We start from the raw sequence: 57,671 nt of genomic DNA, 5'->3' as shown, positions 1-57,671 counted from the left end.
TGTTTCATGGCGCATAGGAGGCAGGCTTTCCGGGGCTCCTTACGCATTTTCGACACACCATAATATTTGGTGGTTTTCTGTAGGGTCCATCCACCTCTACAGGAGCGCACCATGTCTGCGGATCAACACCTGGCGAGACTTGCTTGCCACAAAAGTCCTGTCACCACCCACGGCTACGTCGAAGCTGACCTGACTATGAAGGAACATGCGCTTGTCTCCATCGACCCACCAGGAACCCCACGCGCTATTACCCGACTGACGCCCTGCTCAAGCTTCTGGAAAGTCTCTGAAATTATGCAAAGCCGACATCGTAGGCAGCGAGGTGCACTGACCTCCGGTGCCGAATACCTGACATAATTTCCGACCTCGCATAATTTCGCCCCAGCGCCCACGGCCTCAACCCGGTGACGGCAGCCGTCGTGTTTTGGAACACGGTTTTACCTGGAGCGGGCTGCACAGGCGCTGCGTGGCCACGGCGTTGATGATGCTCTGTTGCAGTACCTGTCGCCACTCGGCTGAGAGCACATCAACCTGAGCGGCGATTACCTCTGGCGCTGCAGCGCCAAGATCGGTGCGGGCAAGTTCAGACCGCTACGATCGCTGCAACCGGCTTAGCGCGCTTTATTTTCTGTTTTCTGAGACGACCCCAATAACTCACTTCGGCAATTCCGCCCGTACGGATCGGCTAGGAGAAGTAACTTCCGTTCCTATTGCAACCGAACCAATGTGGACAAAATCGAGAAAAATATAAGAGAAACGTTTCAGCAAACAAATATTGCGCCGATACAGGTCATGAACAATCACAGCAGGTCCCTAGGAACAGCTTTCCAGCTACCTGAAAACCAAGAACAGAATGCCCTGTGAGGGATTGAATGAATAATTGGCTCGGCAATATTAGCGTCAACCTCAAACTGGCCTTGGGCTTCGGCCTAGTATTGACACTTACCGCTCTCCTTGCTCTGACCGGCTGGACCGGCCTGGACAGCCTGATCTTGCGCAGCGACCGAATGGGTGAATTCACCCAGTTAAAGGAGTTGCTGACCAAAGTACGCGTGGCCCGCCTGCAATACATTCTGAGCGATGGCGATGAAACCGCTGCACAGAACGTGCAGGTCAACCTGGATGCCTTCGTCGCCCAACAGCAAAAACTAATCGGTAGTGCGAAGAACCCGGAAACCTTAAAGCTTCTCAAAGAACAAGTAACCGTCAGCACCAACTTCCAGCAATTGCAGAATAAAATGCGCGACGGTTATCGCGCCCGCAACAGTGCACGCCAAGGCTTCGGAGTCAACGGCGAAGCAGCCGGCAAGCTGATCGACGCGATCCACAGTAGCGTGCTGCAAATGACCCCTGGCGACGCGGAGCGTTTCGAACGCTTGCAGGCCATAACCCGCACCAAGGAACAGCTCCTGCTGACCCGTTTAGACGTTCGCGGTAGCACCCCGGATACCGGGCAGATGGCTGTCAACCAACTGAATGAAACCATCAATGGTCTGAAACAGCTTGGTGAGTACTTCAGCGCTACCCAGCAGGACGCACTGCGTCAGTTGGAAAGTGCCCTGGGCAACTACCGCACTGCCTTGCAGGCCTACAAAACGGCTACCGACGTCGTTACCCTGACGCGCGAGGAACTGACCGACCAGGGGGGCAAGATATTGGCCAGCGGCGACGCCCTCTACCAGATTCAACTGGACCAGCGCACCAGCGAACGCGCCCAGGCACGCACCCTGCAACTGGTCAGCACCCTTTTGGCCTTGCTGTTCGGCATCCTGGCCGCCGTCATCATCACCCGCCAGATTACCCGACCGATCCGCGAAACCCTCGGCGTCGTCGAACGCATTGCTGCCGGCGACCTCACCCAGAACCTGGTGGTCACCCGCCGCGATGAACTGGGCGTGCTGCAACAAGGCATCCAGCACATGGGCGAGACCCTGCGCAACCTGATCAGCGGTATTCGCGATGGCGTCACGCAGATCGCCAGTGCCGCCGAAGAGCTATCGGCTGTGACCGAACAGACCAGCGCCGGGGTCAACAACCAGAAAGTCGAGACCGATCAGGTCGCCACCGCTATGCACGAAATGACCGCCACCGTGCAGGAAGTCGCGCGCAACGCCGAGCAAGCCTCGCAAGCCGCTGCAGACGCCGACGACCAAGCCCGTGAAGGTGACAAGGTGGTTGCCGAAGCCATCGCGCAGATCGAGCACCTGGCTGCGGAAGTGGTGCATTCCACCGAGGCCATGACCCTCTTGCAGCAGGAAAGCAACAAGATCGGCAGCGTCATGGACGTGATCAAGGCTGTGGCGGAACAGACCAACCTGCTGGCCCTCAACGCCGCCATCGAAGCCGCCCGTGCCGGTGAAGCCGGTCGTGGTTTTGCCGTGGTCGCCGACGAAGTTCGCGGCCTGGCCCAGCGTACCCAGAAATCCACCGAGGAAATCGAAGGGCTGGTCGCCGGTTTGCAGAGCGGCACCGAGCAGGTGGCCAACGTCATGAATAACAGCCGCAGACTGACCGACAACAGCGTCGAATTGACTCGCAAGGCCGGTGTGTCACTGGGGAACATCACCCGCACGGTGTCGAACATCCAGTCGATGAATCAGCAAATCGCGGCCGCCGCCGAGCAACAAAGCGCCGTGGCCGAAGAGATCAGCCGCAGCATCATCAACGTACGCGACGTCTCCGAACAGACCGCTGCCGCCAGTGACGAAACTGCGGCCTCCAGCGTCGAGCTGGCACGGCTGGGCAACCAGTTACAGATGATGGTCAGCCATTTCAAGGTTTGACGAAGCGAGGTCGCTCCCAAGCTTTGAATGGGAGCGACCATCTGATTAGTCATCAGTGGTGGAATGGTAGAAATGATCTATTGCCGAATGGATCTCTAAGAGCCATAACCTGGCTGCCCCACTGGCTTGGATCTCTTGTTGTGCAAGCGGTAGTACCTGGCTTTCAACTGCTGGAACCGTTCGCAATGAGAAAACCAACTTGGACATGATCTCGGCATGTCCAATACCTGAGCAAAAGAATATCCGACATGAGCATCTCCCGAATGCAACAACCTCTCGGCGTAGCGCCGGATGAGGCATCCTTCGTCAATCTGCACCCCCTCTCTACTTCGCTGATATTAATCATTCTCTTTGGCATCATGGTAGTCGCTACCTTGTGCATTTATTTGTGCAGACCTCGCTTCTCCATTGAACGGTCTGTCGAGGTAGAACCCAATGATCAGGCGCAACTCAAACGTAACATGGTTGAGCGACTCAGTTGCGTACGCAGCGGCATGGAAAGTGTCAGCAAAACCATCCTGGAGATCAGTCAGGAAACGGGTCTGGATATAACCACTACATCAGCCCTGCCGTTTCCCTCCGGACACCGCAGCGAGGCTAACAAGGGGTCGATAACAACAGAGAACATCGTCGGTAGGGGAGAAACGGGACATCAGGCCAACTTGCTGACACCTAGGTCCACCAACGAAGTGTCGGGTACGGACAATAGCGAACAAGATCTCGCCGAGGTAGCGGTCAAGATGCGCGAGCTGGTCGGACTTTCCCAGCGCCTGCAGGTAGCAACGCAGACTTTTGATCGCTACAACATAGCTCCGTCGCTGAAGATGGAAAATGTAGATAGCTCATCACAAACCATACGATACCTTCCCTTTTTACTAGGTGATGAACTGTTCGCGGTGAGTATTCGTACCGTCAAAGAGGTCGTAGAAGCCAATAGGCTCATCATCGAATCGGACAGGCCGTGGAGGACCCGCAGGGCGATCAATCTACGCGGTTCGGTGGTACCGGTGATCGACCTGAGTACACATTTCGGTGGGGAACCAACCGAAGTCAATCAGAGTACCGTCATCGTCATTCTAGTGTTGAGCCACGATGAGCATCTGCAAATGATCGGCGTTAAGGTGGATGCTATCTGCAAGATATTGAACATTGCCCCGTCGAGCATCGAGCCGCCACTAATTCAGCAAGCGGATATTCGCAGCAGCTACACCATCGGTACAATCAAGGTGGACAACTGCTCTATCACCTTGCTCGACATCAGCCGGGGACTATCGATGGGTATATTTCCCAAGTCGAACTCTGCATCCAGAATGCTGGAGTAGAGGAACATCCCGACATCATGAGCGTCTACCCCCTGCTGAGCGTTCGGCCCAGCTAGATTTCCTCGGAGCGGGATCCGCACCAGCCCTGCCTTTTGAAGTGGTGGTTGCGATGATCGGGATCGACGCGAACTGGCTCGCCGTCAAACCCATGGACATGCGCACCGGCACTGAAACTGCGCTGGCGCGGATCGTGGCGGTGTTCGGTGCGGCGCAGCCGCACTGTGCTTATCTGTTCGCCAATCGCCGCGCCAACCGAATGAAAGTGCTGGTGCACGACGGCGTGGGTATCTGGCTGGCTGCTCGCCGCTTGAGCCAGGGCCGCTTCATCTGGCCTGGTCATCGCCATGGCTCTCAAGTCGAACTGGATACCGAGCAACTTCAGGCGCGGGTGTTGGGGTTGCAGTGGCAACGCGTCGGCGCCAGCGGAACAATCACGGTTCTCTAAGCCGCGCAATTGTCCGATCAGTCTATCGTCGCTGATTACCTGTTCTGGCAAAATCAACGACATGACTTCTGCCCATTCTTTCGATCATCTCAACGCTGATCGACTGCGCGCTCTGGCGGCACAGCTGTGGTGAAGGTAATTTCATTAGGACCCTGGCACTTGCTTGGTTATCAGCCGCAAAGCCCGTCATCGTAGTTACATGTCTGCAAGCTCTTGGAGCTCACCGTCGCAGGTCAGGTGGTGATGGGGGCGGTTTTATTGGCCTGGGCAGACCCGCGACGCCATAGCTCCTAGCTATTTCTCCCCACGCCAAAGGATCACTGTCCGCTGGCCTGGAATAGCAACAGGTTTTCGAAATCCTCCTGCGGCATGGGTTTTCCATACAGCCAGCCCTGTGCGCTGTGGCAGCCGTAGCATTGCAGGAACGCTTGCTGGGAGACCTCTTCGACGCCTTCGGCTACCAGCGACAAGCGCAGACTATGGGCCATGGAGATGATCGCCTTGACCAATTCGGCGCTGTCGCTGTTGTGTTCGATGTCGTGGATGAAAGAACGGTCAATCTTCAGAGTTTCGATGGGGAAGCGACTCAGGTAGCCAAGTGCCGAATAGCCGGTACCGAAATCGTCGATGGCGATGGAAAGGCCCATGGCATTCAGCTGTTCGAGGGTTTCGCGTACGGCGATGCTGTTGTCCAGCAACAAGCCTTCGGTGATTTCCAGTTCCAGCCAGCCCGGCTCGCATCCGGTGACCTGCAGGATGGCGCAGATCGAGGCGAACAGGTCGTTCATCTGGAACTGCCGTGCCGACAGGTTGACGGCTATTTTTAGCGGCGGGTAGCGGTCGCCACGGTTCCAGGCGGCGGCACAGCGGCAGGCTTTATCTAGGATCCATTCGCCGATGCCCACAATTAGCCCAGTTTCCTCGGCGATCGGAATGAACTTGTCCGGAGGTACCTGCCCGTGCTGCGGGTGGTTCCAGCGCAACAGGGCTTCGGCGCCGATCAGGCGCCCGCTGGCCAAGTCAATCTGCGGCTGAAAGTGCAGCGTCAGCTCGCTGTTGTGTTGCGCATGGCGCAAGCTGGCTGCCAGGGCTAGGCGCTCTATGGCCTGTTGGGTCAGACGTGGCGAATAGAGCTGCACGCTGTTCCGTCCGCGCGCCTTGGCGTGGTACATGGCCAAATCGGCGTACTGCAAGAGTTCGCTGATGTTTTCGGCATCTGTCGGGCTGTGGGCGATGCCGAGGCTGCCGGATACGAAGACTTCCCGGCCTTGGATCCGGTAGATACCCGTGATGGCCTGCAGGATTTTTCTGCCCAAGTTGTCCAAATCGATTGTGGTGATGAGCTGGGTCAGGATCAGGGCGAACTCGTCACCTCCGAGGCGCGCTACGGTATCGTTGCTGCGCACGAAACCTCGCAAGCGTTTAGCGGTTTCCCGCAACAACTCATCGCCGGCCCCATGGCCCAGGGTATCGTTTATCACCTTGAAGTTGTCGAGGTCGAGAATCGCCACCGTGACCTGGCGGCCGCTGCGTCCGGCCTGGAGCAGCGCTTGCTGCAGGCGCTCTTTGAACAGTTCGCGGTTGGGTAGTTCGGTCAGCGCGTCATAGAAGGCCAGAGCATGCAGTCGCTTCTGATAGGCTTTCAGTTCACTGATGTCCTGGGCGGTACCGAGCATTTGCAGGGGTGTGCCATCGGCGGCGTATTCGATACTCAGGTAGGAATGCAGATGCAGGTGCTGCTCGCCCACCGTTATGCAGTACTCCAGCGCCAGGGATGTGCTGCGCTCGGTGAAGGCTTGGCGGATACGCCCGAGAACCAGCCCGCGATCCTCCGGCACGAGTATGGCGAGGACTTCATTCAGGGACGGTGACCAACCGCGGGGCTTGTCGACCATGCGACAGAGTTCCGCCGACAGCCGCAAGGTGCCGAGTCGATAATCCAGTTGCCAGTGGCCGAGGCGGGCCATGGCCTCGGCCTGCTCGAGACGCCGTTCGGTTGCCTTGAGAGCAGATATGTCGCGGGCGATGGTGAGCACGCTGGCGACCTGGCCGTGCTGGTCGAATTCGGGTACCGCCTGGACATGCTGGACGATCTGCTCGCCGTTGGCCTTGATCCAGGTGGCCTCCACTGCGTCGGGCTGGGCACCATGCAGGATGTTCAGGATGCCCTTGTGATAGCGCCTCGTCACTTCTTCCGGCAGGGGGCTTCTGTGGGTAATGGGGGTGCCCATGACCTCGCCGATCGGAATGTCGTATAACCGCTCGTAGGCGGGGTTGATGTAGATGCGCCGGCCTTCGCGGTCGTGGCGCACTATGACGTCCGGCGAGTTTTCCACCAGGGTGCGGAACTCCTGTTCCCTGATCCGCAGCTCTTGCTCGGTGCGACGCAATTGGGTGATATCGCGGCCCACGGCCAGCACGCTGACCACCTCACCGTCGGCCGCTCGCTCCGGGACGATGCGGATGTGGCTAGTGATCACGCGACCGTCGGCACCAGCCCAAACCAGTTCGTATTCGTCGGGCTGGCCGCTACGCAGTACCTCCAGCAACGTGGCCTCGTAGGCGGATATCTCGGGGGCGTTGCTGAGGTGACTGGGTTTCTTGCCGAGCAGGGCCGTCGCGGATACCCCGGCCATGCGTGCAAAGGCGGGGTTGGCGTAGGTGCGCAGGCCGTCGTGGTCGTAGCGGGCGATGGTATCCGGGGCGTGCTCGGCGAGGGTACGGAATGTCTGTTCGTCGCTCAACAGTTGCTGTTCATAGCGCTTGCTCGCAGTGACGTCGCGCGCGATATGCAGGAGGCGTGCAATGCCCCCGGCACCCTCGCGAAGGGGGATCAGGCTGTGCAGGAAGTAGCGCTGGCCGATGGCCAGGTCGAGTTCGTACTCGGTGTTGAGCGGCGCGCGGGTAGCGACGCAGGTGTGGCTGTCGGCCGCTATTCGGCGGGCGATGGCCTCAGGCAGTAACTCATCCAGGTACCGTCCGAGCAGTTGAGCTCTGTCCAGGCCGAGCAGCCATTCAAACGCCGGATTGGCTTCGTGGATGCGTAAGCGGTTGTCTTCGCCGAGTTCATAAAAGGCCAAGCAATCCGTGTTGCTCTCGAATGCCTCACGGTAGAGCCAGGCGCAAGTAGCCGCTTGCTCGGCGGGCGGGATGTCGTCGAGCGGGCTGGGGAGGGGTAGCTTTTCGTTCATGCTTGCCGCCTTGTTTTGCCGGTGGAGGAGTCGTCGCGCTTCATGGGAACTTTCCGGACTGGGTCTGGACGATCGGGGTGCCAGGGCTCGTCGACGCATATAGGGGCTGGGTGGGTGGCCATGTTCAACGCCTGCCGGTCATGCTGGCGAGGATCGCTGCGGGGATTTCGCCGAGGGGTAGCACACGCTCCACCGCACCCAGCTTGAGCGCCTCCTTGGGCATGCCGAAGACCACGCAGCTGTCTTCATCCTGGGCCAGGGTCCGTGCGCCGGCCTCGCGCATTTCCTTCAGGCCGCGCGCACCGTCGTCGCCCATGCCGGTCATGATGATGCCCAGGGCATTGCCGCCGGCAGCTCGGGCGGTAGAGCGGAACAGCACGTCGACCGAAGGGCGGTGCCGGCTGACCGGCGGGCCGTCGCGAACCTCCACCTGGTACTGGGCGCCGCTGCGCGTGAGCAGCATGTGCCGGCCGCCGGGAGCGATCAGCGCGCGCCCTGGCATTACCCGGTCGCCGTTGCGTGCCTCGAGCACCTCGATCTGGCACAGCTGATTCAGCCGCTCGGCGAAGGCCGCGGTGAAGCGCTCCGGCATATGCTGGACGATGACCAGGCCAGGACAAACCCGCGGCAGGCGAGTGAGTATCGCCTCCAGGGCCTGGGTGCCGCCGGTGGAGGTGCCGATGGCCACCAGCGTCTCGGTGGTCTGTGCCATGGCCTGGCTGGCGGCCGGCAGGATGGCGTCGGCGGACAGCTTGGCTGCGGCCTGGGGCACCAGGCGGCGCAGGTTGGCCCGCGCCGCGCTCTGGATTGCCTGGACCAATTCGTCGGCGGCATCGTGGAGGAATTGCTTGAGCCCCAGCTTAGGCTTACTGATCACGCCGACCGCCCCTTCCGCCAGCGCCTGCAGGGTGGTCTGTGCACCGGCTTCGGTGAGGGTGGAGCAGATCACTACCGGGGTCGGTCGTTCGGCCATCAGCTTCTTCAGGAAGGTGATGCCGTCCATGCGCGGCATTTCCACGTCCAGCACCAGCACGTCGGGCCACTGGCGCTGCATCTTTTCCAGGGCGAATAGCGGGTCGACGGCAACCCCGATCACCTCGATCCCCGGGTACTCGGCGAGCATTACCGAGAGCACCTGGCGCACCACGGCGGAGTCGTCGACGATCATCACCTTGATTGGCTTCATGCGCGTTTACCCTGGCGTGCGTCCAGCGTGGGCGGAATGTGCTTGAGCGAGATCTGGCCGCTCCACAGGTCGAAGATCAGATTTCGGTGGCCGACGCCCTCCACATGGGCGCCGCTGCAGGTCAGGCCGTGGGCCTGGAGCAGTTGCTTGGCGGCGTCGACGTTCTTCTTGCCCACGTGGTTGTCCTTTTGTCTGCCAATAGCGGGGAACATGTTGCCGCCGCCGAACAGCTGAATACGAAACTCCGTGGGCGAGATGCCATGGATGCGGGCTTCCCGCAGCATCAGCTCGATGGCTTCGTCGCCATAGCGGCCGTCCAGTTCACCCGTCGGCAGCTGAGGCCGCGTCGGTAGCATAAAGTGGCACATACCGCCGATCAGCAGCTTGGGATGCCAGCACACTAGGGACACGCAGGAGCCCAGCAGGGTGCGGATGCGCGTGTAGCGATCGCCGAAATACAACTCTCCCGGCTGCAGGAAAATCTCGATGATGCCGTCGGGTCTACGCATAAGGCTTCCGGTAGATGGAAGGGGCGACGACTTTCAGCTCGTCGGAGACGCCGTTCAGGCTCTCCGAGTGGCTGACGATGAAGTAGCCCCCCGGCCTCAGCAGCGGCAGCATGCGCCGCACCACCTGGCGCTTTGTCTCGAGGTCGAAATAGATCATCACGTTGCGCAGAAATATCACCTCGAACTCGCCCAGGTCGGGCAGCACTGCGTTCAGGTTGATCTGTTGGAAGCGCATGCGGTTGCGCAGGGCTGGATCGATCAGCAGGGTGCCAGCGTGATCGCCGACCCCCTTGAGGCAGTACTTGGCCAGCAGTGGCCGCGGGATGTCTTCGGCGTCGGCCATGCGGTACAGGCCGACGCGGGCCTTTTCCAGCACCCGCGTGCTGAGGTCTGAGGCGAGCAGCTCCCAGGGCCGATTGCCAAGGGCTTCGGCCAGGGTCATGGCGATGCTGTAGGGTTCCTCGCCGGTGGAGCAGGCGCCGCTCCAGATACGCAGCGTGGAGCGATTGACCAGTTCCGGCAGGATCCGCTCGCGGAGGAAGTCGAAATGCTTGGACTCTCGGAAAAAGTAGGTTTCGTTGGTGGTCAACAGGTCCACCGCCATTTGCAGCTCCTCGCGCTCGCGCATCAGCAGGCGAAAGTAGTCGCCATAGCTGGGCAGGCCGTGCTGGCGGATGCGTTTGGCCAGACGACCGCTGACCAGCGGTTTCTTGGCGTCTGACATGCTGATTCCGGCGATCTCGAAGATCAGGCTGCGGAACTGCTGGAACTCCTTATCGGAGAGCACCAGGTTATTCATTCTGTAGGGTTCCTTGCAGGTGTCTCATGATGCGGCGTATCTCCGTCAGACGATGAAGTGTTTAACCATGGCATTCAGCTCGCCACCCGTAGCGCGGGCGACATCCAGTGTTTCCTGGGTTTTACCGTTACCGCTTTGCATGGCGCTGACGGTGCCCCGACTGCCTTCTTGCACCCAGCCGGTGGCGTCCTCGATCTGCTTGGTCGATTCCTGGGTCGTCTGGCGGCCATGATCCAGGGCGCCAAGCACGTACAGCGCGGTCGGCGCAGCAATAAGCGCCAGGCACAGCAAAGCCAGCGGTGACAATTTGCCAGGCAAAGATAAACGCTCGATCACATGCATTTGGTTGCTGCCTTGTTCGGTGTGTCCATATGTGTTAATCCCGAAAACGGATGACGTCCAATACGTGCGGGGGGCGGTATGCCGTCGATAACGCTTCCAGCGAAGCTGGACATTCTTCGTGCATATCCGGCTCGTTCGCACAATAGATCCGGTTGCCGCCACGGCGTTTGGCCGCATAAAGCGCCTGGTCGGCCGCGGCTGTCCATTGCTCGGTAGATGTGCAGAACTCGGCTATGCCGACGCTGATGGTGAAACGGATGCCGACGCCGCCTTCACTGACGATGCAGTGCTGCTCGGCTTGCTGGCGGATGCGCTCGGCGATCAAGGCGGCCTGGTCGACCGAGGCATTGGGCAGCACGATCGCGATCTCGTCGCCACCTAGCCGGGCCACCAAGTCGTCTTCTCTCAGCACGTTGCGACAGGCCTCGGCCAGCAGGCACAGCACCCGGTCTCCAGCCGGATGGCCGAATACATCGTTGATGAGCTTGAACCGATCGATATCCAGCATGAGCAGCGATAGGGGTTGGTCGGCGGCTAGCGTCGCCTGTGTGCTCGCGTCGAGGGTTTCGCTGAAGAGGCGGCGGTTGGCCAACCCGGTCAAGGGGTCGGTACGGGCGACCCGTTCGAGACTTTTCTGCTGCTTCCAGTTAGAGAGGTGGAGGCGGGAGAGTGTAAACAGCGAACCCAGGCAGATAGCCGCGGCAGGCAGTATCAGCGCCATATAGCTATCCATCATCAATCCGGGGGCTATGCCCAGCGCGGCATAACCCATGGGCAGCAGCACGATGAGCAGCATCAATAGGGAGTTGGCGGCAAAACTGAAGCCGCGGGTCATGGCCAGCGGCATCAGCATGAAGAACATGAAGCCCGTGAGACCATAATCCATGCCATTGTGCAGGCGCCCCAGTATCTCCATATAACCGGCTTCCCAGCCGATGATGGTGATGAGCGCAGCGAAGAAGGCCAAGCGGTAGTCACATTTCAAGGCCAGGGCGGCCAGATAGGGCAAAGCGGTAGGCAATATCGCCATGCGCAGCCAGAACGTGTCGTATGCCCCGGCAGGGTCATGGATATGATCCCAGCACCATAGCGACATGCCGACGCCGGCCGTCAAGGCCGTTATCAGAGTGGAGCTCGAACGGTGATAGGCAAGTTGCGCTTCGATGCGCTCCGTCTTTGCTCGCCTTACCACGCTCAGCTTTCGTAGCCATGTACGGACTGCCTGGATCAGGCTCATACCCAAGTGTCCTCTTCCGCTGGCCGCCGGGTGGTAGCCGTTGAGGCGCCGGTTCGATCACAGCCGCCAGGGTGCCGCGCAGGTTGGTCATTGCGCGGATGCTCGTCAGAATCATTGGCGCTTGTCATCTCGATTGGCTGGTCCATGGCGTCACCTCCGGAAGCGCACGAGGCTGGCCGGTGCGGTTACGCCCTGGGCAGCGTTAGGCTCGGGTCGGGTGGTTGCAGCACTGCCGCGCTCACTTTCGCCGTGGTTCGTGAGGCTGAAGAAGCTCATCAGTTGTTGCAGTTGCTGGGCCTGACCGCTCATTTCCTCGGCGGTGGCGGCCAACTCCTCGGAGGCCGAGGCGTTCTGCTGGGTGATCTGGTTGAGCTGGTTCATCGCCGTGTTGATCTGGCCGACGCCGGAGGACTGTTCTTCGGAGGCGGCGGCGATCTCCTGGACCAGGTCGCTGGTCTTGGCGATACCGGGGACGATCTCGTCGAGCAGGCTGCCGGCGCGTTCGGCCAGGGCCACTGAGCTCTTGGCCACCTCGCCGATTTCCTGGGCGGCGACCTGGCTGCGCTCAGCCAGCTTCCGCACTTCGGCGGCGACCACGGCGAAGCCCTTGCCGTGCTCACCGGCACGGGCGGCCTCGATGGCGGCGTTGAGGGCCAGCAGGTTGGTCTGGTAGGCGATGTCGTCGATGATGCCGATCTTCTCGGCGATGCTTTTCATCGCGCTGACCGTGTCCTTGACCGCCTCGCCGCCTTCGCGGGCCTGCTTGGTGGCATTGCCGGCCATGCCGTCGGTGACCCGGGCGTTCTCGGTGTTCTGTGCGATGGAGGCGGACATCTGCTCGACCGAGGCAGAGGTTTGTTCGACGCTGGCGGCCTGTTCGCTGGAGGCCTGACTTATCGATTGGGCGGTGGACGAAACCTCCTCCGAGGCGCTGGACAGGGAGTCCGCCGCACCGCGCACTTCGCTGATAATGCGATTGAGCTGCCCGGCTGTGTCCTGCATGGACTGCAGCAGCTCTCCTAGCTCATCGTTGGCCTGGTACTCCACCTGGAAGCCCAGCTTGCCAGCGGCCAGATGCCGAGCGCTGTTCATAGCGGCCCGCAGGCCCTTGCTCAGGCTGCGGATGACCCCTATGGAGAGGGCTATGACGCTGAGCAGACCGGCAAGCACCAGCGCCAAGGAGATGTTGCGCATACCAACGAAGCGAGCCTCGGCGGCAGCGACTTCCTGGGCAGCCCGCTGTTGCGCATGAGTTTCGATTTCCGCGACGAGGGTCTGAAACGCATCGCTGGTCGAGCGGTCGATGCCCTGCACCTGGCGGTCGACGATTTGCCCAGAACTCATCGCCTGCGCATCGAAGCTGTCCAGGGCTGTGTGATAACGCCGCCCCAGTTCGGCATGGTGCTCGATCAGGCTCGCGACCTCGCTGCTATCGTGACCGTGCGTTTGCAACTGTTCCCGCACCTTGCCCAGCAGCGCTTGCACCCTGCCTTCTTCGTCGTCGAAGCGTGCCCGGTATTTTTCGAAACTTTGCGGGTTCTGACCGCGCAGGAGGATGTTCTTCCACTCCTGCACCTGAGTCTTGAAATGGCTGTGGGCCGTTTCGATGTCGATCAGTATGTGGATCTGCTTGTCGAACTCGTCGAGGCCGTCGACCAGAGCGTTCTTGAGCGTTTGCATCTGGTACAGAGCTGTGGCACCGAAAAGCAGCAACAGCAGGCTGCTGACGCTGGCTAGCAGGAGAAGGCGTAGGCGAATGCTCATATCGAGATGTTTTCCTGTGCCACCGATTGGGCTGCCGAACGCAGCACGACGAATTCATTCGCCAATAATCCTCGTCCGATGTCCAGCAAGGTGACCGTATGGTTGTTGACCGTGACCGTGCCGAGGGTGAAGTCGTTGCGGATCTTGCTGTCGGAGGCCGCTGGCGGTTCGATTTCCCCCGGGGGGATTTCCAGTATTTTGCCGACCGCATCGACAACCACACCGATCATTTGCATACGATCGTCGATGGTCACTTCTAGGACGACGATACTGGTGCTCCAGCCGATCTCGATGGGCTGTCCACCAAGATGCGCGCCCAGGTCGATCACCGGCACCAGCGCACCGCGCAACCTGATCGCCCTGCGGAGCTTCGGCGGCATGCTCGGCTCGGTGATGAGTTGAGCGGCCTCGACGACGCCGTAGACGCTCAACGTGCTCACCGTGAACTGCTCGTCGCCGAGAGTGAAGGAGAGGTAGCGCCTGTTTGGTGTTGTGTTGTCGGCGGCCAACAGCGGGCCGATGGCCGTATGGTCAAGGGTCTGCCTTTTGTCATGTAGCCGGGAGGTAAGCTCGGCCAACTTGTGCATCTCGGCGGCGAGTTCGGCGAAGTTCTTGTCAAGAGGGACGTTACGTGTCGCTTCGATGGCGGAGCTGAGCACCAGCAGATTTGTCTGGGAGCCAGTTTCTTCGTGTGTATCGACCGGCTTGTCGAAGTGCTCTGTCGCGGTCGCCGAGTCCCAACTTCCATCGCAATCCTGTAAGGACGGAAGCACTCGCCCCGTTGCGCTGGAAGCCGCTTGGCCAGGTGCCTGTCCGGCCTTCAGCGTGGTAGTCGTGGAGCTGTGGAGAACCGCGGAGATGACGTTGAGCTGCTCGATCGTATTTCGCTTGAACCGCTCCAGCTCGTCGGGTTCAACCTCGGCAAGCGGCTCGATGGGAGCGCTCGGCTTGGCGTTGATCCGCGGGTTGCCCCGGTAGTGAATGCCCAAGGCGACAAGCACCACGATGCCGGGGGCTACGGTCAGCAACAGCCAGAACGATAGGTCACGCATATCGATTGAGGAAACCTCGCCAGCTGCTACGCCGAGAGACAGCAGCAATACCAGGAGCAGGACGATATTCATGCCGAGCTACTCCCCTGTTCCGCTGCTGGAGGGGCCGAGTTTGCGACTTCATCTACCGCAAGACCTGAGCCTGTATTGCTAGGGATACAGGTCCAGGCGCGCGCAAGGATCAACACTCCGGCGAAACCGAGGGGCAGGCGGACACTGACACGAATATTTCTGAACATGGGCCTGCCATTTTTTTTCAGTTGTAGGTAACGCTCGTGAGGCCAATGCTCGCTAACTTCAGCGAGTGGCTTGATTGCTTTCCTCACATTACGTCGTCTTATTCGCTGGGTGCCAGGCTCGTTGTGGCCTGGGTCAGCGCGGCGAGTTCGTCCACCGAGAGTACCCGGCCGATGTTCAGCAGGATGATGAAACGGCCGCCGACCTTGCCCATGCCCTGGATGAAGTCGGTGCGGATATGCGCGCCGAAGGCCGGCGGCGGCTCGATGTCCGTCGGGGCGATTTCCAGCACCTCGTTCACCGCATCGACCAGCACACCGATCACCTGTTGCTCGTCGGCGTGGTCCACCTCGAGGATGACGATGCAGGTGCGTCGGCCGACCTCGGTCTGCCGGCCGCCGAAGCGCGCGCCGAGGTCGATCACCGGCACCACCGCGCCGCGCAGGTTGATCACCCCGCGAATGCTCGGGGGCATCATCGGCACGCTGGTGAGCTGGCCGTATTCGATGATTTCCTTGACGCTGAGCGTACCCACGGCGAACTGTTCGCCAGCGAGGGTGAAGGTCAGGTATTGCCGGGTTTCCGGCGCGCTGCGGGGGCTTTCCACCCTGATCAACTGGCCCATGGCATCACTCCTGGAAGCGCACGAAGCCGGCGGGTACGGTCGAGTCGCGGCTGCTGCTGAGCATCTTGCCTGGAGTGGGCGCGGACGGGGTCGGCTTGGCCCGGGGGGTGGCCGTATTGCGTTCGCTTTCACCATTGCTGGTGAGGGTGAAGAAGCCCATCAGTTGCTGCAGCTGTTCGGCCTGACCGCTCATTTCCTCGGCGGTGGCGGCCAACTCCTCGGAGGCCGAGGCGTTCTGCTGGGTGATCTGGTTGAGCTGGTTCATCGCCGTGTTGATCTGGCCGACACCGGAGGACTGTTCTTCGGAGGCAGCTGCGATCTCCTGCACCAGGTCGCTGGTCTTGGCGATGCCGGGGACGATCTCGTCAAGCAGGCTGCCGGCGCGTTCGGCCAAGGCCACCGAGCCCTTGGCCACCGAGCCGATTTCCTGGGCGGCGACCTGGCTGCGCTCGGCGAGTTTGCGCACTTCGGCGGCGACCACGGCGAAGCCCTTGCCGTGCTCACCGGCACGGGCGGCCTCGATGGCGGCGTTGAGGGCGAGCAGGTTGGTCTGGTAGGCGATGTCGTCGATGATGCCGATCTTCTCGGCGATGCTCTTCATCGCGGCGACCGTGTCCTTGACTGCCGCGCCGCCTTCGACAGCTTGCTTGGCGGCATTGCCGGCCATGCCGTCGGTGACCCGGGCATTCTCGGTGTTCTGCTCGATGGAAGCGGACATCTGCTCGATCGAGGCGGAAGTCTGCTCGACGCTGGCGGCCTGCTCGCTGGAGGCCTGGCTCATCGACTGGGCAGTGGCGGAGATTTCCTCCGAGGCGCTGGACAGGGAGTTTGCCGAACCGCGCACCTCGCCGATGATCTGCGCCAGCTTGGTCACCATGCCTTGCAGGGCGTTTTTCAGCTCGCCGGTCTCATCGCGACTGTCGACTTCAATGCTGACGCCCAGATCGCCCGCCGCCAGGCGGTTGGCGACCTGCACCGACTCTTTCAGCGGACGGGTGATCGAGCGGGTAATGAAGAGGGCACTCAGCCCGACCAGTAAAATGGCTACACCCAGTAGGGCGATGGAAAGGACGCGATTGCGATCGTATTCAGTCTGTTCCAGTGTGTTGTTGTCGTCGAAGGATACTTCCTGCAAACGGGTCATTTCGTTGAGCTGCTTTACGTATTCCGCCTTTGCCCGTTCCAGGTCGCCGTAGAGCATTTCGATGGCCTGATCGTTCAGGTTTGCGGACACCAGTTCGACCATGCGATCAAGGGCTTGGCTATAGCTCGCCTGGGTGCTTCGCATGTTCGCGAGCAAGACTCTCTCCTCCGGCTCGTTCACCAGCTTCTCCATGGCGTCCACCTGTGCAGTCAGCCCCTGGCGGATTGTCTGGAGTTGTTTCAACGGTTGCTTGTCGGTTTTGATCACCAGGTCGTGGGCCAAGGCGTTGATCTCGCCCAGGTCTTTTTCGAGTTTATTGCCGATATGAATCTTCGGATAAGCGTTGTCGGTGATGTCGTTTACGATCAGGTGCACGTTCGTGTGAGCTATCGTGCTTTGGATGCCCAGAGCCAGCATCAGCAGAAGCGCGACCGCATACCCCAAGCCGATCTTGTTGCCGATTTTCATGTTGGCGAAAGTATTCATTTTCGAGTCTTCTTTTGTAGATCGAATAGTTGGGAACCGGTTGGTGCAATCAACGGTGGTTGATTGCTTTCCTCACGTGACGGCAACTTATTCGCTGGGTGCCAGGCTCGTTGTGGCCTGGGTCAGCGCGGCGAGTTCGTCCACCGACAGCACCCGGCCGATGTTCAGGAGGATGATGAAACGGCCGCCGACCTTGCCCATGCCCTGGATGAAGTCGGTGCGGATATGCGCGCCGAAGGCCGGCGGCGGCTCGATGTCCGCCGGGGCGATTTCCAGCACCTCGTTCACCGCATCGACCAGCACACCGATCACCTGTTGCTCGTCGGCGTGGTCCACCTCGAGGATGACGATGCAGGTGCGTCGGCCGACCTCGGTCTGCCGGCCGCCGAAGCGTGCGCCGAGGTCGATCACCGGCACCACTGCGCCGCGCAGGTTGATCACCCCGCGAATGCTTGGCGGCATCATTGGTACGCCGGTGAGCTGGCCGTATTCGATGATCTCCTTGACGCTCAGGGTACCGACGGCGAACTGTTCGCCAGCGAGGGTGAAGGTCAGGTATTGCCGGGTTTCCGGCGCGCTGCCGGGGCTTTCCACCTTGATCAACTGGCCCATGGCATCACTCCTGGAAGCGCACGAAACCGGCGGGTACGGCCGAGTCGCGGCTGCTGCCGAGCATCTTGCCTGGAGTGGGCGCGGATGGGGTCGGCTTGGCCCGGACGGCAACGGTGTTGCGTTCGCTTTCACCATGGCTGGCGAGGGTGAAGAAGCCCATCAGTAGCTGCAGCTGTTCGGCCTGACCGCTCATTTCCTCGGCGGTGGCGGCCAACTCCTCGGAGGCCGAGGCGTTCTGCTGGGTGATCTGGTTGAGCTGGTTCATCGCCGTGTTGATCTGGCCGACACCGGAGGACTGCTCCTCGGAGGCAGCTGCGATCTCCTGCACCAGGTCGCTGGTCTTGGCAATACCGGGGACGATCTCGTCAAGCAGGCTGCCGGCGCGTTCGGCCAAGGCCACCGAGCCCTTGGCCACCGCGCCGATTTCCTGGGCGGCGACCTGGCTGCGCTCGGCGAGTTTGCGCACTTCGGCGGCGACCACGGCGAAGCCCTTGCCGTGCTCACCGGCACGGGCGGCCTCGATGGCGGCGTTGAGGGCCAGCAGGTTGGTCTGGTAGGCGATGTCGTCGATGATGCCGATCTTCTCGGCGATGCTCTTCATCGCGCTGACCGTGTCCTTGACCGCCTCGCCGCCTTCGCGGGCCTGCTTGGTGGCATTGCCGGCCATGCCGTCGGTGACCCGGGCGTTCTCGGTGTTCTGTGCGATGGAGGCGGACATCTGCTCCACCGAGGCGGAGGTCTGTTCGACGCTGGCGGCCTGTTCGCTGGAGGCCTGGCTCATCGATTGGGCGGTGGCGGAGACTTCCTCCGAGGCGCTGCTCAGGGCATTGGCCGAACCGCGCACCTCGCCGATGATCTGCGTCAGGCGCGCGGTCATCGCCTTCACCGCTGCGAGCAGGCTGGTCGTGTCACCGTTTCGCGTGTGCACGTTCACAGCAAGATTACCCGCCGCAACCATGGACAGCACCTCGGCCGCGTACACCGGCTCGCCACCTAATTGCTTGAGCAAGCCACGGATAATGGCCAAAGCGATCACCGTTGACATCAACATTGCCGCAATCAGCATGCCGATGAGAAGCTGTTGCCCCTTGCTCACGGTCTTCTCGCTTTCACTGTAATTCTGGTCACTCAACTCGGCGTTGAAGTTGACGATATCCGTCAGTATATCGTCGACTACCTGAAACAACTGAGTGGTCTCATTATTCATAAGATCCTTGGCTTTTAGATTGTCCGTATTTGCAAATGCCACGACTTTTTTGGCGGACTCTTCATAGGGTGGCCATGCGGCATCAAACTTCTTCAGCAATTCCTTTTCGCGGTCGGTCAGAAAGGTTTTACGGTATTTGTCGAGCAACTCGACCATCTTCGTTTTTTCTTTTGCCATGTCTTCAACGATCTTGTTCAGCTCGACTTTATCCGAGATGAGGTAGTCGTAAAGAGCGCGGTTATGATAAATAGCCTGCATGTTGGCGTTCGCCACATCTTTAATCGGCACCAGGTTGTTCGCATACATGTCATCGAGCAGGGCATTGATTTTATTACCGAGCGAGAGGCCACTCATTGCGATGACCAGCGTGATCAATATAACGGAGGCAAAACCTAAGCCCAGCTTCATTTTTACGGTCAAACTCTTCATTATTTAATCCCCTTGAATATTGTTAAGTACCCGAACAAAAAATATCCACTCACAATGACCGCTCTGCCTCAATGGCCCTTGGCACGCCATTCATGAGCGCGCTGTCACCTCTTGACGGTTTGCGCCGCGAGTGGGAAACATTTGAAATAACTTGCTCTGCGTGAACGATTGGAACTCTGGTTTTTATGGCTTTATCAGGTCGTAGCCTGGTGTATTTAAAAACAGCGCACTAACGCAATAACAACGTGCCTCATGGATTACGAACCGACGCTCGAAGCGTCGTTCCTGCTTGATGCCAATCGGCTACTGCTGCTTTGCGGCCGCCGAATAGCGACCTGACGTACCAGCCCCGCCACATCGAGTATCAACGCCACTTCCCCGCTGCCGAGGATGGTGAAGCCACCAACCCCGCCGATCTGGCCGAAGACCTTGCCGACCGGCTTGATCACGGTCTGGAATTCCCCCAGCAGGCGATCCACCACCAGACCGGCGCGTTGCCCGGCGAATTGCACCACCACCACGTTTTCCCGGCGCGGTGGGGTGCCTTCGAAGCCGAACAGCTCGCGCAGACGGATAAACGGCAGCACCTCGCCACGCAGATTGAGATAGTCGCGCCCCTCGTTCGCGGACAGCTCGATGCATTCCACCACCATGTTCTGGGGAATCACGAAACTTGCGCTGCGGACGCCGACCATAAAGCCGTCGATGATCGCCAGAGTCAGCGGCAGACGGATGCGCAGGGCGGTGCCCTGGCCCTCGACGCTGTCCAACTCAACGCTGCCGCGCAGGGCGGTGATGTTGCGCTTGACCACGTCCATGCCGACACCGCGGCCCGAGAGATTGCTGACCTGCTCTGCGGTGGAGAAACCGGGTTCGAAGATCAAATTGAAGATGTCCTGGTCGGTGAGGTTCTGCCCCTCGTTGACCAGGCTGCGCTCGATGGCCTTGCGCAGGATCTTCTCCTTGTTCAAGCCGCCACCGTCGTCAGCGACCTCGATGACGATGCTGCCGGCGTCGTGGTGGGCGTTCAGACGCAGCCGGCCTTGGGCCGGTTTGCCCTGGGCAAGGCGCACTTCGGCGGGTTCGATGCCGTGATCCATGGCGTTGCGCACCAGGTGGGTGAGCGGATCGCCGATCCGTTCCACCACAGTCTTGTCCAGCTCGGTCTCGCCGCCGCTGATTTCCAGGCGGATGTCCTTGCCTAGCTCCTTGGCAACGTCGCGTACCACGCGCTGAAAGCGGTTGAAAGTGGAGCCGATCTGAACCATGCGCAGGGTCAGCGCCGAGTCGCGCACTTCTTCCACCAGGCGCGCGAGGACCGCCGTGGCCTCCACCAGCTCACTGGCGCCGGCGTTCTGGGCAGCGAGGTTGGCGCCGGCGCCGGCGATGATCAACTCGCCGATCAGGTTGATCAGTTGGTCGAGCTTGCCGGCATCGACGCGGATCAGGCTGTTCTCCGTCTTGCGGCTGTCTTTGGCCTGCTGTTGCTTTTTCAGCGCATCTTCGATCTTCGGAGCGTGAACGATCTGCTGTTCGACCAGCACCTGGCCGATGGGCTGTTGCTGTTGCTGCTGGGTGGGCTGGTTGCGCAGTACATCGTTCTGTTCCGGGGTGGTGAGGGTGCCGCAGCGTATGAGGAGGATTTCGCCCAGACGTAGACTCTCTTCCGGCAGCTCCTGAATCAGTTGCCGGTATTCATCGGTCTTGCTGTGTGGCGGAAGGATGTGCACCTGGCTGTCTTCGCGAATGAACTCAAAGGCACCCTCGATGGTGGCCTTGTCGGCATCGCTGTGAAAGCCGATCTCGAAGCCCAGGTAGCAGCTTTCCGGGTCCATCTCCGTCCCTCGTGGCAGGCTGTCGCTGAGGGCGACGATGTTGCAGATACGCCCCAGGGTGGACAGGTAACGAATGAACGCCAGCGGGTCCATGCCGTTGCGCAGCAGGTCACGGCCGAAGCGCAGGGAAATGTGCCAGTGATCGGTCTCCATCGTGTCGCCGCTGCGTTCGATGCTTGGCTCATGTTCGACGGGCAGAGTGCTTCGCTCCGCAGTAGTGCTGTCCTGCGCCGATTCGGGAGCGTCGTCCAGCAGTCCACGCAGCAAGTTGAGTAGATTGGCACCACTGCTCTGCACGGATTTCTCCGCTTGCTTATTGTCGGCAGCCAGTTTCACCAGTACGCCGATGTGGTCGCAGACCTGCAGGAACAGCGCGGTCAACTCTTCATCGAAGTGCAAATGCTTACCGCGAACGCGGTCCAGCACGCTTTCCGCCACATGGGTGAAGGCGACGATGTCGTCCAGGCCGAACAGGCCGGCGGAGCCTTTGATGGTGTGGGCGGCACGGAAAATCGCGTTGATCGTATCGGGGTCGTCCGGGGCCAACTCGATATACAGCAGGGCATCCTCCATCTGCTGCAGCAAATCGAGGCTCTCGACGATGAAGGTCTGTTGTGCGTCATCCAGGTTCATGTTCGCTGCCTTTTCATGAGTGGTTCGGTTACAGCAGGATGGGGTCGCCGAAGAAGGCGGCTATGTCACATAGTTCGAACACCTCCAGTACCGCTTGGCTGTGATTGCTTAGCAGCAATTGTTGGCTGCGGGCGGTCGCTTCTTTCTTGGCCATAATCAGCAGTTGCAGCCCGGCCGTGTCCAGCTCCTGTACTGCGCCCAGATCCAGTTCGAGGTTGCCGCCCTGGCTGATCAGGTCATCCAGGCGCCTTTTCCATTCGGCTGCGGTGTAGATGCTCAGCTCGCCTTCGATGGCGATGCGCTGATGAGCGTCGGTGTTCATTGGCTTCTCTCCAGTCGATATCTGTGGCTGCCGCATCTGGCACAACTCAGGGTGTGCAGGCGTTCGCCGCCGAGGCACTACCTGCCCGTGCTTCTCCTGGCTGCGGCCGAATAGGCAGCGCAGCAGCCCGAGCAGGTTGCTCATCGGGCCCCGGTGTTTACGGCAGAATGAGTTTGGAAACCGCAGTGAGCATCTGTGCCGGCTGGAAGGGTTTGACCACCCAGGCTTTGGCCCCGGCCGCCTGGCCTTCCTGCTTCTTGGCGTCGCTAACTTCGGTTGTGAGCATGATCACCGGGGTGAACTTGTAGGCCGGCAACTGCTTGGCCGCGCGGACGAAGGAGAGGCCGTCCATGTTCGGCATATTTACGTCGCTGATGATCAGGTGCAGCTTGCGGCCGTTGAGCTTGCTCAAGGCATCCTTGCCGTCGCAGGCTTCGACGGTCTCGTAGCCGGCACTTTTCAGGGCGATGCTGACGACTTGGCGCAGGGACGCGGAGTCGTCGACGATCATGATGGTCTTGGCCATTGGGGGCTCCTAGAAGAAGGTGATTTCGGATTCGCTGCTGGGTGCGCCTTGGGCGTTGCCCCGGTGCACGTCATGCAGCTCGGGCATGGTGTAGGTGTGGGCCAGTTGCTCGAGCCAGGCGTCGGCGTCAAGCGGTGTCGGTATATGGCCGGCGACGCTGTCCCGTTGCCCTTGGGCAAGGCTCTGGTGCAGCTTTTCCAGGTCGTTGCGGACTAGGCCCAGCATCTGGCTGACGCGGTCCTGAAACTGCAGGCCGACCAGCACCTGGGCGATTTCCTGGCCAACGGACTGGCTTTCCTTGCGCAACTCGTGGGAGGAATCGAGGAGAGTGTTGGTGGCACCGCGAAAGCGTTGGATAACCTGCTCGATCACCCGGCCGGAATTGTTCACCGTGGCTTCGTCCTGCTCTGCATACTGGCGGGAGATCGCCAGGGTGCTGGCGATGGCCGCATTCACTGTGTCCACGGTCTCGCCGATGCGCTTGCCGGTTTCGCCGGAGAGGCTGGAGAGCTTGCGGATTTCATCCGCCACCACAGCGAAGCCGCGACCCACCTCGCCGGCGCGGGCGGCCTCGATGGCGGCATTGAGGGCGACCAGGTTGGTCTGCTTGGCGATATTGCCGACATCCTGGGCCATCCTCTGCAGTTGCTCGGTGAGACTGGAGAGCTCCATCACCTCATGCAGCAGCAACTCCTTGGTAGCCAGGGCGGAACGTAGCGAGGCGACGATGGCATCCAGTTCGTGCTGGCTGGTGCCGAACAGCGCGACTAGTCCGCCGTCCGCAGCGGTGCCGTCCTGTGTGGTCGAGACGGCGCGCTCGACACGCTGGGATATATCGGCGAAGCGCACGGCCAGCGCGGTAATGGCTTCTTCGGTGTGGCTGCGGGCGACTTCGATCTGTCCCGCCCAGACTGGCAGCACGCCGCGGCACACCGATTCCAGGCCGCAGCGACAAATGGGCTGGTTGTCCCGTTCCCTGACCGTTTGCAGTTTTTCGCCGGCTGATTGCTGGGCGTGGCGCAGGGCACGGTTGCGCGAGTGATAGTAGAGGGCTGCAACCGTGCCTAGTGCCTGGAGCAAAGCGGCAAGCCCTATAGGCTGGATGTGCAGCCCTCCCGTCCCCAGTACGCAGGTGGCGCCTAGAACTGCCAGGGCCAGGAAAGCCACTGGTGCTCCTGCTGAGGATGGGCTAGGGGGGTCGATTGTTACGCTCAATGCGGATTCTCCATCCGGTGACCGGACCTGCTGGCGGATGCCGGAGCCGGTAGTCCTGCGTCGAAAAAAGTGCCAGCAGAATGCCAGCAGCAACACATGATGCAGGCCATGCGCAGCGGCTGGCCATCGGGCTATGCTGGTTTTTTGGTAGGCATGCTGGAGGTCTGGGTAGGCATCGCCCTACATCGTGTCGCGCGAAGTTTCACTTTCGCGGGTGCCCGCGGGCTGATTCTGCGCGGCTCCTGGCTACATCCGGCATGCAACGTTGCTGCCGGGGACGCATCAAGGGGTGAGGCGGTGTGCTTGGTCGTACCGCAGTTGCCGAAGACAAACAGAGATGTCGCGCCGGGCATAAATCACGCTTTGTCCGGCGCTTGCAGGCCATAGGTCACGGTTTTCGAGCCGCTGGCGATAGCGGTGCCCCAGATACTCGCGGTTTATTGGCAGGTGTCGGGCCTCGACGGCTCGGGCGGCGCATGGTCATGCTGGAGTGTCCCGCGGCTCCGCTACTCGGGCGGTCGCTGCCAGCACCGTGAGTTCGTCCACCGAGAGCACCCGGCCGATGTTCAGCAGGATGATGAAACGGCCGCCGACCTTGCCCATGCCCTGGATGAAGTCGGTGCGGATATGCGCGCCGAAGGCCGGCGGCGGCTCGATGTCCGTCGGGGCGATTTCCAGCACCTCGTTCACCGCATCGACCAGCACACCGATCACCTGTTGCTCGTCGGCGTGGTCCACCTCGAGAATGACGATGCAGGTGCGTCGGCCGACCTCGGTCTGCCGGGCGCCGAAGCGCGCGCCGAGGTCGATCACCGGCACCACCGCGCCGCGCAGGTTGATCACCCCGCGAATGCTTGGCGGCATCATTGGTACGCCGGTGAGCTGGCCGTATTCGATGATCTCCTTGACGCTCAGGGTACCGACGGCGAACTGTTCGCCAGCGAGGGTGAAGGTCAGGTATTGCCGGGTTTCCGGCGCGCTGCCGGGGCTTTCCACCTTGATCAACTGGCCCCCCCTGCTCTTAGTAGAGGGATACTTCCTTCGATAGGTTGGCCGTAGGCTGTTTCGGATCATCTACGCCTCTGTAGGGGCCTAGGCTGTGCCCGGCATGCAGGGGCTGCGTTTACAGCCGGTTTCGATTGGCGTAGGGGGATGCAACGGGCCTGGTTGTGCGCGGTTGCTAGCATTTGGGTGGTGCGTGGTGCCAGGCATAGGTCACGGTTTGCTCGGCAGAGGCAGGCCATAGGTCACGGTTTTTCGAACAGGTGGCGATAGCGTCGACCCAGGTGCTCGCGGCTTATGTGCAGATGCCGGGCCACGGCGCTCAGGCTGACGCGTTGCCCGGATTTGCGCAACGCCGCAATGCTGGCACGGATGCGCGCCTCGGTGGCTTCGACCCGGACTCTATGGGTGTGGTAGGCGCCTTCGCGCATGCTGTCGATGAAGGGAGCGGACTCCTGGCGTGCGGCAGCCAGTGTCCGCGGCGACAGCCAGAGGCTTTCCAGACGGCGGCCACGTTGCGGGGAGATATAGGCAGGTACGTTGTAATCGATACGCTGCCAGCCGACCTCTTCCAGGGGCTGGTAGATGTCGCACTGGTAACCGGACAGCACCACCATGCCTTTGACCTCGAGGATGGTCTCTACCAGGCGCTGGTGTTCACCAGGCGCCAGTTCATGCCGGTAACCGCCGCCGACCCGGGTAGCGGCGACATAGGGTGGGTCGAGATAGAACAGTGTCCGGCTGGTATCGTAACGGGCTATCACATGGGACCAGTCGTCGGCTTCGATCTGCACGCTACGCAGTCGCTGGTGAATGGCCGGCAGGCGCTCGACACCGGACAGCCAGCGACGCACCGCCGACGACATGCCGCTTTGGGCATCCTCAATGCAGTAGCTCCAGCGTCGGCCCATGCCGCTATGGGATTGGCGTTGGCGGACGATGAAGCGCCGCGCCGCCTCCACCGGCTCGGCGGTAGCTTGCTGGGCCAGCTCGAACTCCGCGCGGGAGTAGAGCGTGGCTTCGCAGGCCGCTTTCAGGCGTTGGTAGGTGGCCGGCTCGCGCAGAATAGAAAAGAGATTTAGCAGTTCGCGATCGATATCGTTGTAGACCTCGACCTTCGCCGCAGGCTTGCCCAGCAGTACTGCGGCGCTGCCGCCGAAAGGCTCGACATAGGTATGGTGATAGGGGAAATGGCGGATGATCCGGGCGGCCAGCTTGGCCTTGCCGCCGAACCAGGTGATGGGTGGGGAGATGCTCATACTATGGGGCTATCACTAGAGAGAGTGCAGTGGTGTGGGGCATCTCGCGCCAGCCGATTCGTGGATATGATCGCGAGTGCTTGTATCGGGGGCGAGGCCTTGTCACTCGATAAGCCGTTGGCTCACGGCGTAGCGGACGATCTCGGCATTGCTGGAAAAGCCCATCTTCTCCATCAGCCGTGCCTTGTGGGTGCTGACGGTCTTGCTGCTGATGGTCAGCGTCTCGGCGATCCGGGTCACGCTGGCGCCACGGGCGAACAGGCGCAGAATCTGGAACTCGCGCTCGGTGAGCGTGTCGTGATGGATCTGCTGTTTCAGTCCGCTGGTTTCGAGGGCTATGCGTTCGGCTATTTGCGGGTCGATGAATCGCGCTCCTGAGGCCACGCGGCGGATCGCGCTAAGCAGGGTCTCGAGTGAGCACATCTTGCACAGGTAGCCGGCGGCTCCGGCCCTGAGCGTGCGCAGGGCGATCTGCGGCTCGTTATGCATGCTCAGCACTAGTATTTTCTGGTTGGGATGCTGGGCGTGGATGCATGCCACCAGATCTTCGCCGCTGAGTCCGGGCATGTTCATATCGAGCAGCAGCAGGTCGATATCGCCCTGGCGCAACTGCTCCAGCGCTATGACGCCGTTCTCGGCCTCGGCAACTACCTGTAGGTCGTTGGCCAGGGCGAACAGCTGTTTCAACCCCTCGCGCATGATGGCGTGGTCATCGGCGATCAGCAGGCGGATTTTTTTGGGCATAGGTTAGGAATGCATTGGCTGAGCGAACTGGGTGAGCTCAGGTAGCCAAGCCTGGCCTGAAGCTAGGGTCAGGGTGGCATGCTGCCGGTAGGCGGGCCATCGGGGATTGCTGATTTTTCGGTAGGGTCTTACTGCTAATTGGTAGGCGAATGACTACTGATGCGCCTGCGACGGGATAGGTGGAAAGACGCCGCATGGCTCGCCGCGTGTTAGCGACGAGGCTTGCGTCAGCAGGCCACTAGCTGTGCATTGCGTCTTTGGGGACTGTGCCTGGGCCAGGCGTCCGGCAGCCTTGTGCAGGTCGAGAATCAACTGCTTCAACGCTAGTGCGGCACGCTGCGTCCTTTGGGCCGCCGTCTCGCTCTGGTCGGCACCGTTGCTGGCGGCCTCGACGAACGCTTTTTCTCTCTTGATAGTTGGGTAAAAAAATCGCCATCCCCGCAAGACGCGGGGATCCGTGTTCGGCCGAGCTATGTCGGGGCACATAAACAACAGACCACGGGCTCCCTTCCTGAGAGCGGCATACACATGTCGAACGCGCTGCAGGGCTTGCGTGAGCGAGCCCATGCCTTTGAGTCAACACAGGCTCAATGATGTAGCCGCGCAGATTCTGCAGCCATCAGCGGGCGCTGATTTTTGAGTAGGGGAATAACCCTGGCGCCTAGGGAGTGGCTGGCATGATCCGTGGCCCTGATGGTCAGAGCAGCCGTTGCGTCATCGCATAGCGGACGATATCGGCCGTGCTGGTGAAGCCCATCTTTTCCATCAGGCGAGCCTTGTGGGTGCTGACGGTCTTGTGGCTGATGGCCAGTTCCGTGGCGATCCGCGAGACACTGAGGCCATGGGCGAGCTGGCGCATGACCTGCAGTTCCCGGTCGGTGAGCGCGTCGTGCTGGCTGTATGGGCCCAGGCCGCTGGCGGCGAAGGCAATCTGTTCGGCCAGTCCGGCGTCGATGTAGCGCCCGCCCGCAGCCACTCGGCGGATGGCCGCGAGCAGGGTCTCGGGGTCGCGGTCCTTGGTCAGGTAGCCGGAGGCACCCGACCTGAGCGCACGCTGGGCGATCTGCACTTCATTGTGCATGCTCAGCACCAGGATCGGCAGTTGCGGATAGTGGGTGTGGATACGCGCAACCAGATCTTCGCCGCTGATGCCTGGCATGCTCATGTCGAGCAGCAGCAGGTCGATGTCGCCCTGGCGCAGCTGTTCGAGCAGCATGACGCCGTTTTCCGCTTCAGCTGCGACTTCCAGGTCGCCGGCCAGGGCGAACAGCTGTTTCAGACCTTCGCGCATGATGGCGTGATCATCGGCGATCATAAGTTGGATCATGGGGCCTCTGGGTCTACCTGAAAGGGGATGTTCACCCGCACACAAGCACCCTGTCCGGGGGTGCTGTCTATGGTAACTGTTCCGCCGAGCATGTGCCCGCGCTCGCGCATGCCGAGCATCCCAAGCGTGCCTTTGGGCAGTTGCTCTGGATCGAAGCCCTTGCCGTTGTCACGCACCTCGATCAGGACGTGTTCGGAACTACGCTCCAGGTGGATATCCACCCGACTGGCCTGGGCATGGCGGGCGACATTGGTCAGGGACTCCTGGATCACTCGGAAGGTCGCGGTGGCGCGCTCGTCGTCGAGCTCCAATCGAGCCGATGGCGCTCTCAATCGGCAGTAAATGTCAGTGTTTTCCGAAAACTCGGAAACCAGCCATTCGAGCGCCGAGGTCAGGCCCATGTCGAGCGCGGAGGGGCGCAGGCTGGTGGCGACATTGCGAACAACCTGAATGGTTTCGTCGACCCGCACCATCAGTGCCTGGACTCGCTCCACCAGCAGCGGATGGTCGTTGCCGAATTGTAGGCGCAGCAGTGAAATGCCCATGCGTAGGGCTGTAAGCTGCTGCCCCAGTTCGTCGTGGATTTCCCGGGCGATGCGCTTGCGCTCCTCTTCCCGCGTGGCTTCTCGGTGGCTGGATAGCTGGCGCAGTTGCGCATGGGACTCCTTCAGGCGCCGCTCGGCTGCGCGCATGGCACTGATGTTGCGACCGACCGCGAGAATGCTGACGAGCCGCCCATGCTGATCGCGCTCGGGCACCAGGCGAACCTGATAGCAGGCGGCCTCTGCGCCTTGTGCTAGCGGGGCGTCCAGGGCGAATTCCTCTTCGGTGGCTTCGCCGGTTCGGACGATGTGTTCGAGCCTGACTTGGAAGGATCGCGCCGCTTTCGAGCGGGGCGATGCCTCGCTGGAGGTCTTGCCGAGCAGATAGGCCAGCGGTCGGTCGAGCAAGCTTTGCGCCGCTGGGTTGGCATACAGGAAGCGGCACTGCGGGTCGAAGCGGGCGATGACGTCCGGGGTGTTCTCCACCAGGGCGCGGAACTCCTGTTCTCGGGCGTGCAGGGCACGTTCCGCGTGTTTGCGCTCGGTGATGTCGCGGGTGATACCGACGATCCGCTGGATACGCCCGTAAGCGCTGCGTACCGGGATCAGCGTCGAGTGAAAGGTCATGTGCCCGGTAGGCAGCTCGAGTTCCACTTCCTCGTCCACCGGAGAACCGCTGTCCACGCAGCGTTGATACTTGTCGATGGAAGCAGCAGCGACATATGGCGGTAGCGTTTCCTCAATTGTCTTGCCGATCAGATCGTCGCGCCCTATGCCTAAGCTGCGTTCGAGGGCCGGGTTGACCTCGATGGTGCGGAAGCGTCCCTCCTCGGTCACCTCCAGTAAGCACAGGGAGTCCAGGGAGTTATCGAAGATTTCCCGGTAACGTTGTTCGCTCTCGAGCCGCAATGTCTCGGCACGTTTTCGCTCAATGGCGATGGCGGCCAGGTGGCTGGCCTGATGAACCAGTTTGAGGTCGTCGTCCGTCGGCAGCCCCGGTTGGCGCAAATAGATGCAGAAGGTACCCAGGACCTTGCTGGCGGAGTCCTTGATCGGCTCCGACCAGCAGGCCCGCAGCCCGGCCCTGATGGCCAGTTCGCGGAAAGCATCGCAGTAGGGATGCGAAGCCAGATCCTCGGCGATGACCGTGGTGCCGCGCCAGGCAGCGGTGCCGCAAATGCCGATGCCTTCGCCGATCTCGATGCGACCAAGGGCTTCCGAGTAGTCGGGCGGCAGGCGGGGCGCCGAGCCGAGGAGCAGGTAGCGGCCATCGTCGTCCACCAGCATGATGCTGGCCAGGAAGTCCGGGCGTGCCTGCTCAATATATTTCGTCACCAGCGCTAAAACTTCCGGTAGCGGGGCGCCCCGTGCCAGCCGCTCGAAAATACACAGTCGGGCCTCTTCCAGGCGTTCGTGGCGTTTCAGGGCGGTGATGTTGTGTCCCTTGGCCAGGACGCTGACCACCGTGCCATCCACACCGCGTTCGGCGATCATCTGTATGGCGTGCGCGACGATCTCTCCGCTTTCCGGGCATGGCCATTCCACGACGGTTTCCAGCGGCTCTCCGGTGACTATCACCTGGCGCAGTTGCTCGATGTATTCAGTAACCGGGACATTCGCACTCCAGCTGTCTTCGAGCCGGAGCTGCAGCGCCCGAGTGGCAGGGATACCGGTATCCCGTTCGAACGCCGGGTTGACATAGGTTCGCTGGCAGTTCAGGTCGTAGCGGATGATCAGATTCAGCGAGTTTTCCGCCAGGGCGCGGAACTGCTGCTCGCTGGTCAGCAGCCGGGTTTCCATCTGTTTGCGTTCGTTGATGTCGCGGCTGATCCCTACGATGCGGTAGATGTCCCCCTGTTCGTCGCGTACGGGAATAAAGGTCGAGTGGATGGCGATGAGCCCTGCAGGTAGCTCAAGTTCACCTTCCCATTCGATATTTTTCCCGCTCGCGAGGCAGTGGCCGAGTTGAGCGAGTATCTCGCGCGACGCTTCCGCTCCGGCCGACTCTCCGAGGTGGCGGCCAATCAGCTGTTCGCGGCAGAGCCCCGACGATCGTTCGAACGCGGTATTGATCTCGATATAGCGAAACTGATGATCCGCAGTCACTTCCAACAGATAGAGGCAGTCCGACGAGTAGTCGAAGACTTCCCGGTAGCGCCTTTCGCTGTTCCACTGGGCAGCTTGCAGACGCCTGCGTTCAGTGATGTCACGGGCCAGCCCCAAGCTGTAGCTCTGACCACCGAGTTCGATGTAAGTGATGCTGATTTCGACCGGGAAGATGCGGCCGCCCCTGGTTCGGTGACGGCTCTCGATGATCTCGGAAGGGCGCTCTGGAATGTTGTGCCAATCTTCCAGTATCTGCTCGTTGGTCCAGTCAGGATCTATTTCGGCTACCGTCATGCGCAGCATTTCTTCACGGCTGTAACCCAAGCTTCGGCAGGCTTCGTCATTGACGTAGCGGAAGCAGGCCTGGCTGTCGATCAGGTAAGCGGCCTCATGCACATGACTGAGGGCGAAATCCATCAGGGAGAGGCGCTCCTCGGCCTCGAGGAGGCGGCTGAGGTCTTCGATCTGGACGACGAAATACAGTGGGGCACAGTCTCTGGAGCGTATCGCGCTGGCGGTCAGTTGCACCCAAAGGTACTGGCCGTCGCGGTGCCTGTAGCGCTTTTCCAGACGCAGGTAGGGAGCCTCCCCCATCACCAGGCGTTGGCCGCAGGCGATCTCTCTGGACAGATCGTCCGGGTGGGTCAGGGCCTGGCTGAAGGTCTGCAGCAATTCGTCCTCACTTCGGCCGAGCATCTCGCAGAGGTAACGGTTGACGCGCAGCCAGCGACCGTCGAGAGCAAGCACGGCCATGCCGATGGCGGCGGATTCGAAGACCAGGCGGAACCGCTCCTCGCTTTCCTGCAGTGCCTGTTCGATGCGTTTGCGCTCGCTGATGTCGTGCAGGAAACCGAACCAGAGAACCGCGCCGTCCGCCTCTAGAGTCGGCTTGGATCGACCCTCGAGCCAGATCTCGCCCTTTAGCGGATGGTGTACCCGGTATTCGCATTGCCAGGGGCATAGTGTGCGTGCCGATTCGGCGATCGATTCTTGAACCCGTGCGACATCCTCGGGGTGGATGCGCTCGAATAGAATGCTGCTGTCCCGCTTCAGTTCGTCCGCAGTTACACCGTAGTATTCTTCGTAACCAGGCGAGGCCCAGGGCATGGAGACCTTGCCGTCGTTGTCCCGGCGAAAGGTGCCGATGATGCCGGGTGCGGTTTCGACAATCCGTTGCAGCCACTGATCCTGCTCCAAGCGCTTGTCCAGTCTCTGGGGAGCTTCGAGCGGAACGATTTCGCCGAGCAATAGTGTGCCGACGGCAGCCAGCTTGCTGCGCGCGTGCAGCAGACTGCCATCCTTGCGCCGATAGCACAGTTCAAGTGGCCGGTCAGCGAGGTAAACCGGCAAGACTTGACCATGCAAGGCCTGCAGGCCCTCGCGGTCGGTGCAATGGAGCAACTCTAGAAAGAGGATGCCGAGCAGTTCCGGCAGGCTGTAGCCGAACAACTCGGCAAAAGCGCCATTGACCTTCAATATCTGGCCCTGGCCATCGAGCAGAACTAGGGCGGAGGACACCAAACCGAAGGTGGCCTCGAACAGCTGGGATTGCGCCGTCGGCGTGGTTAAAGCGTCCGATTCCACAGAGAACATCATCTGTACTTCGCTCAATAGTCACTCAGGAGAGGGGCTTGCCTGATGCCGAGTGACTTGTTCTCGACATTAGGCAGTTAGCGCGGCACAGGCACCAAATAAACGTTAGCTACCGCTCATGGTAAGAGGCCCTCGTCCTGATTGACAATGCCGTCAAGCTAAATGCACCCCGGCATAGCCTGCGTCGGGACCGGCATCATTCGCGAAACCACGGAAAAGCACTATCGCTATAGCTTTAGACTCTTCACACCGGTCTGCCTCTCAGCCATAAACAAGTGGGGTGAAGCATGCACTGAGACGCAGAGACCTCGCTGTGCATGTCGAACTCCCAGCCAGGAAGCCGAGAGCTTCTTCCAGCTTCTGAAACGGGAACGGATCAAACGGAAACACTAAGTGATGGGCCCAGGACATCCTGGCCGTGCGTGGGGCGCCGAAGCGTAAGAACAAGCCTGGATTTGAAGATGAAAACCTCATCCAGCGTTTTTACACACTCTGAGTCGATTGCGGACGATCACCAACGGAGGCAGACGCGAGCACAAATCGAGTATCACGGCTACGGGGCTTAGCGATTGGTTTGGTTCTGTAAACCCCTGAAATCTGACTATTTTTGCGTGGGGCGTACTGACGCTTTGCGCTTGGGTGTGTGGGTTCTCCGCGCCCTCGAATGGTCGGCTTTAAAAACCTCTGGAACGCCCCTTGGCCTGTCTCAACAGGCCAAGGGGCAATCCCAAGAGATCGTGTGAACCTAAGCCTCCCAGCCCGCCCCACTTACCGCCGCCTGCGCGATTGGGTGCAAGTCTGCCCCCTGATGCGCCGTCTGCCAGGCCAGCAACTCCTTGCGCATGCTGGGCGTCCAGAACATTTGCAGATGATTACGCACGCTGAGCACGGCCTGTTGCTGGTCCGGTTCGCCGGCGAAGTACTGGGCGATCTGGTTGGCCATTTTGATCAGGTTGGCAGTGCTCATCGGCGTACCTCGGCTTTCGTTCCGGCGGTGCGTGCCTGGCGGCGTTCGTCGAGCAGGCGTTGTTGATTGTCGCTGAATTCCTGGTAGCGTTTTTGCCACTCGGAAGGGTGGTAGACGCGGCTGACTTCCACGGCGGTGACCTTGTACTCCGGACAGTTGGTGGCCCAGTCGGAGTTGTCGGTGGTGATGACGTTGGCCCCCGATTCAGGGAAGTGGAAAGTGGTGTACACCACGCCTGGGGCTACCCGTTCGGTGACCCGCGCACGCAGTACGGTCTGTCCGGCGCGGCTGCCGATGCCGACCCAGTCACCTTCGTTGATGCCACGGCTCTCGGCGTCGGTCGGGTGGATTTCCAGGCGGTCTTCGGCGTGCCAGGCGACGTTGTCGGTACGCCGGGTCTGGGCGCCGACGTTGTACTGGCTGAGGATGCGCCCGGTGGTCAGCAGAAGGGGATAGCGATTGTTGACCTTTTCCTCGGTGGGCACGTAGCCGGTGAGCATGAAGCGCCCCTTGCCGCGCACGAATTCATCGATGTGCATGGTCGGTGTGCCGTCCGGTGCCGCGGCGTTGCACGGCCATTGCAGGCTGCCGTGGCTGTCCAGTGCGGCGTAGCTGACGTTAGTGAAGGTCGGTGTCAGGCTGGCGATTTCATCCATGATTTCTGACGGGTGCTGGTAGCTCATCGGGTAACCCAGGGCGTTGGCCAGGGCCACTGTGCCTTCCCAGTCGGCCTTGCCGCCCAGAGGCTCCATGACCTTGCGCACCCGGGAGATGCGCCGCTCGGCGTTGGTGAAGGTGCCGTCTTTTTCCAGGAACGAGCTGCCCGGCAGGAACACGTGGGCGAACTTGGCGGTTTCGTTGAGGAAAATGTCCTGCACCACCACGCATTCCATGGCCGACAGAGCTGCGGTGACGTGCTGGGTATTGGGGTCGCTCTGGGCGATGTCTTCGCCCTGGCAATACAGGCCCTTAAAGCTGCCGCCCAGGGCTGCCTCGAACATGTTGGGGATGCGCAGGCCCGGGTCTGGTTGCAGGGTGACGTTCCAGGCCTGTTCGAACTGCGCCCGTACCACCTCGTTGGAGATGTGCCGGTAGCCGGGCAGCTCGTGGGGGAAGGAGCCCATGTCGCAGGAGCCCTGAACGTTGTTCTGCCCACGCAGCGGGTTCACGCCCACGCCTTCGCGGCCGATGTTGCCAGTGGCCATGGCCAGGTTGGCGATGCCCATGACCGCGGTGCTGCCCTGGCTGTGCTCGGTGACGCCCAGGCCGTAGTAGATCGCCGCATTGCCGCCGGTGGCATACAGACGGGCGGCGGCACGGATGTCGGCAGCGGCTACGCCGCAGATAGGGCCAATGACTTCCGGCGAGTTTTCCGCGCGGCTGACGGACTCGCTCCAGCGGGCGAAATCGCTGCCCTCGCAACGGGCGTCGATAAAGGCCTGGTTGAGCAGGCCTTCGGTGACGATGACGTGGGCCAGGGCGTTGAGCATGGCGACGTTGGTGCCCGGGCGCAGGGCCAGGTGCAGTTCGGCGCGGGCATGCACCGAGTCCACCAGATCAATGCGTCGTGGGTCGATGACGATCAGCCGCGCACCTTCACGCAGGCGGCGTTTGAGCTGGGAGGCGAACACCGGGTGGGCGTCGCTGGGGTTGGCGCCCATCACCAGGATCACGTCGGCCTGCATCACCGAGTCGAAACTCTGGGTGCCAGCGGACTCGCCAAGGGTTTGTTTCAGGCCATAGCCGGTAGGCGAGTGGCAGACCCGCGCACAGGTGTCGACGTTGTTGTTGCCGAAGGCGGCGCGCACCAGTTTTTGCACCAGGTAGGTTTCTTCGTTGGTGCAGCGGCTGGAGGTGATGCCACCAATGGAGTCGCGGCCGTATTGTTGCTGCAACCGACGGAATTCGCTGGCGGCGTAGGTCACCGCTTCATCCCAGCTGACTTCCTGCCAAGGGTCGTTGATGTGCTTGCGGATCATCGGCTTGGTGATGCGATCCGGGTGGGTGGCGTAGCCCCAGGCAAAGCGCCCTTTGACGCAGGAGTGGCCGTGGTTGGCCTGGCCGTTCTTGTCTGGAACCATGCGCACCAGCTGGTCGCCTTTCATCTCGGCGCGGAACGAGCAGCCCACGCCGCAATAGGCACAGGTGGTGATCACGCTGCGTTCGGGCTGACCCAGTTCGACGACGCTTTTTTCCATCAGGGTCGCGGTGGGGCAGGCTTGCACACAGGCGCCGCAGGACACGCATTCCGAGTCGAGGAAGTTCTCGCCACCGGCGGCCGCGACCCGGGATTCGAAACCGCGCCCGGTAATGGTCAGGGCAAAGGTGCCCTGGGTTTCTTCGCAGGCGCGCACGCAGCGGTTGCAGACGATGCACTTGCTCGGGTCGTAGTCGAAGTAGGGGTTGGAGGTGTCCTTCAGGTCGGCCAGATGGTTGTCGCCTTCATAGCCGTAACGCACCTCCCGCAGGCCGACCTGGCCGGCTACGGTTTGCAGCTCGCAGTTGCCGTTGGCCGAGCAGGTCAGGCAGTCCAGCGGGTGATCGGAGATGTACAGCTCCATGACGTTGCGGCGCAGGGTTGCGAGCTTCGGCGTCTGGGTGTGCACGCTCATGCCTTCGCTGACTGGCGTGGTGCAGGACGCCGGGTAGCCGCGCATGCCGTCGATCTCCACCAGGCACATGCGGCAGGAGCCGAAGGCTTCCAGGCTGTCGGTGGCACACAGTTTGGGAATGGTGGTGCCCAGCAGCGCGGCGGCGCGCATCACCGAAGTACCTTCGGGCACGCTGATGCTGCGGCCGTCGATGTTCAGGGTGACCTGCACCTGGCTGTCGCGGGCCGGGGTGCCGAAGTCAACATCGGGGTCGATATCTGTTTTCGGGTCGAAGAGAGTGATCATTGGTCGGCCTCCGAGGCCAGCAGACCGAAGTCGGCGGGGAAGTACTTGAGGGCGCTGGCCACCGGATAGGAGGTCATGCCGCCCAACGCGCACAGCGAACCGTACTGCAGGGTGTCGCACAGATCCTTGAGGATGATCACCTGCTGATCACGAGCGCTCTGGTCAGGCGCGGCCAGCAGGCGGTCGATCACCTCCACGCCGCGGGTCGAGCCGATGCGGCAGGGGGTGCATTTGCCACAGGATTCCTCGGCGCAGAACTGCAGGGCGAAGCGCGCCATGCGGGCCATGTCCAGGCTGTCGTCAGCCACCACCACACCACCGTGACCGAGCATGGCGCCGATGGCGGCGAAGGCTTCGTAATCCAGCGGAGTGTCGAATTGCCCTGGTGGCACCCAGGCGCCGAGGGGGCCGCCAACCTGGGCGGCCTTCAGCGGCCGGCCACTGGCGGTACCACCGCCGTAGTCTTCCACCAGTTCCCGCAGGGTCAGGCCAAAGGCCCGTTCCACCAGGCCGCCGTGACGAATATTGCCCGCCAGCTGGAAGGGCATGGTGCCCAGGGAGCGGCCCATGCCGTAATCGCGATAGAACTGCGCGCCCTTGGCCAGAATCAGCGGCACCGAGGCCAGGGTCAGCACGTTGTGCACCAGGGTCGGCAGGCCGAACAGGCCCTGCAAGGCGGGGATGGGTGGCTTGGCGCGGACGATCCCGCGCTTGCCTTCGAGAGAGTCCAGCAGCGCGGTTTCCTCACCGCAGATGTAAGCGCCGGCACCGACTCGCACTTCCATATCGAAGGCCTGGCCGCTGCCGCCGACATTGGCGCCGAGGTAACCGGCGGACCGGGCGATTTCCAGCGCCTCGCGCAGTGTGGCCACGGCCTGTGGATATTCCGAGCGCACATAGATGTAGCCGTAGCTGGCCCCGACGGTGAGACCGGCAATGGCCATGCCTTCAATCAGCAGGAAGGGGTCGCCTTCCATCAGCATGCGGTCGGCGAAAGTGCCGGAGTCGCCTTCGTCGGCGTTGCACACAATGTACTTCTGCGCCGCCTGGGTGCCGCGCACCGTGCGCCATTTGATCCCGGCCGGGAAGGCCGCGCCGCCACGGCCACGCAGACCCGAATCGAACACTGCGGTCGCGGTCTGCTCGCCGCCCAGGGCGATGGCCTGGGTCAAGCCCTCGAAGCCGCCGTGGGCCCGGTAATCCTCCAGGGACAGCGGCCGGGTTATGCCGGCGCGGGCGAACAGCAGGCGTTGTTGAGTCTTCAAATAAGGCAACTGCTCAACCAGGCCCAAGGCCAGTGGATGGGCGGACGAGTCGCCTTGCAGCGCTTCGAGCAGGGACGGCACATCGGCAGCGGTCAGCGGGCCGAAGCCGATACGGCCTTGCGGGCTGTCCATTTCCAGCAGTGGTTCCAGCCAGTACAGGCCGCGAGAGCTGGTGCGTTGCAGGTCCAGCGGCAGATTGCGTTCCCGGGCCTGGGTGGCAAGGGCCACGGCCACCTCATCGGCACCCACGGCACGGGCAAGAGAATCACCGGGCAGATAGAGACACGGCATCATGCGTCCTCCTGGCAAGCGTCGAGCAGGGCATCCAGGCGCTCGGGGCTGAGCCGCGCATGCACCTGGCCATCCAGCTCCAGGGCTGGCGAGCAGGCGCAGGCTCCGAGGCAATACACCGGACGCAGACTGATGTTGCCATCGGCGCTGCTGCCGTGGTCGTCCAGTTGCAGGCGTTCGCGCAACTGCGCTGCGAGCTGCTCGGCGCCGCGGCTCTGGCAGGACTCGGCCCGGCACAGACGCAGGATATGCCGGGCCGGGGGCGCGGTGCGGAAGTCATGGTAGAAGCTGATCACCCCGCGAACCTCGGCCTGACTCTGGTTAAGGGCGTGGGCAATCTCGGGGATGGCGGCATCAGGGATGTAACCGATGCCCTCCTGAATCTCATGAAGGATCGGCAACAGTGCGCCGGGGGAGCCCTTGTGGCGCTCCAGCAGGCTATTGACCATAGGCAGGTGCAACAACTCATCAGGCATACAGCATTTCCTCACGGTAACGGACAAACCAGGCGGTAGTCGGTTGTCCGAAAGTGTCGGCTGCGGCACTCACACCACGTCACGGTATCGTGGCATTTCAGGCCGTTGGCCAGGCACCCTGAACGGGTATCTTGTTGGGCCCCAGTGCGGTCTTTGCCGCACCTCTAATAAGGGCATAACAGGCAGCTTGCCACGCTGCCTTTGATTCATCTGCACCAAAGCGACGTGTTCGGTTCTCTCTGCGACCACCCATTGAGTCTAGAAGAGCGCAGCCCAAGGCGTCGTTTCTGAATGGTCGTTATGCCCTTTCGCTTCAGCAACAACAGGAGACCCCGATTTAATTCTGCGACAGGGATAACCTCGCGCAACCCGGTGACATCCGACGTGGAGAGTGGAGCCCCGTATCGTTATGCCCTTGCTGCCTGATCCACGCACGGACCTCTCGGATAAATATTTACCTAACAAGTGTTAGATAGGTGTTGACTCGAGGCAATGCATTCGCTATGGTTTGGCTACCTAACGTTAGTTATGTAATTCAACCACCAACCTCCAGGATCGACCATGACTTCTAAACTTCAACTCTTCACCTCGCCTTCGGCCTTTCCCAACCCGCAGCGCCTGCGCCTGTTCATGCACGAAAAGGGCATCGCTGATCAGTTCGACGAGACCGTCTATGACATGGCCCCAGGGGGCGAGCAGCGTGGCTGGCGTCACCTCAACATGAATCCGTGGGGCGAGACGCCCACGCTCCAACTGGCGGATGGAAGCTTCATTTCCGAGACGGCTGCCATCGTTCGTTATCTCGACCAGTCCTATCCCGGTCGCAAGATCATGGGCGAGAACGCACTGGAACAGGGGCTCGATAACATGTGGGACAACCGGGTCTGGGTGCACATCCTGTACCGGATCGTCACGGCATTTCACGTGTTGCACACCGGGCTCGGATTCAAGCTCGAACTTACCAAGAACGAGGCTTGGGGCGAGCACTGCCGCAAGGAAGCGTTGGCCCATGCTGCGCTGGTCAATCGTCATCTGTCCGACGGTCGCGAATGGCTGCTGGGCGGGGATGCTCCCACCTTCGCGGACATAACGCTGGCAACAGCGATCGCGTTCTCCAAATTCCCGGTCAACGCCACCCCTCTGGACGAACGTTTTGAGTTCCTGGACGCCTACTGGAAGCGCTGGCAGAAGCGCCCTAGCTTCCAGGCTGCCTACGCCGATCGCAGTAGTGGCATTCCTGAGCTGGACTCGCCGGCCGAATAACGGCTCTAGTGGGTAGCTCCGGAACCGTCGGGATCGCCGTCGCATGGCGTTCTCGGCGGCCGCTGGCGACGACCAAGCCGTCGGCGCTCAGAAAGCGATAGGTTCCACATTCCCGACATGGCAGAGAAAGGAAGCTCGCTATCTCCCTTCTAGCGACGCAAGGTCTACCTAACTAAAGGTAGGCTTTTGATATAGCATGGTTGTACACCCTCTGAGACATCGTCCTTTGGACGAAAGGCACCACAATGAACACCAACGCCCGAGAGGCCATCCTATTGGCCGCCACGAAAATTGCCCAATCACAGGGCTACAACGGCTTGAATTTTCGCGACCTTGCCCAAGAGGTAGGGATCAAAGCGGCGAGCATTTACTACCACTTTCCTAGCAAAGCCGATCTTGGTGTTGCTGTTGCCAAGCGATATTGGGAGGACGGCGCGGCCGCACTTGAGACGATCTCCGAAGAAGACCCGAACCCGATAGACGCTCTGCGTCGCTTTCCTGAGATTTTTCGTCGATCACTTGAAGCCGATAATCGTCTTTGCCTAGGCAGCTTCATGGGCGCGGAGACAGATAACCTGCCAAGCGAGATGACGAAGGAAATCCAGGCTTTTGCTGATGTCAACGTCGCTTGGCTAACCAAGCTTCTTTCGGCCGCGAAGGTTTGCAAACCGGAGAACAGTGAGGTTCGGGCACGTGCCATTTTTGCAGCCGTCGCCGGCGCTCAGCTCCTCGCAAGAAGTCGGTCGGACATCTCGCTTTTCGACACTTTGATCGAAGCCTACCGCGCGTCCGGGCCTCTGCCAGCATAGGTAACTGAAGACGGTTCTTTGCCGGTCGTCACTACGAAATTTGCCGGTCGATGGCAACGCAGCAGGCCAAGTGCGATGCGATTACGAATCACGATAAGAGATTTCGCTCCGTCTTCGGCGCTGCGATGTCGTCCGGCGAACTCGGTGCGGTGGTGGAACTGGATTGCTTGGGGCAAGGTCGGCACGACCTTACAGTGGTGTTGAATTCATTATTTTGCCAGCGCTTCGGTCGGACGCGACCCCGGACGGTTCGCAGACAAGTCAGCTCCCATCAAACAACCTATAAGCCGTTGAAAAATAAAGAGTATATTTTATGGAATTTTCAGCCTGACGCTAATTCCTTGTAGGAGCTGACTTGTCTGCGATCCAGTGCGAAGCGCTGGCAAAAATAGTGAATTCACCACCGCTGGAAGGTCCTTCGGCCCTTATCGCAGACAAGTCAGCTCCTACGCCCTCCGGGCAGAATCGAGCCCGTGTTTGCTGCGCGACAGCGCGGCGTCGAAGACGGGGCGAGCCCTCCCACAGATTTGCGAAAATCCGCTTTCCATATTTCAGATAAAGGAAGAATTTCAGGCACAAAAAAACCGGCTCAAATGGCCGGTTTCTTTGGGTTTGTGAGTCGGTAGAAACTCACAATGTGTAGCTATTTGGTGCCCCGAGGGAGACTCGAACTCCCACTCCTTTCGAAAACGGATTTTGAATCCGCCGCGTCTACCGATTCCGCCATCAGGGCTCAATGGCGGCGAAGTATAGAGATGAGATTACCGTTCGTCAACCACGTTTCAAGCAGGTTTCGTGGTGAATGTTGATTAATTCCGCTAAACTTTCCGGCCCTGCTAGACGAACCCCATCATGCGCGTTGCTGACTTTACCTTCGAGCTCCCTGATTCCTTGATTGCTCGCCACCCTTTGGCTGAGCGTTGTGGCAGTCGCTTGTTGACCCTGGATGGGGTTACCGGTGCACTGGCCCACCGTCAATTCACCGATTTGCTGGAGCATTTGCGCCCTGGCGACTTGATGGTGTTCAACAATACCCGGGTGATTCCGGCGCGGCTATTCGGCCAGAAGGCGTCCGGCGGCAAGCTGGAGATTCTGGTCGAGCGCGTGCTCGACAGTCATCGGGTGCTGGCGCATGTGCGTTCGAGCAAGTCGCCCAAGCCGGGCTCGACGATTCTGATCGATGGCGGTGGCGAGGCTGAAATGGTCGTTCGCCACGACACGCTGTTCGAGCTGCGGTTTGCCGAAGAGGTGTTGCCGTTGCTGGAGCGGGTCGGCCATATGCCGCTGCCTCCTTATATAGATCGCCCTGACGACAGCGCCGACCGCGAGCGTTATCAGACGGTTTACGCCCAGCGCGCCGGGGCGGTGGCCGCGCCGACGGCGGGGCTGCATTTCGATCAGCCGTTGCTCGATGCGATTGCGCAGAAGGGCGTCTCGACGGCGTTTGTGACCTTGCACGTCGGCGCCGGTACTTTCCAGCCGGTGCGCGTCGAGCGGATCGAAGATCACCACATGCACAACGAGTGGCTGGAAGTCGGCCAGGACGTGGTCGATGCGGTGGCGGCGTGTCGTGCGCGGGGTGGTCGAGTGATTGCCGTGGGCACTACCAGCGTACGTTCGCTGGAAAGCGCGGCGCGCGACGGTCAGCTCAAGGCGTTCAGCGGCGACACCGACATCTTTATTTATCCAGGGCGTCCGTTCCATGTGGTCGATGCGCTGGTGACCAACTTTCATTTGCCTGAATCCACATTGTTAATGCTGGTTTCGGCGTTCGCCGGTTACCCCGAAGCCATGGCTGCCTATGCAGCGGCCGTGGAGCATGGGTACCGCTTCTTTAGTTACGGTGATGCCATGTTCATCACCCGTAATCCTGCGCCGACAGCTCCCAAGGAATCGGCCCCAGAGGATCAAGCATGAGTCGCACCAGTCGTATGTCTTTCGAGTTGCTGGCCACTGATGGAAAAGCACGTCGCGGTCGCCTGACCTTTCCACGAGGCGTGGTCGAAACGCCTGCGTTCATGCCGGTCGGCACCTACGGCACGGTGAAAGGCATGCTGCCTCGGGATATCGAAGCGACCGGCGCGCAGATCATCCTCGGCAATACCTTCCATTTGTGGCTGCGTCCCGGTACCGAAGTGATCAAGCGTCACGGCGACCTGCATGATTTCATGCAGTGGAGCGGGCCGATTCTGACCGACTCCGGTGGTTTTCAGGTGTTCAGCCTGGGCGCCATGCGCAAGATCAAGGAGGAGGGCGTGACCTTCGCCTCGCCGGTGGATGGCGCCAAGGTCTTCATGGGCCCGGAAGAGTCGATGCAGGTCCAGCGTGATCTGGGCTCGGACATCGTGATGATTTTTGACGAGTGCACGCCATACCCGGCCGACGAAGATGTCGCGCGGGTTTCCATGGAGCTGTCGTTGCGTTGGGCCAAGCGCTCGAAAGTCGCTCACGGCGAAAACACAGCTGCGCTGTTCGGCATCGTTCAGGGCGGCATGCATCAGGACCTGCGGATGCGCTCGCTCGAAGGTCTGGATCAGATCGGTTTCGACGGTCTGGCCATCGGTGGTCTGTCGGTGGGTGAGCCCAAGCACGAGATGATCAAGGTGCTGGACTACCTGCCCGGGCAGATGCCGGCTGACAAACCTCGTTACCTTATGGGCGTGGGCAAGCCTGAGGATCTGGTTGAAGGTGTGCGCCGCGGTATCGATATGTTCGATTGCGTGATGCCTACCCGCAACGCGCGCAATGGCCATTTGTTCATCGACACGGGCGTATTGAAAATCCGCAATGCGTTCCACCGTCATGACGATTCATCACTGGATCCGACCTGCGATTGCTATACCTGCAAGAACTTCTCTCGCGCCTATCTGCATCATCTGGATAAGTGCGGGGAAATGCTGGGGAGTATGCTCAATACCATTCACAATTTGCGGCATTACCAAGTGCTTATGGCTGGTTTGCGCGAGTCTATTCAACAAGGTACATTGGCCGCCTTTGTTGATGCCTTCTATGCCAAGCGTGGGCTGCCAACGCCGCCTTTGGATTGATTGAGTACTGAGCTTTCTGCCGTTTTATCAAAATTTTGCAACTGGAGTGCTAAATGAGCTTTTTTATCCCTGCCGCTTTCGCGGACGCTGGTGCACCTGCCGCTGGTCCTGCTGGTTCGGGCTTTGAATGGATTTTCCTGGTCGGCTTCCTGGTCATCTTCTACCTGATGATCTGGCGTCCACAGGCCAAGCGTGCAAAAGAACAGAAAAACCTGCTGGGCAACTTGCAAAAAGGTGACGAAGTGGTCACTTCCGGCGGCATCGCTGGCAAGATCAACAAAGTGACTGACGACTTCGTGGTTATCGAAGTGTCTGACACCGTTGAACTGAAAATCCAGAAGGCCGCTATCGCAGCCACGCTGCCCAAGGGCACGTTGAAAGCGATCTAAGTTTCAGTCTTTTACCAATCGACGGGGCGCGCAAGGCGCCCCGCGTTATAAGCGGGCGGCGTGATGCTGAACAAATACCCTCTGTGGAAATACGTACTGATCCTGGCGGTGCTGGCGATCGGTTTCATTTATTCCGCACCCAATCTCTACCCTGACGATCCGGCCATTCAAATCAGTGGCGCGAGCACTGCGCTGCAGGTGAATCAGGCTGACCTGGATCGTGTGAGCAAAGCGCTTGCCGACGCAGGTATTACGGTCAAAGGCTCCTCCCTGGCTGAGAAGGGCAAGGGCGGTTTGTTGCGTCTGACCAAGCAAGAAGACCAGTTGCCAGCCAAGGATGTCGTACGCAAGGCGTTGGGTGATGATTATGTCGTCGCGTTGAACCTGGCCCCGACCACGCCCAAGTGGTTGCGCGGCATGGGTGCCAACCCGATGAAGATGGGTCTGGACTTGTCTGGTGGTGTGCACTTCCTGTTGGAAGTGGATATGGACAAGGCACTGGATGCGCGCCTGAAGGTGTATGACGGCGAAGTCAAAACCCTGTTGCGCAAGGAGCGTATTCACTATCGCAGCCTGCCTCAGGACGGTGGTATCCAGCTGGGCTTCACTGATTCCGACACTCGCGAGCAAGCGCGTGCCCTGATTCGCAAGAACAACAACGATTTCGCGCTGACCACCAGCGAGCGCAACGACATGTTCGTGCTGCGTCTGGCGATGACACCGGCCAAGATCGCCGAAATTCGTGAATACTCGATCAAGCAGAACTTGACCACGGTGCGTAACCGGGTCAACGAACTGGGTGTCGCCGAGCCTCTGGTTCAGCGTCAGGGCGCCAACCGTATCGTGGTTGAGCTGCCGGGCGTGCAGGACACCGCTGAAGCCAAGCGTATTCTGGGCAAGACCGCCAACCTGGAATTCCGTCTGGGCGCAGGTCCCGATGATACGAAAGCCACTACCGAGGTGTTCGAGTTCCGTGAGGGCGGTCGTCCTGCGGCACCGGTCGAGCGTGGTCTGATCATCACCGGTGACCAGGTGACCGACGCCAAGGCTGGCTTCGATGAGCACGGTCGTCCGCAGGTGAATATCCGTCTCGACGGTCACGGCGGCGATCTGATGAGCCGTGCGACTCGCAGCAACGTGGGTCGCAGCATGGCGGTGATCTTCATCGAGCAGAAGCCGCAGACCACTTACGTCAAGCAGACGGTCGACGGCGTCGAGAAAGACGTTCCGGTACAGACCTTCAAGGAAGAGAAGAAAATCATCAGCCTGGCGACCATCCAGTCGCCGCTGGGCAGCCAGTTCCGTATCACTGGCCTGAACGGTCAGGGTGAGGCGTCCGAGCTTGCGCTGCTGTTGCGTGCCGGTGGTCTGGCTGCGCCGATGTACTTCGCTGAAGAGCGCACAATCGGCCCGAGCCTGGGGGCGGACAACATCACCAAAGGTATCGATGCATCGCTGTGGGGCATGCTGTTCGTGTCGCTGTTCATCATGGCGATCTACCGTTTCTTCGGCCTCGTCGCCACCGCTGCACTGGCGGTGAACATGGTTCTGCTGCTGGCACTGATGTCCTTGCTGGGTGCAACGCTGACCCTGCCGGGTATCGCCGGTATCGTCCTGACCATGGGTATGGCGGTCGACGCCAACGTACTGATCTTCTCGCGGATACGTGAAGAGATCGCTGCTGGCATGACCGTGCAGCGGGCCATCAATGAAGGCTTCGGCCGGGCATTCACCGCGATCCTCGACGCCAACCTGACAACACTGTTGGTCGGCGGCATTCTCTTTGCGATGGGCACAGGCCCGGTCAAAGGCTTTGCGGTGACCATGTCGCTCGGGATCTTTACCTCGATGTTCACGGCCATCATGGTGACCCGCGCAATGGTCAACCTGATCTTCGGCGGACGTGACTTCAAGAAGTTGTGGATTTAAGGGGCTGCCATGTTACGTACCATTAACTTCATGGGCGTTCGCAATGTTGCGTTCGCCTTTACCATGTTCCTTACTGCACTGGCGTTGTTCAGCTGCTTTCATAAAGGGCTCAACTACGGTCTGGACTTTACCGGCGGTACGTTGATCGAGCTGACCTATGAGCATCCGGCCGAACTTGGCAAGGTGCGTCAGGAACTGGTTGCTGCCGGCTACCACGAAGCTGTAGTACAAAGCTTTGGCGCGACCACCGATTTGCTGGTGCGCATGCCAGGTTCAGACCCGCAGCTGGGTAACCAGGTTGCCGAAGTCTTGCGCAAGACAGGTGCGGATAACCCGGTCACCGTCAAGCGCGTTGAGTTCGTCGGCCCGCAGGTTGGCGAAGAGCTGCGCGATCAGGGCGGCCTCGGCATGCTGATGGCGCTGGGTGGGGTTCTGATTTACCTGGCCTTCCGCTTCCAGTGGAAATTCGCCGTCGGTGCCATCGTCTCCCTGATTCATGACGTGGTTGTCACCGTGGGTATCCTCTCGTTCTTCCAGGTGACCTTCGACCTCACGGTGCTCGCTGCCGTGTTGGCGATCATCGGTTACTCGCTGAACGACACCATCGTGGTCTTTGACCGGGTTCGGGAAAACTTCCGGATTCTGCGCAAGGCGTCGTTGATTGAAAACATCAACATCTCCACCACGCAAACCCTGTTGCGGACCATGGCGACCTCGATCTCCACCTTGCTGGCCATCGGGGCGCTGTGGATCTTCGGCGGCGACAGCCTGCACGGCTTCTCCGTCGCACTGTTCATTGGTGTATTGGCGGGTACTTACTCGTCGATCTACATCGCCAACGTGGTGTTGATCTGGCTGAGCCTGAGCACCGAGGATCTGATTCCTCCCGTGGTGGCTGACAAGGTTGACGACCGTCCGTAAAGCTCCAGCGCTTTAGCGGTTTTGACCCAAAAGGGCGTGAGTGTTGAACTCACGCCCTTTTTTGTACTCCAAGGCTGGGACTAGCGTGGGAAATTTCGCGCATGAAGGCCAGGAGGTTCAATTGAACAAGTCGTTGCTAGTGGGTGCTGTATTGGGTGCTGTCGGTGTGACTGCCGGGGGTGCTTTTGCAACCTATAGCCTTGTTAAAGGCGGCGCCCCTGAGTATGCGCAGGTGCTGGGTGTGCAGCCGATCAACGAGCAGATCAAGACCCCACGTCAAGTATGTAAAGATGTGGCGGTGACTCGTGAGAAGCCGGTCAAGGACGAGCACCAGATATTGGGTAGCGTCATTGGCGCTGTCGCAGGTGGTTTGCTCGGTAATCAGGTTGGCGGCGGCAATGGCAAGAAGCTCGCCACAGTCGCTGGCGCTGTCGGCGGCGGTTATGCCGGTAACCGAGTGCAAGAGCACATGCAGAACAACGATACCTACACCACGAACCAGACGCGGTGTAATACCGTCAACGACATCAGCAATAAAGTCGTGGGTTATGACGTGAAGTATCAGCTGGATGGCAAGGTTGGGCAGGTACGGATGGATCGTGATCCTGGCAACCAGATTCCGGTCGACAAGCAGGGTCAACTGGTATTGGGTCAAGCCACCCAAGGTCAAGCCGCTCAGTAAAACGTGGCTGAATGAGCATGAAAGAAAAGCACCTTCGGGTGCTTTTCTTGTTTCTGCACCACGTTATTCATAAGGTGCGCGGTCATCTGTGGGAGCAGGCTTGCCTGCGAATCAGGCGACGCGATATGCCTGATACACCGCATCGCGGCCTTCGCAGGCGAGCCTGCTCCCATCAGGAATGCGCGATTCTCTGTTTCGCGGCGCAAAAAAACCGGCCTGAGCCGGTTTTTTATCGAGCGTGAAGCTTAGCGCTTCAGTGACGGCGGCAAATGCGGTGCGATCGAGGTCAGCACGGCTTTGAAGCACTTGGTGTTACCTGCAACGATGTGGCCCTTCTCCAGGAAGTCGTGACCGCCTGTGAAGTCGCTCACCAGACCGCCCGCTTCCTGAATCAGCAGCGCGCCTGCAGCCATGTCCCATTCGGACAGGCCCGATTCCCAGAACGCATCGAAACGACCGGCCGCTACATAGGCAAGGTCGAGGCTGGCAGCGCCTGCGCGGCGAATACCGGCAGTCTGGCCAACCAGGCTGCGGAACATGCCCAGATAGTTTTCCAGGTTGTCCATTTGACCGTCGCGGAACGGGAAGCCGGTGCCCAGCAGGGCGCCTTCGAGGCTTTTACGCTGGCTGACGCGCAGACGGCGGCCGTTGAGGGCAGCGCCACGGCCACGGCTGGCGGTGAATTCTTCCTGGCGGACCGGGTCCAGAACCACGGCGTGCTCAAGGCGGCCGCGGTATTTGCAGGCGATGCTCACAGCGAAGTGCGGTACACCGCGGACGAAGTTGGTGGTGCCATCAAGGGGGTCGATGATCCAAAGATAATCGGTGCCTTCGCCGCTGCCTTCGTGCAGGCCGCTTTCTTCGCCAAGGATGCCGTGAGTCGGGTAAGCCTTGCGCAGGGCGGTGATGATGCTCTGCTCGGCAGCACGATCGATTTCAGTGACGTAATCCTTCGCGTCTTTTTCGTCGACCTTGATGGTGTCCAAGCGCTCGATGGAGCGGAAAATCAATTCACTGGCGCTGCGGGCGGCGCGCAGCGCGATATTCAGCATGGGCTGCATGGACGTTTCACCTAGGTCGTTAAAGAAAGCCGAACATTGTAGGGGTTGCGACTAATTATTTCCAGCGCGCATAAGCGTCCATAGCGTTAATGAGGGGGGGGCTGTAAGATTTGCTCCCCTTTCTCCCGTCTGTGAGAACTCGCATTGCTGCAAAATATTCGTGTTGTCCTGGTCGGTACCAGTCATCCCGGTAACATCGGTGGGGCTGCGCGCGCCATGAAAAACATGGGGCTTTCACGTTTGGTGCTGGTCGATCCGCTGGTGTTCCCTAATCATGAAGCGGATGCTCGGGCGTCTGGCGCAAGCGACATCCTGGAAAACGCGCAGGTCGTGGCAACGCTCGAAGACGCCTTGGTCGGCTGCAACCTGGTGCTAGGCACCAGTGCCCGTGACCGGCGCATCCCGTGGCCGCTGCTCGATCCGCGTGAATGTGGGGTGATGGCGGCCGAGCAAGCGGCTCAGGGCGCGGAAATCGCGCTGGTGTTCGGTCGTGAGTACGCCGGCCTGACCAACGAAGAGCTGCAGCGATGTCACTATCACGTCCACATCCCTTCGGACCCTGACTTCAGCTCGCTCAATCTGGCAGCGGCGGTGCAAGTGCTCGCCTACGAAGTGCGGATGTCGTGGTTGGCTGCTCAGGGGCAACCGACCAAGGTCGAGAAGTTCGAAGTGACCTCCACCCGCAGCACGGAGGAGGTCACCATGGATGAGATGGAGCTGTTCTATGGCCACCTCCAGGCGACCATGGTCGATATCGGTTTTCTCGACCCGGAAAACCCGCGCCACCTGATGGCGCGTCTGCGTCGATTGTTCGGGCGCAGTGCGGTGTACCGGTCGGAAATGAATATTTTGCGTGGCATCCTCACCGAAACGCAGAAAGTTGCGCGCGGCGAACCCCATAAGCGGAAGGATCAGTGATGTTCGAGCGTCTGCGGGAAGATATTCAGAGCGTATTCCACCGTGATCCGGCGGCACGCAACGCCTTTGAGGTGTTGACCTGCTATCCGGGCATGCATGCCATCTGGCTGCACCGGGCGGCGCACGGTCTTTGGGTTCGGGACTGGAAGTGGCTGGCGCGCGTGGTGTCCAACTTCGGGCGCTGGATGACCGGGATCGAGATCCATCCGGGCGCCACCATCGGGCGTCGTTTCTTTATCGACCACGGGATGGGCATCGTGATCGGCGAAACCGCTGAAATCGGTGACGACGTTACGCTCTATCAGGGCGTGACCCTGGGCGGTACCAGTTGGAACAAAGGCAAGCGCCATCCAACTCTGGAGGCTGGTGTGGTCGTAGGGGCGGGGGCCAAGGTGTTGGGGCCGTTCACGGTGGGTGCGGGGGCCAAGGTCGGCTCCAACGCGGTGGTCACCAAGGCGGTGCCGGCGGGAGCTACGGTGGTGGGGATTCCGGGGCGGATCATCATCAAGTCCGACGACGAAGTGGAAGCCAAGCGCAAAGCCATCGCTGAGAAGCTCGGTTTCGACGCCTACGGCATCAGTGAAGACATGCCAGATCCGGTGGCGCGTGCGATCGGTCAGTTACTTGACCATTTGCAGGCTGTGGATGCGCGGCTCGAAGGCATGTGTGGCGCGCTCAAGGGCTTGGGCAGCGACTATTGCGCCAAAGAGCTACCGGCATTGCGCGATGAGGTTTTCGCCTGCGTGAAAGACAGTAGCGAGAGCAAAGCCGGCTGAAGGGGTGGTCTGGCGCAAGGGTGTCAGACATAAGGGGCGTGCCAATGCGCCCCGGGATTTGCTATGATGCCGCCGCTGTTTTGCGGGTAATTCCGACTAAATTACTAGGTCTTATAGTTGACTTAAATACTCGGGAATAGCATACTCGCCCCCATTCCGAACCTCCGTGGTACATGCCATGCGACTGACTACAAAAGGCCGATACGCTGTAACCGCCATGCTTGATCTGGCGTTACATGCGCAGCACGGGCCAGTGTCTCTGGCCGATATCTCAGAGCGGCAAGGTATATCCCTGTCCTATCTTGAGCAACTGTTCGCCAAACTGCGCCGCAGTAATCTGGTGTCGAGCGTGCGTGGTCCTGGTGGTGGTTACCAGCTGTCACGTGACATGCAAAGCATTCAGGTCGCACAGGTGATCGACGCGGTCAACGAGTCCGTCGATGCGACGCGTTGCCAGGGTCTGGGTGATTGCCATGCCGGCGATACCTGCCTGACGCACCACTTGTGGTGCGACCTCAGTTCGCAGATTCACGAATTCCTTAGCGGTATTAGCCTGGCTGACCTTGTTACTCGCCGTGAGGTGCAAGAAGTCGCTCAGCGCCAGGATCTGCGTCGCAGTACATGCAGAACACCGCAGCTGGATAAGATTGAAACGTCCGCCGTCGAATGAACGCAGATGAATGAGCGGCGCGCCTGCCTGATAGGAGATATTCAATGAAATTGCCGATTTACCTCGATTACTCCGCGACTACCCCGGTCGATCCGCGCGTCGCGCAGAAAATGAGTGAATGCCTGCTGGTTGACGGAAACTTCGGTAACCCGGCATCGCGTTCCCACGTCTTCGGCTGGAAAGCTGAAGAGTCGGTTGAGAATGCTCGCCGTCAGGTCGCTGATCTGGTGAACGCCGACCCGCGTGAAATTGTCTGGACTTCCGGTGCTACCGAGTCCGACAACCTGGCGATCAAGGGTGTTGCGCATTTCTATGCCAGCAAAGGTAAACACCTGATCACCACCAAGATCGAACACAAAGCGGTCCTGGACACCACGCGCCAACTGGAGCGTGAAGGTTTTGAAGTCACTTATATCGAGCCCGGCGCTGACGGCCTGATTACTCCAGCGATGATCGAAGCGGCTCTGCGCGACGACACCATTCTGGTCTCGGTCATGCACGTCAACAACGAAATCGGCACCATCAACGACATCGCAGCCATCGGTGAATTGACCCGTTCGCGCGGTGTGTTGTTCCACGTCGATGCGGCACAGTCCACCGGTAAAGTCGAGATTGACCTGGCCAGCCTCAAGGTTGACCTGATGTCTTTCTCCGCGCATAAAACCTATGGTCCTAAAGGTATCGGCGCGCTCTATGTGAGCCGCAAGCCGCGCGTTCGCCTTGAAGCAACCATGCACGGTGGCGGTCACGAACGTGGCATGCGTTCGGGTACTTTGGCGACCCACCAGATTGTTGGCATGGGCGAAGCGTTCCGCGTTGCCAAAGAAGACATGGTCACCGAAAACGTGCGTATCAAAGCCTTGAGCGAGCGTTTCTTCAAGCAGGTTGAAGGCCTGGAAGAGCTGTACGTCAACGGCAGCCTGACTTCCCGTGTACCGCACAACCTGAACCTGAGTTTCAACTACGTAGAAGGCGAGTCGCTGATCATGGCGCTCAAGGATCTGGCGGTTTCGTCCGGCTCCGCGTGCACCTCGGCCTCCCTTGAGCCGTCCTACGTGTTGCGTGCTCTGGGCCGCAACGACGAGTTGGCACACAGCTCGATTCGCTTCACCTTCGGCCGTTTCACCACCGAAGAAGAAATCGACTACGCCGCGCAGAAAGTCTGCGAGGCCGTTACCAAGCTGCGCACTCTGTCGCCGCTGTGGGACATGTACAAAGATGGTGTCGACATCTCCAAGATCGAGTGGGCTGCGCACTAATACGTCGCCTCCAAGAGCGGCTACCTGATGAGAGAGGATTAACACCATGGCTTACAGCGAAAAGGTCATTGACCACTACGAGAACCCGCGCAACGTCGGCAAGATGGACGCGGAAGATCCTGATGTTGGTACCGGTATGGTCGGCGCGCCGGCTTGCGGCGACGTAATGCGCCTGCAAATCAAGGTCAACGAACACGGCATCATCGAAGACGCCAAGTTCAAGACCTACGGTTGCGGTTCGGCTATCGCTTCCAGCTCCCTGGCGACCGAGTGGATGAAAGGCAAGACTCTGGATGAAGCAGAGACCATCAAGAACACTCAGCTGGCTGAAGAGCTGGCATTGCCGCCGGTGAAAATCCACTGCTCGGTACTTGCGGAAGACGCCATCAAGGCGGCCGTTCGCGATTACAAGCAGAAGAAAGGCTTGCTCTGATCCCGGTTTTGGGACGGGCCTTTTTTTAACGAAGCTTGATTCAAGTAAGGAGTTTCGATGGCTATCAGCATGACAGAAGCTGCCGCTCAACACGTACGTCGCTCCCTCGATGGTCGCGGCAAAGGTGACGGGGTTCGTCTGGGTGTTCGCACCACGGGCTGTTCCGGTCTGGCCTATGTGTTGGAGTTCGTCGATGAGGCGGGCAGTGAAGATACTGTGTACGAATTGCACGGTGTCAAAGTGATCATCGATCCGAAAAGCCTGGTCTATCTCGATGGTACTGAGCTCGATTTCGTCAAGGAAGGGTTGAACGAAGGCTTCAAGTTCAACAACCCCAACTCGCGCGGTGAATGTGGCTGCGGCGAAAGCTTCAATATCTGAGGCTGATTGTGGGTACTCCTTGTCATTTCGCCTTATTCGAGCTCAAGCCTGGTTTCCGTTTGGATCTCGATCAGTTGGCGACGCGCTACCGTGAGTTGGCGCGCAGCGTACATCCAGACCGTTTTGCTGATGCTTCCGAGCGTGAGCAACGGCTGGCGCTAGAACATTCTGCCAGTCTCAACGAGGCCTACCAGACGCTCAAGAATGCTCCGAAACGGGCGCGTTACTTGTTGACGCTGGGAGGGCACGAGTTGCCGTTGGAAGTCACCGTGCAGGACCCCGGGTTTCTTTTGCAGCAGATGCAGTGGCGCGAAGAGCTTGAGGATTTGCAGGATGAAGCCGACCTGGCGGGTATTGCGGTATTCAAGCGTCGGCTCAAGGTCGCTCAGGATGAACTGAACGAAAGCTTCGCTGCCTGTTGGGATGATGTTGCACAACGCGAGCAGGCCGAACGGCTGATGCGGCGTATGCAGTTCCTCGACAAGCTCACCTACGAAGTGCGCCAGCTGGAAGAGCGCCTCGACGATTAACCCCGTGCTGCCCTGGCCGCACGCCTGTGAATTTCGATAAGCATGGCCCTACTGCAGATCGCCGAACCCGGCCAAAGTCCCCAACCACATCAGCGTCGTCTGGCGGTTGGGATCGACTTGGGCACTACCAATTCGCTGGTCGCTGCGTTACGCAGTGGTCTTTCCGAGCCGCTGGCCGATGCTGACGGGCAGGTCATTCTGCCGTCCGCCGTGCGCTACCACGCTGATCGGGTCGAAGTAGGGCAGAGCGCCAAAAGCGCCGCCGCTATTGATCCGCTCAATACCGTGCTGTCAGTCAAGCGACTGATGGGTCGTGGCCTGTCCGACGTCAAGCAGCTTGGCGAACAACTGCCTTACCGCTTCGTCGACGGCGAGTCGCACATGCCGTTCATCGACACCATCCAGGGCCCGAAAAGCCCGGTGGAAGTGTCGGCTGACATTCTCAAGGTGCTGCGTCAGCGCGCTGAAGCGACCTTGGGTGGCGAGCTGGTCGGCGCGGTGATTACCGTTCCCGCCTATTTCGATGACGCTCAGCGTCAAGCCACCAAAGACGCGGCTCGTCTGGCCGGGCTCAATGTCCTGCGCCTGCTCAACGAGCCCACGGCTGCGGCAGTCGCTTATGGTCTGGATCAACATGCTGAAGGCGTGGTCGCCATCTACGACCTGGGCGGCGGTACATTCGACATTTCCATTCTGCGTTTGACTGGCGGTGTCTTTGAAGTCCTGGCGACCGGCGGCGATACCGCGCTGGGTGGCGACGACTTCGATCACGCGATTGCCAGTTGGATCGTGAGCGAAGCCGGCCTTTCCGCCGACCTCGATCCGTCCACACAACGTAGCCTGTTGCAAACTGCTTGCGTGGCCAAAGAAGCGCTGACCAAGGTCGATTCGGTCGAGGTCGTGCATGGCGATTGGCATTCGGTGCTGACGCGGCAAGCCTTTGAAGTGCTGCTCGAACCCATGTTGGCGCGTAGCCTGAAGGCCTGCCGACGTGCGGTTCGTGACGCCGGTATCGAGCTTGAAGAGGTCGAAGCCGTGGTCATGGTCGGCGGTTCGACACGTGTGCCGCGAGTGCGTGAGGCCGTCGCTGAACTGTTCGGTCGTCAGCCATTGACTGAAATCGACCCGGATCAAGTGGTGGCCATTGGTGCCGCGATCCAGGCCGATACGCTGGCAGGCAACAAGCGTGATGGCGAAGAGCTCTTGCTGCTTGATGTGATCCCGTTGTCCCTGGGGCTGGAAACCATGGGTGGGCTGATGGAGAAGGTGATTCCACGCAACACCACCATCCCTGTCGCGCGTGCCCAGGACTTCACCACTTATAAAGACGGCCAGTCAGCCATGATGATTCATGTGCTGCAGGGTGAGCGTGAACTGATCAGTGATTGCCGCTCCCTGGCGCGCTTCGAACTGCGCGGCATTCCGGCGATGGTGGCTGGTTCTGCGAAAATCCGCGTCACGTTCCAGGTCGATGCCGATGGCTTGCTCAGCGTTGCGGCCCGCGAACTGGGGTCGGGTATCGAGTCCAGCATCCAGGTCAAGCCGTCCTATGGCCTGACCGACGGCGAAATCGCCCGCATGCTCAAGGATTCGTTCCAGTACGCCAGTGATGACAAGGTCGCTCGCGTGCTGCGTGAACAGCAAGTCGACGCCCAGCGCCTGCTCGAAGCAGTGCAGGGCGCGCTGGATGCGGACGGTGATCGTTTGCTCGACGCTGACGAGCGGTTAGTCATCGAGCTGCAAATGCAGGAACTGAGTGAATTGATGCAGGGCACCAATGGTTTGGCCATTGAGCAACAGACCAAGCGTCTGTCGCAGGTGACCGATGCCTTTGCTGCCCGACGCCTGGACTCGACGGTGAAAGCCGCGTTGGCGGGGCGCAATCTGAATGAAATCGAGGAATAACTGATGCCGCAGATCATTTTTCTGCCACACGCCGAGCATTGCCCGGACGGTATGGTTGTAGAGGCTGAGACCGGTCAGTCCATTCTCGATGTGGCCCATGACAACCATATCGAGCTCGAAAGCGCCTGTGGCGGCGTCTGTGCCTGCACCACGTGTCACTGCATCATTCGCGAAGGCTTTGATTCGTTGAATGAGGCCGATGAACTGGAAGAGGACTATCTCGACCGGGCTTGGGGGCTGGAGCCGCATTCGCGCCTGACTTGTCAGGCAAAAGTCGGGACAGATGACCTGACCATCGAAATTCCGAAATACTCGCTCAACCACGCGGCCGAAGCGGCGCACTGATTCAAGGAATTGTCATGAGCCTTAAATGGGTTGATGTGCTGGAAATCGCTATCCAACTGGCTGAAAGCAAGCCGGATGTGGACCCGCTGTCGGTTAACTTCGTCGATCTGCACCGCTGGGTCCTGGAATTGTCGGATTTCAGCGATGATCCTCGGCATGGTGGCGAGAAGGTTCTCGAGGCCATTCAGGCTGCCTGGATCGAAGAGGCTGACTGAGCCGCTGTTGCAGGTTAGGCAATCCCCCTAAACCCGCGTATAATTCGCGGGTTTAATTTTTCGCTTTAATCACCGTTTCTGGAGTTACACCATGGCTGTTCAACGTACTTTCTCCATCATCAAGCCTGATGCCGTTGCTAAAAACGTAATTGGCGAGATCGTCACTCGTTTTGAAAAGGCTGGTCTGCAAGTCGTCGCTTCGAAAATGAAGCAGCTGTCCAAGGCTGAAGCTGAAGGTTTCTACGCTGAGCACAGCGCTCGTGGTTTCTTCGGCGACCTGGTTGCTTTCATGATCTCCGGCCCGGTTGTGGTTCAGGTTCTGGAAGGTGAAAACGCCATCGCTAAAAACCGCGAACTGATGGGCGCTACCAACCCTAAAGAAGCAGCTGCCGGCACCATCCGTGCTGACTTCGCTGATTCCATCGACGCCAACGCTGTACACGGTTCCGATTCCGAAGCCGCTGCTGCACGTGAAATCGCTTACTTCTTCGCTGCTACCGAAGTAACCGCTCGTCAGGCCTGAGGCCAATGAGTGAGGGTGAAAACATGACAACATCGACTGGCAAGACCAACCTGTTGGGTCTGACTCAACCGGAAATGGAGAAATTCTTCGACTCGATCGGGGAGAAGCGTTTCCGTGCCGGTCAGGTAATGAAATGGATTCACCACTTTGGCGTCGATGATTTCGACGCCATGACGAACGTCAGCAAGGCCTTGCGTGAAAAACTCAAGGTCTGTGCTGAAATTCGGGGTCCCGAAGTCGTCAGCGAGGACATTTCCACCGATGGCACCCGTAAATGGGTGGTGCGTGTGGAGTCCGGCAGCTGCGTCGAGACCGTTTACATCCCCCAGGGCAAACGCGGCACGCTGTGCGTTTCGTCCCAGGCGGGCTGTGCCCTGGATTGCAGTTTCTGCTCCACCGGCAAACAAGGCTTCAACAGCAACCTCACTGCCGCCGAAGTGATCGGCCAGGTGTGGATTGCCAATAAATCCTTTGGCAGCGTCCCGGCGACCGTCGACCGTGCCATCACCAACGTGGTGATGATGGGCATGGGTGAGCCGCTGCTGAACTTCGATAATGTCGTGGCCGCCATGCATCTGATGATGGATGACCTGGGCTATGGCATTTCAAAACGTCGGGTGACCCTGTCCACCTCCGGCGTGGTACCGATGATCGATGAGCTGTCCAAACACATCGACGTCTCGCTGGCCTTGTCGCTGCATGCGCCCAACGATGCATTGCGCAACCAGTTGGTACCGATCAACAAGAAGTACCCGCTCAAGGTCCTGCTCGAGTCGTGCCAGCGTTATATGTCGTCGCTGGGCGAAAAACGCGTATTGACCGTCGAGTACACCTTGCTCAAAGACATCAATGACAAGGTCGAGCACGCGGTCGAAATGGCCGAGCTGCTCAAGGACATTCCTTGCAAGATCAACCTGATCCCGTTCAACCCGTTCCCTCATTCGGGTTACGAGCGTCCAAGTAACAATGCGATTCGTCGTTTTCAGGATCAGTTGCATCAGGCCGGTTTCAACGTCACTGTGCGCACCACGCGCGGCGAAGACATCGATGCGGCTTGCGGTCAGTTGGTTGGCCAGGTCATGGATCGCACTCGCCGCAGCGAACGTTACATTGCTGTGCGAGAGTTGAGTGCCGAGGCCGATCTGGCCCAAAGCGCTGCGACTCCCACCTGACTGAGAGGACCTCCATGACCCTGCGCGCTGCGCTATTGCTGTGTTTCGTCAACTTGCTGGTTGGCTGCGTTTC

General features: G+C 60.2%; 50 protein-coding genes, 1 tRNA gene and 1 pseudogene (1 of these 52 running past the window's edge). 25 read left to right on the top strand and 27 right to left on the bottom strand.

Annotated features, from left to right (window positions below):
- Window positions 1–377: 377 nt before the first annotated feature.
- From AC1MEE_RS19820 to tnpB, 4 genes and pseudogenes are all read left to right on the top strand, one after another.
- Window positions 378–615 (top strand): annotated as a pseudogene (locus tag AC1MEE_RS19820) (Tn3 family transposase); the annotation flags it as partial.
- 257 nt (window positions 616–872) lie between these two features.
- Window positions 873–2,783, top strand: coding sequence for a methyl-accepting chemotaxis protein (locus tag AC1MEE_RS19815; RefSeq protein WP_480411273.1), 1,911 nt, complete (start codon window positions 873–875; stop codon window positions 2,781–2,783).
- A gap of 248 nt (window positions 2,784–3,031) precedes the next feature.
- Window positions 3,032–4,105: a chemotaxis protein CheW gene (locus tag AC1MEE_RS19810; RefSeq protein ID WP_480411272.1), complete on the top strand. Its 1,074-nt coding sequence runs from the start codon at window positions 3,032–3,034 to the stop codon at window positions 4,103–4,105.
- Between the two features lie 109 nt (window positions 4,106–4,214).
- Entirely contained in the window at window positions 4,215–4,550 is a 336-nt protein-coding gene (gene tnpB, locus AC1MEE_RS19805; RefSeq protein ID WP_480411271.1) for an IS66 family insertion sequence element accessory protein TnpB, read from the top strand.
- A 317-nt stretch (window positions 4,551–4,867) separates the two neighbouring features.
- On the opposite strand, the gene AC1MEE_RS19800 is transcribed toward tnpB, so the two are convergent.
- From AC1MEE_RS19800 to AC1MEE_RS19680, 25 genes are all read right to left on the bottom strand, one after another.
- Window positions 4,868–7,741, bottom strand: coding sequence for an EAL domain-containing protein (locus AC1MEE_RS19800; protein ID WP_480411270.1), 2,874 nt, complete (start codon window positions 7,739–7,741; stop codon window positions 4,868–4,870).
- A 124-nt stretch (window positions 7,742–7,865) separates the two neighbouring features.
- Entirely contained in the window at window positions 7,866–8,927 is a 1,062-nt protein-coding gene (locus AC1MEE_RS19795) for a protein-glutamate methylesterase/protein-glutamine glutaminase (protein WP_480411269.1), read from the bottom strand.
- Window positions 8,924–9,436: a chemotaxis protein CheD gene (locus AC1MEE_RS19790; RefSeq protein WP_480411268.1), complete on the bottom strand. Its 513-nt coding sequence runs from the start codon at window positions 9,434–9,436 to the stop codon at window positions 8,924–8,926. Before AC1MEE_RS19790 ends, AC1MEE_RS19795 begins: the two co-directional genes overlap by 4 nt.
- Complete coding sequence (locus tag AC1MEE_RS19785; RefSeq protein WP_480411267.1) at window positions 9,429–10,235, bottom strand: CheR family methyltransferase; 807 nt, start codon at window positions 10,233–10,235, stop codon at window positions 9,429–9,431. Before AC1MEE_RS19785 ends, AC1MEE_RS19790 begins: the two co-directional genes overlap by 8 nt.
- Window positions 10,236–10,280: 45 nt before the next feature.
- On the bottom strand, window positions 10,281–10,577 hold the full coding sequence (locus AC1MEE_RS19780) for a hypothetical protein (RefSeq protein ID WP_480411266.1): 297 nt from the start codon (window positions 10,575–10,577) through the stop codon (window positions 10,281–10,283).
- A gap of 34 nt (window positions 10,578–10,611) precedes the next feature.
- Entirely contained in the window at window positions 10,612–11,814 is a 1,203-nt protein-coding gene (locus AC1MEE_RS19775) for a GGDEF domain-containing protein (protein ID WP_480411265.1), read from the bottom strand.
- Window positions 11,815–11,964: 150 nt separating this feature from the next.
- Window positions 11,965–13,158, bottom strand: a complete 1,194-nt coding sequence (locus AC1MEE_RS19770; RefSeq protein WP_480416282.1) for a methyl-accepting chemotaxis protein — start codon at window positions 13,156–13,158, stop codon at window positions 11,965–11,967.
- Between the two features lie 416 nt (window positions 13,159–13,574).
- Window positions 13,575–14,702: a chemotaxis protein CheW gene (locus AC1MEE_RS19765; protein ID WP_480411264.1), complete on the bottom strand. Its 1,128-nt coding sequence runs from the start codon at window positions 14,700–14,702 to the stop codon at window positions 13,575–13,577.
- A 265-nt stretch (window positions 14,703–14,967) separates the two neighbouring features.
- Entirely contained in the window at window positions 14,968–15,492 is a 525-nt protein-coding gene (locus AC1MEE_RS19760; RefSeq protein WP_480411263.1) for a chemotaxis protein CheW, read from the bottom strand.
- A gap of 4 nt (window positions 15,493–15,496) precedes the next feature.
- The gene (locus AC1MEE_RS19755) at window positions 15,497–17,122 is read right to left on the bottom strand and encodes a methyl-accepting chemotaxis protein (RefSeq protein WP_480411262.1); all 1,626 of its coding nucleotides are present in this window, start codon (window positions 17,120–17,122) and stop codon (window positions 15,497–15,499) included.
- Between the two features lie 87 nt (window positions 17,123–17,209).
- Window positions 17,210–17,734, bottom strand: coding sequence for a chemotaxis protein CheW (locus AC1MEE_RS19750; RefSeq protein WP_480411261.1), 525 nt, complete (start codon window positions 17,732–17,734; stop codon window positions 17,210–17,212).
- Between the two features lie 4 nt (window positions 17,735–17,738).
- Window positions 17,739–19,370 carry a methyl-accepting chemotaxis protein gene (locus AC1MEE_RS19745; RefSeq protein ID WP_480411260.1) on the bottom strand — a complete coding sequence of 544 codons (1,632 nt, stop codon included), beginning with the start codon at window positions 19,368–19,370 and terminating at the stop codon, window positions 17,739–17,741.
- 257 nt (window positions 19,371–19,627) lie between these two features.
- The gene (locus AC1MEE_RS19740; protein ID WP_480411259.1) at window positions 19,628–21,838 is read right to left on the bottom strand and encodes a chemotaxis protein CheA; all 2,211 of its coding nucleotides are present in this window, start codon (window positions 21,836–21,838) and stop codon (window positions 19,628–19,630) included.
- 28 nt (window positions 21,839–21,866) lie between these two features.
- On the bottom strand, window positions 21,867–22,160 hold the full coding sequence (locus tag AC1MEE_RS19735) for an STAS domain-containing protein (RefSeq protein WP_480411258.1): 294 nt from the start codon (window positions 22,158–22,160) through the stop codon (window positions 21,867–21,869).
- A gap of 157 nt (window positions 22,161–22,317) precedes the next feature.
- On the bottom strand, window positions 22,318–22,686 hold the full coding sequence (locus AC1MEE_RS19730; RefSeq protein ID WP_480411257.1) for a response regulator: 369 nt from the start codon (window positions 22,684–22,686) through the stop codon (window positions 22,318–22,320).
- Between the two features lie 9 nt (window positions 22,687–22,695).
- Window positions 22,696–23,361: a methyl-accepting chemotaxis protein gene (locus AC1MEE_RS19725; RefSeq protein WP_480416281.1), complete on the bottom strand. Its 666-nt coding sequence runs from the start codon at window positions 23,359–23,361 to the stop codon at window positions 22,696–22,698.
- Window positions 23,362–24,381: 1,020 nt separating this feature from the next.
- Window positions 24,382–24,906 (bottom strand): chemotaxis protein CheW, encoded by a 525-nt coding sequence (locus tag AC1MEE_RS19720; RefSeq protein WP_480411256.1) that lies wholly within the window; start codon window positions 24,904–24,906, stop codon window positions 24,382–24,384.
- A gap of 242 nt (window positions 24,907–25,148) precedes the next feature.
- Complete coding sequence (locus AC1MEE_RS19715) at window positions 25,149–26,162, bottom strand: DNA adenine methylase (RefSeq protein ID WP_480411255.1); 1,014 nt, start codon at window positions 26,160–26,162, stop codon at window positions 25,149–25,151.
- Between the two features lie 102 nt (window positions 26,163–26,264).
- Entirely contained in the window at window positions 26,265–26,906 is a 642-nt protein-coding gene (locus tag AC1MEE_RS19710) for a response regulator (RefSeq protein ID WP_480411254.1), read from the bottom strand.
- Window positions 26,907–27,603: 697 nt separating this feature from the next.
- Window positions 27,604–28,233 (bottom strand): response regulator transcription factor, encoded by a 630-nt coding sequence (locus AC1MEE_RS19705; protein ID WP_480411253.1) that lies wholly within the window; start codon window positions 28,231–28,233, stop codon window positions 27,604–27,606.
- Window positions 28,230–32,492, bottom strand: a complete 4,263-nt coding sequence (locus AC1MEE_RS19700; protein WP_480411252.1) for a PAS domain S-box protein — start codon at window positions 32,490–32,492, stop codon at window positions 28,230–28,232. Before AC1MEE_RS19700 ends, AC1MEE_RS19705 begins: the two co-directional genes overlap by 4 nt.
- Before the next feature lie 727 nt (window positions 32,493–33,219).
- Complete coding sequence (locus AC1MEE_RS19695) at window positions 33,220–33,441, bottom strand: formate dehydrogenase subunit delta (RefSeq protein ID WP_480411251.1); 222 nt, start codon at window positions 33,439–33,441, stop codon at window positions 33,220–33,222.
- Window positions 33,438–36,338, bottom strand: a complete 2,901-nt coding sequence (gene fdhF / locus AC1MEE_RS19690; protein WP_480411250.1) for a formate dehydrogenase subunit alpha — start codon at window positions 36,336–36,338, stop codon at window positions 33,438–33,440. Before fdhF ends, AC1MEE_RS19695 begins: the two co-directional genes overlap by 4 nt.
- Window positions 36,335–37,897 carry a formate dehydrogenase beta subunit gene (locus tag AC1MEE_RS19685; protein WP_480411249.1) on the bottom strand — a complete coding sequence of 521 codons (1,563 nt, stop codon included), beginning with the start codon at window positions 37,895–37,897 and terminating at the stop codon, window positions 36,335–36,337. The genes fdhF and AC1MEE_RS19685 overlap by 4 nt, the downstream gene beginning before the upstream one ends.
- Window positions 37,894–38,370: a formate dehydrogenase subunit gamma gene (locus AC1MEE_RS19680; protein WP_480411248.1), complete on the bottom strand. Its 477-nt coding sequence runs from the start codon at window positions 38,368–38,370 to the stop codon at window positions 37,894–37,896. Before AC1MEE_RS19680 ends, AC1MEE_RS19685 begins: the two co-directional genes overlap by 4 nt.
- A 561-nt stretch (window positions 38,371–38,931) precedes the next feature.
- Between AC1MEE_RS19680 and AC1MEE_RS19675 the strand changes: the two genes are divergently transcribed.
- Window positions 38,932–39,633 (top strand): glutathione S-transferase family protein, encoded by a 702-nt coding sequence (locus AC1MEE_RS19675; protein WP_480411247.1) that lies wholly within the window; start codon window positions 38,932–38,934, stop codon window positions 39,631–39,633.
- 245 nt (window positions 39,634–39,878) lie between these two features.
- Entirely contained in the window at window positions 39,879–40,442 is a 564-nt protein-coding gene (locus AC1MEE_RS19670; RefSeq protein WP_480411246.1) for a TetR/AcrR family transcriptional regulator, read from the top strand.
- 648 nt (window positions 40,443–41,090) lie between these two features.
- Here the strand turns inward: AC1MEE_RS19670 and AC1MEE_RS19665 are convergent.
- Window positions 41,091–41,175 (bottom strand) — tRNA-Leu (locus AC1MEE_RS19665).
- 119 nt (window positions 41,176–41,294) lie between these two features.
- Between AC1MEE_RS19665 and queA the strand changes: the two genes are divergently transcribed.
- The 6 genes from queA (at window position 41,295) to AC1MEE_RS19635 (ending at window position 47,410) form a co-directional block, all read left to right on the top strand.
- A complete protein-coding gene (gene queA, locus AC1MEE_RS19660) occupies window positions 41,295–42,359 on the top strand; it encodes a tRNA preQ1(34) S-adenosylmethionine ribosyltransferase-isomerase QueA (protein ID WP_480411245.1) in 1,065 nt (354 codons plus the stop codon).
- Between the two features lie 14 nt (window positions 42,360–42,373).
- Window positions 42,374–43,489 carry a tRNA guanosine(34) transglycosylase Tgt gene (gene tgt / locus AC1MEE_RS19655; protein WP_480416280.1) on the top strand — a complete coding sequence of 372 codons (1,116 nt, stop codon included), beginning with the start codon at window positions 42,374–42,376 and terminating at the stop codon, window positions 43,487–43,489.
- A gap of 53 nt (window positions 43,490–43,542) precedes the next feature.
- Window positions 43,543–43,878 (top strand): preprotein translocase subunit YajC, encoded by a 336-nt coding sequence (gene yajC / locus AC1MEE_RS19650; RefSeq protein ID WP_480411244.1) that lies wholly within the window; start codon window positions 43,543–43,545, stop codon window positions 43,876–43,878.
- Between the two features lie 63 nt (window positions 43,879–43,941).
- Complete coding sequence (gene secD / locus AC1MEE_RS19645; protein WP_480411243.1) at window positions 43,942–45,807, top strand: protein translocase subunit SecD; 1,866 nt, start codon at window positions 43,942–43,944, stop codon at window positions 45,805–45,807.
- Window positions 45,808–45,816: 9 nt separating this feature from the next.
- On the top strand, window positions 45,817–46,728 hold the full coding sequence (secF, locus tag AC1MEE_RS19640; RefSeq protein ID WP_480411242.1) for a protein translocase subunit SecF: 912 nt from the start codon (window positions 45,817–45,819) through the stop codon (window positions 46,726–46,728).
- Window positions 46,729–46,849: 121 nt separating this feature from the next.
- The gene (locus AC1MEE_RS19635; RefSeq protein ID WP_480411241.1) at window positions 46,850–47,410 is read left to right on the top strand and encodes a glycine zipper 2TM domain-containing protein; all 561 of its coding nucleotides are present in this window, start codon (window positions 46,850–46,852) and stop codon (window positions 47,408–47,410) included.
- Between the two features lie 245 nt (window positions 47,411–47,655).
- On the opposite strand, the gene suhB is transcribed toward AC1MEE_RS19635, so the two are convergent.
- The gene (gene suhB, locus AC1MEE_RS19630; RefSeq protein ID WP_480411240.1) at window positions 47,656–48,471 is read right to left on the bottom strand and encodes a type III secretion system regulator SuhB; all 816 of its coding nucleotides are present in this window, start codon (window positions 48,469–48,471) and stop codon (window positions 47,656–47,658) included.
- A 144-nt stretch (window positions 48,472–48,615) separates the two neighbouring features.
- Here suhB and trmJ point away from each other — a divergent pair, with 144 nt between their 5' ends.
- The 13 genes from trmJ to pilW form a co-directional block, all read left to right on the top strand.
- Window positions 48,616–49,389, top strand: coding sequence for a tRNA (cytosine(32)/uridine(32)-2'-O)-methyltransferase TrmJ (trmJ, locus tag AC1MEE_RS19625; RefSeq protein WP_480411239.1), 774 nt, complete (start codon window positions 48,616–48,618; stop codon window positions 49,387–49,389).
- Window positions 49,389–50,165, top strand: coding sequence for a serine O-acetyltransferase (gene cysE, locus AC1MEE_RS19620; RefSeq protein WP_480411238.1), 777 nt, complete (start codon window positions 49,389–49,391; stop codon window positions 50,163–50,165). The genes trmJ and cysE overlap by 1 nt, the downstream gene beginning before the upstream one ends.
- A 178-nt stretch (window positions 50,166–50,343) precedes the next feature.
- Window positions 50,344–50,835, top strand: a complete 492-nt coding sequence (iscR, locus tag AC1MEE_RS19615; protein WP_480411237.1) for a Fe-S cluster assembly transcriptional regulator IscR — start codon at window positions 50,344–50,346, stop codon at window positions 50,833–50,835.
- Window positions 50,836–50,879: 44 nt separating this feature from the next.
- Window positions 50,880–52,094 carry an IscS subfamily cysteine desulfurase gene (locus tag AC1MEE_RS19610; protein ID WP_480411236.1) on the top strand — a complete coding sequence of 405 codons (1,215 nt, stop codon included), beginning with the start codon at window positions 50,880–50,882 and terminating at the stop codon, window positions 52,092–52,094.
- Window positions 52,095–52,140: 46 nt separating this feature from the next.
- Window positions 52,141–52,527 (top strand): Fe-S cluster assembly scaffold IscU, encoded by a 387-nt coding sequence (gene iscU, locus AC1MEE_RS19605; RefSeq protein WP_219061125.1) that lies wholly within the window; start codon window positions 52,141–52,143, stop codon window positions 52,525–52,527.
- A gap of 57 nt (window positions 52,528–52,584) precedes the next feature.
- On the top strand, window positions 52,585–52,908 hold the full coding sequence (gene iscA, locus AC1MEE_RS19600) for an iron-sulfur cluster assembly protein IscA (RefSeq protein ID WP_480411235.1): 324 nt from the start codon (window positions 52,585–52,587) through the stop codon (window positions 52,906–52,908).
- 8 nt (window positions 52,909–52,916) lie between these two features.
- Window positions 52,917–53,438 carry a co-chaperone HscB gene (gene hscB / locus AC1MEE_RS19595; protein ID WP_480411234.1) on the top strand — a complete coding sequence of 174 codons (522 nt, stop codon included), beginning with the start codon at window positions 52,917–52,919 and terminating at the stop codon, window positions 53,436–53,438.
- A 42-nt stretch (window positions 53,439–53,480) separates the two neighbouring features.
- Entirely contained in the window at window positions 53,481–55,343 is a 1,863-nt protein-coding gene (hscA, locus tag AC1MEE_RS19590; protein ID WP_480411233.1) for a Fe-S protein assembly chaperone HscA, read from the top strand.
- Window positions 55,344–55,346: 3 nt separating this feature from the next.
- The gene (gene fdx, locus AC1MEE_RS19585) at window positions 55,347–55,688 is read left to right on the top strand and encodes an ISC system 2Fe-2S type ferredoxin (protein WP_480411232.1); all 342 of its coding nucleotides are present in this window, start codon (window positions 55,347–55,349) and stop codon (window positions 55,686–55,688) included.
- A gap of 14 nt (window positions 55,689–55,702) precedes the next feature.
- Window positions 55,703–55,903 (top strand): Fe-S cluster assembly protein IscX, encoded by a 201-nt coding sequence (gene iscX, locus AC1MEE_RS19580; RefSeq protein ID WP_480411231.1) that lies wholly within the window; start codon window positions 55,703–55,705, stop codon window positions 55,901–55,903.
- A 91-nt stretch (window positions 55,904–55,994) separates the two neighbouring features.
- Complete coding sequence (gene ndk, locus AC1MEE_RS19575; RefSeq protein WP_480411230.1) at window positions 55,995–56,426, top strand: nucleoside-diphosphate kinase; 432 nt, start codon at window positions 55,995–55,997, stop codon at window positions 56,424–56,426.
- A 23-nt stretch (window positions 56,427–56,449) separates the two neighbouring features.
- Window positions 56,450–57,598, top strand: coding sequence for a dual-specificity RNA methyltransferase RlmN (rlmN, locus tag AC1MEE_RS19570; protein ID WP_480411229.1), 1,149 nt, complete (start codon window positions 56,450–56,452; stop codon window positions 57,596–57,598).
- Between the two features lie 14 nt (window positions 57,599–57,612).
- On the top strand, window positions 57,613–57,671 hold the start of the coding sequence (gene pilW, locus AC1MEE_RS19565; RefSeq protein WP_480411228.1) for a type IV pilus biogenesis/stability protein PilW. 700 nt of this gene lie beyond the right edge of the window; only the first 59 of its 759 coding nucleotides appear in the window; it begins with the start codon at window positions 57,613–57,615; its stop codon lies off the right edge, out of view.

This window comes from Pseudomonas sp. ASL3, assembly GCF_056680425.1.
The sequence above is the reverse complement of the archived record's forward strand: the minus strand, read 5'-3'. Positions and strand labels throughout refer to the sequence as shown.

Bases quoted from the DNA above. Each gene is read 5' to 3' on its own strand.
- tnpB (WP_480411271.1), top strand. From the start codon at position 4,215: ATGATCGGGATCGACGCGAACTGGCTCGCCGTCAAACCCATGGACATG.
- queA (WP_480411245.1), top strand. From the start codon at position 41,295: ATGCGCGTTGCTGACTTTACCTTCGAGCTCCCTGATTCCTTGATTGCT.
- AC1MEE_RS19775 (WP_480411265.1), bottom strand. From the start codon at position 11,814: ATGAGCCTGATCCAGGCAGTCCGTACATGGCTACGAAAGCTGAGCGTG.
- cysE (WP_480411238.1), top strand. From the start codon at position 49,389: ATGTTCGAGCGTCTGCGGGAAGATATTCAGAGCGTATTCCACCGTGAT.
- AC1MEE_RS19740 (WP_480411259.1), bottom strand. From the start codon at position 21,838: ATGAACCTGGATGACGCACAACAGACCTTCATCGTCGAGAGCCTCGAT.
- AC1MEE_RS19810 (WP_480411272.1), top strand. From the start codon at position 3,032: ATGAGCATCTCCCGAATGCAACAACCTCTCGGCGTAGCGCCGGATGAG.
- AC1MEE_RS19715 (WP_480411255.1), bottom strand. From the start codon at position 26,162: ATGAGCATCTCCCCACCCATCACCTGGTTCGGCGGCAAGGCCAAGCTG.
- AC1MEE_RS19755 (WP_480411262.1), bottom strand. From the start codon at position 17,122: ATGAATACTTTCGCCAACATGAAAATCGGCAACAAGATCGGCTTGGGG.
- AC1MEE_RS19705 (WP_480411253.1), bottom strand. From the start codon at position 28,233: ATGATCCAACTTATGATCGCCGATGATCACGCCATCATGCGCGAAGGT.
- AC1MEE_RS19750 (WP_480411261.1), bottom strand. From the start codon at position 17,734: ATGGGCCAGTTGATCAAGGTGGAAAGCCCCGGCAGCGCGCCGGAAACC.
- iscR (WP_480411237.1), top strand. From the start codon at position 50,344: ATGCGACTGACTACAAAAGGCCGATACGCTGTAACCGCCATGCTTGAT.
- AC1MEE_RS19800 (WP_480411270.1), bottom strand. From the start codon at position 7,741: ATGAACGAAAAGCTACCCCTCCCCAGCCCGCTCGACGACATCCCGCCC.
- AC1MEE_RS19680 (WP_480411248.1), bottom strand. From the start codon at position 38,370: ATGCCTGATGAGTTGTTGCACCTGCCTATGGTCAATAGCCTGCTGGAG.
- AC1MEE_RS19790 (WP_480411268.1), bottom strand. From the start codon at position 9,436: ATGCGTAGACCCGACGGCATCATCGAGATTTTCCTGCAGCCGGGAGAG.
- suhB (WP_480411240.1), bottom strand. From the start codon at position 48,471: ATGCAGCCCATGCTGAATATCGCGCTGCGCGCCGCCCGCAGCGCCAGT.
- AC1MEE_RS19670 (WP_480411246.1), top strand. From the start codon at position 39,879: ATGAACACCAACGCCCGAGAGGCCATCCTATTGGCCGCCACGAAAATT.
- iscA (WP_480411235.1), top strand. From the start codon at position 52,585: ATGGCTATCAGCATGACAGAAGCTGCCGCTCAACACGTACGTCGCTCC.
- AC1MEE_RS19685 (WP_480411249.1), bottom strand. From the start codon at position 37,897: ATGATGCCGTGTCTCTATCTGCCCGGTGATTCTCTTGCCCGTGCCGTG.
- AC1MEE_RS19815 (WP_480411273.1), top strand. From the start codon at position 873: ATGAATAATTGGCTCGGCAATATTAGCGTCAACCTCAAACTGGCCTTG.
- yajC (WP_480411244.1), top strand. From the start codon at position 43,543: ATGAGCTTTTTTATCCCTGCCGCTTTCGCGGACGCTGGTGCACCTGCC.
- secF (WP_480411242.1), top strand. From the start codon at position 45,817: ATGTTACGTACCATTAACTTCATGGGCGTTCGCAATGTTGCGTTCGCC.
- AC1MEE_RS19780 (WP_480411266.1), bottom strand. From the start codon at position 10,577: ATGCATGTGATCGAGCGTTTATCTTTGCCTGGCAAATTGTCACCGCTG.
- secD (WP_480411243.1), top strand. From the start codon at position 43,942: ATGCTGAACAAATACCCTCTGTGGAAATACGTACTGATCCTGGCGGTG.
- AC1MEE_RS19695 (WP_480411251.1), bottom strand. From the start codon at position 33,441: ATGAGCACTGCCAACCTGATCAAAATGGCCAACCAGATCGCCCAGTAC.
- AC1MEE_RS19760 (WP_480411263.1), bottom strand. From the start codon at position 15,492: ATGGGCCAGTTGATCAGGGTGGAAAGCCCCCGCAGCGCGCCGGAAACC.
- AC1MEE_RS19710 (WP_480411254.1), bottom strand. From the start codon at position 26,906: ATGCCCAAAAAAATCCGCCTGCTGATCGCCGATGACCACGCCATCATG.
- AC1MEE_RS19610 (WP_480411236.1), top strand. From the start codon at position 50,880: ATGAAATTGCCGATTTACCTCGATTACTCCGCGACTACCCCGGTCGAT.
- tgt (WP_480416280.1), top strand. From the start codon at position 42,374: ATGTCTTTCGAGTTGCTGGCCACTGATGGAAAAGCACGTCGCGGTCGC.
- AC1MEE_RS19765 (WP_480411264.1), bottom strand. From the start codon at position 14,702: ATGAATATCGTCCTGCTCCTGGTATTGCTGCTGTCTCTCGGCGTAGCA.
- AC1MEE_RS19675 (WP_480411247.1), top strand. From the start codon at position 38,932: ATGACTTCTAAACTTCAACTCTTCACCTCGCCTTCGGCCTTTCCCAAC.
- AC1MEE_RS19785 (WP_480411267.1), bottom strand. From the start codon at position 10,235: ATGAATAACCTGGTGCTCTCCGATAAGGAGTTCCAGCAGTTCCGCAGC.
- AC1MEE_RS19745 (WP_480411260.1), bottom strand. From the start codon at position 19,370: ATGAAGAGTTTGACCGTAAAAATGAAGCTGGGCTTAGGTTTTGCCTCC.
- AC1MEE_RS19770 (WP_480416282.1), bottom strand. From the start codon at position 13,158: ATGAGTTCTGGGCAAATCGTCGACCGCCAGGTGCAGGGCATCGACCGC.
- fdx (WP_480411232.1), top strand. From the start codon at position 55,347: ATGCCGCAGATCATTTTTCTGCCACACGCCGAGCATTGCCCGGACGGT.
- AC1MEE_RS19730 (WP_480411257.1), bottom strand. From the start codon at position 22,686: ATGGCCAAGACCATCATGATCGTCGACGACTCCGCGTCCCTGCGCCAA.
- rlmN (WP_480411229.1), top strand. From the start codon at position 56,450: ATGACAACATCGACTGGCAAGACCAACCTGTTGGGTCTGACTCAACCG.
- iscU (WP_219061125.1), top strand. From the start codon at position 52,141: ATGGCTTACAGCGAAAAGGTCATTGACCACTACGAGAACCCGCGCAAC.
- hscA (WP_480411233.1), top strand. From the start codon at position 53,481: ATGGCCCTACTGCAGATCGCCGAACCCGGCCAAAGTCCCCAACCACAT.
- fdhF (WP_480411250.1), bottom strand. From the start codon at position 36,338: ATGATCACTCTCTTCGACCCGAAAACAGATATCGACCCCGATGTTGAC.
- iscX (WP_480411231.1), top strand. From the start codon at position 55,703: ATGAGCCTTAAATGGGTTGATGTGCTGGAAATCGCTATCCAACTGGCT.
- ndk (WP_480411230.1), top strand. From the start codon at position 55,995: ATGGCTGTTCAACGTACTTTCTCCATCATCAAGCCTGATGCCGTTGCT.
- AC1MEE_RS19735 (WP_480411258.1), bottom strand. From the start codon at position 22,160: ATGAACACCGACGCTCATCAGCGCATCGCCATCGAAGGCGAGCTGAGC.
- AC1MEE_RS19795 (WP_480411269.1), bottom strand. From the start codon at position 8,927: ATGAAGCCAATCAAGGTGATGATCGTCGACGACTCCGCCGTGGTGCGC.